General features: G+C 41.1%; 52 protein-coding genes, 2 tRNA genes and 4 pseudogenes (1 of these 58 cut by a window edge). 35 read left to right on the forward strand and 23 right to left on the reverse strand.

The window, feature by feature from the left end; translation table 11 throughout:
• On the reverse strand, positions 1 to 1,723 hold the beginning of the coding sequence (locus V7K31_RS12720; RefSeq protein WP_442941270.1) for a PAS domain S-box protein. Its footprint begins 1,931 nt before the window's first position; only the first 1,723 of its 3,654 coding nucleotides appear in the window; its start codon is at positions 1,721 to 1,723; the stop codon falls past the left edge of the window.
• Between the two features lie 27 nt (positions 1,724 to 1,750).
• Positions 1,751 to 2,005 carry a helix-turn-helix domain-containing protein gene (locus V7K31_RS12725; protein WP_335094698.1) on the reverse strand — a complete coding sequence of 85 codons (255 nt, stop codon included), beginning with the start codon at positions 2,003 to 2,005 and terminating at the stop codon, positions 1,751 to 1,753.
• A gap of 848 nt (positions 2,006 to 2,853) precedes the next feature.
• Here V7K31_RS12725 and V7K31_RS12730 point away from each other — a divergent pair.
• Positions 2,854 to 3,906, forward strand: a complete 1,053-nt coding sequence (locus V7K31_RS12730) for a 1-acyl-sn-glycerol-3-phosphate acyltransferase (protein WP_335094699.1) — start codon at positions 2,854 to 2,856, stop codon at positions 3,904 to 3,906.
• Positions 3,907 to 4,780: 874 nt separating this feature from the next.
• Here V7K31_RS12730 and V7K31_RS12735 read toward each other — a convergent pair.
• Both V7K31_RS12735 and V7K31_RS12740 read right to left on the reverse strand, forming a co-directional pair.
• A complete protein-coding gene (locus V7K31_RS12735) occupies positions 4,781 to 5,740 on the reverse strand; it encodes a DUF6999 family protein (RefSeq protein WP_335094700.1) in 960 nt (319 codons plus the stop codon).
• Positions 5,740 to 7,701, reverse strand: coding sequence for a beta-ketoacyl-ACP synthase III (locus V7K31_RS12740; RefSeq protein ID WP_335094701.1), 1,962 nt, complete (start codon positions 7,699 to 7,701; stop codon positions 5,740 to 5,742). The genes V7K31_RS12735 and V7K31_RS12740 overlap by 1 nt, the downstream gene beginning before the upstream one ends.
• Before the next feature lie 511 nt (positions 7,702 to 8,212).
• Here V7K31_RS12740 and V7K31_RS12745 point away from each other — a divergent pair.
• The 7 genes from V7K31_RS12745 to V7K31_RS12775 all read left to right on the forward strand — a co-directional run bounded on the left by V7K31_RS12745 (position 8,213) and on the right by V7K31_RS12775 (position 14,131).
• On the forward strand, positions 8,213 to 8,698 hold the full coding sequence (locus V7K31_RS12745; protein ID WP_335094702.1) for a hypothetical protein: 486 nt from the start codon (positions 8,213 to 8,215) through the stop codon (positions 8,696 to 8,698).
• A 229-nt stretch (positions 8,699 to 8,927) separates the two neighbouring features.
• A complete protein-coding gene (locus V7K31_RS12750; RefSeq protein ID WP_335094703.1) occupies positions 8,928 to 9,254 on the forward strand; it encodes a DUF6464 family protein in 327 nt (108 codons plus the stop codon).
• A 248-nt stretch (positions 9,255 to 9,502) separates the two neighbouring features.
• Complete coding sequence (locus V7K31_RS12755) at positions 9,503 to 10,762, forward strand: ABC transporter substrate-binding protein (protein WP_335094704.1); 1,260 nt, start codon at positions 9,503 to 9,505, stop codon at positions 10,760 to 10,762.
• A 7-nt stretch (positions 10,763 to 10,769) separates the two neighbouring features.
• Complete coding sequence (locus V7K31_RS12760; protein ID WP_335094705.1) at positions 10,770 to 11,720, forward strand: branched-chain amino acid ABC transporter permease; 951 nt, start codon at positions 10,770 to 10,772, stop codon at positions 11,718 to 11,720.
• A gap of 20 nt (positions 11,721 to 11,740) precedes the next feature.
• Positions 11,741 to 12,343, forward strand: a complete 603-nt coding sequence (locus tag V7K31_RS12765) for a Uma2 family endonuclease (RefSeq protein ID WP_335094706.1) — start codon at positions 11,741 to 11,743, stop codon at positions 12,341 to 12,343.
• A gap of 49 nt (positions 12,344 to 12,392) precedes the next feature.
• A complete protein-coding gene (locus V7K31_RS12770; protein ID WP_335094707.1) occupies positions 12,393 to 13,316 on the forward strand; it encodes a branched-chain amino acid ABC transporter permease in 924 nt (307 codons plus the stop codon).
• A 23-nt stretch (positions 13,317 to 13,339) separates the two neighbouring features.
• Complete coding sequence (locus V7K31_RS12775) at positions 13,340 to 14,131, forward strand: ABC transporter ATP-binding protein (RefSeq protein ID WP_335094708.1); 792 nt, start codon at positions 13,340 to 13,342, stop codon at positions 14,129 to 14,131.
• A gap of 20 nt (positions 14,132 to 14,151) precedes the next feature.
• Here the strand turns inward: V7K31_RS12775 and V7K31_RS12780 are convergent, their stop codons facing one another.
• Together V7K31_RS12780 and V7K31_RS12785 are read right to left on the reverse strand one after the other, a co-directional pair.
• Positions 14,152 to 14,274 carry a hypothetical protein gene (locus V7K31_RS12780; RefSeq protein WP_335094709.1) on the reverse strand — a complete coding sequence of 41 codons (123 nt, stop codon included), beginning with the start codon at positions 14,272 to 14,274 and terminating at the stop codon, positions 14,152 to 14,154.
• A 28-nt stretch (positions 14,275 to 14,302) separates the two neighbouring features.
• Positions 14,303 to 15,154, reverse strand: coding sequence for an Rpn family recombination-promoting nuclease/putative transposase (locus V7K31_RS12785; RefSeq protein WP_335094751.1), 852 nt, complete (start codon positions 15,152 to 15,154; stop codon positions 14,303 to 14,305).
• Between the two features lie 187 nt (positions 15,155 to 15,341).
• Between V7K31_RS12785 and V7K31_RS12790 the strand changes: the two genes are divergently transcribed.
• The 13 genes from V7K31_RS12790 (at position 15,342) to V7K31_RS12850 (ending at position 28,759) form a co-directional block, all read left to right on the forward strand.
• Complete coding sequence (locus tag V7K31_RS12790; protein WP_335094710.1) at positions 15,342 to 16,073, forward strand: ABC transporter ATP-binding protein; 732 nt, start codon at positions 15,342 to 15,344, stop codon at positions 16,071 to 16,073.
• Between the two features lie 34 nt (positions 16,074 to 16,107).
• Positions 16,108 to 16,671, forward strand: coding sequence for a Uma2 family endonuclease (locus V7K31_RS12795; RefSeq protein ID WP_335094711.1), 564 nt, complete (start codon positions 16,108 to 16,110; stop codon positions 16,669 to 16,671).
• Positions 16,672 to 16,742: 71 nt separating this feature from the next.
• Positions 16,743 to 17,792, forward strand: coding sequence for an endonuclease NucS domain-containing protein (locus V7K31_RS12800; protein ID WP_335094712.1), 1,050 nt, complete (start codon positions 16,743 to 16,745; stop codon positions 17,790 to 17,792).
• A gap of 161 nt (positions 17,793 to 17,953) precedes the next feature.
• Positions 17,954 to 18,601, forward strand: a complete 648-nt coding sequence (locus V7K31_RS12805) for a histidine phosphatase family protein (RefSeq protein ID WP_335094713.1) — start codon at positions 17,954 to 17,956, stop codon at positions 18,599 to 18,601.
• Between the two features lie 84 nt (positions 18,602 to 18,685).
• Positions 18,686 to 19,711 carry a glucokinase gene (locus tag V7K31_RS12810; RefSeq protein WP_335094714.1) on the forward strand — a complete coding sequence of 342 codons (1,026 nt, stop codon included), beginning with the start codon at positions 18,686 to 18,688 and terminating at the stop codon, positions 19,709 to 19,711.
• A gap of 45 nt (positions 19,712 to 19,756) precedes the next feature.
• A complete protein-coding gene (locus V7K31_RS12815) occupies positions 19,757 to 20,359 on the forward strand; it encodes a hypothetical protein (protein ID WP_335094715.1) in 603 nt (200 codons plus the stop codon).
• A 959-nt stretch (positions 20,360 to 21,318) separates the two neighbouring features.
• The gene (locus V7K31_RS12820; RefSeq protein ID WP_335094716.1) at positions 21,319 to 21,609 is read left to right on the forward strand and encodes a DUF1816 domain-containing protein; all 291 of its coding nucleotides are present in this window, start codon (positions 21,319 to 21,321) and stop codon (positions 21,607 to 21,609) included.
• A gap of 159 nt (positions 21,610 to 21,768) precedes the next feature.
• Entirely contained in the window at positions 21,769 to 24,081 is a 2,313-nt protein-coding gene (locus V7K31_RS12825) for an NACHT domain-containing protein (RefSeq protein WP_335094717.1), read from the forward strand.
• Between the two features lie 264 nt (positions 24,082 to 24,345).
• Positions 24,346 to 24,600 carry a DUF7219 family protein gene (locus V7K31_RS12830; RefSeq protein WP_335094718.1) on the forward strand — a complete coding sequence of 85 codons (255 nt, stop codon included), beginning with the start codon at positions 24,346 to 24,348 and terminating at the stop codon, positions 24,598 to 24,600.
• Positions 24,601 to 24,774: 174 nt separating this feature from the next.
• Positions 24,775 to 25,230 carry a response regulator gene (locus V7K31_RS12835; RefSeq protein ID WP_335094719.1) on the forward strand — a complete coding sequence of 152 codons (456 nt, stop codon included), beginning with the start codon at positions 24,775 to 24,777 and terminating at the stop codon, positions 25,228 to 25,230.
• A 616-nt stretch (positions 25,231 to 25,846) separates the two neighbouring features.
• Entirely contained in the window at positions 25,847 to 26,011 is a 165-nt protein-coding gene (locus V7K31_RS12840; RefSeq protein WP_335094720.1) for a hypothetical protein, read from the forward strand.
• A gap of 43 nt (positions 26,012 to 26,054) precedes the next feature.
• On the forward strand, positions 26,055 to 27,524 hold the full coding sequence (locus tag V7K31_RS12845; RefSeq protein ID WP_335094721.1) for an efflux RND transporter periplasmic adaptor subunit: 1,470 nt from the start codon (positions 26,055 to 26,057) through the stop codon (positions 27,522 to 27,524).
• 17 nt (positions 27,525 to 27,541) lie between these two features.
• Positions 27,542 to 28,759 carry an ABC transporter permease gene (locus V7K31_RS12850; protein WP_335094722.1) on the forward strand — a complete coding sequence of 406 codons (1,218 nt, stop codon included), beginning with the start codon at positions 27,542 to 27,544 and terminating at the stop codon, positions 28,757 to 28,759.
• 123 nt (positions 28,760 to 28,882) lie between these two features.
• Here V7K31_RS12850 and V7K31_RS12855 read toward each other — a convergent pair whose 3' ends face one another.
• From V7K31_RS12855 to V7K31_RS31870, 14 genes and pseudogenes are all read right to left on the reverse strand, one after another.
• A complete protein-coding gene (locus tag V7K31_RS12855; RefSeq protein WP_335094723.1) occupies positions 28,883 to 29,146 on the reverse strand; it encodes a FeoA family protein in 264 nt (87 codons plus the stop codon).
• A 104-nt stretch (positions 29,147 to 29,250) separates the two neighbouring features.
• The gene (locus V7K31_RS12860) at positions 29,251 to 29,550 is read right to left on the reverse strand and encodes a 2Fe-2S iron-sulfur cluster-binding protein (protein WP_335094724.1); all 300 of its coding nucleotides are present in this window, start codon (positions 29,548 to 29,550) and stop codon (positions 29,251 to 29,253) included.
• Between the two features lie 239 nt (positions 29,551 to 29,789).
• The gene (locus tag V7K31_RS12865; protein WP_335094752.1) at positions 29,790 to 30,164 is read right to left on the reverse strand and encodes an iron-sulfur cluster assembly accessory protein; all 375 of its coding nucleotides are present in this window, start codon (positions 30,162 to 30,164) and stop codon (positions 29,790 to 29,792) included.
• A 91-nt stretch (positions 30,165 to 30,255) separates the two neighbouring features.
• Positions 30,256 to 31,059, reverse strand: a complete 804-nt coding sequence (locus V7K31_RS12870) for a HesA/MoeB/ThiF family protein (RefSeq protein ID WP_334827837.1) — start codon at positions 31,057 to 31,059, stop codon at positions 30,256 to 30,258.
• A 10-nt stretch (positions 31,060 to 31,069) separates the two neighbouring features.
• Positions 31,070 to 31,387, reverse strand: a complete 318-nt coding sequence (gene nifW, locus V7K31_RS12875) for a nitrogenase-stabilizing/protective protein NifW (protein WP_335094725.1) — start codon at positions 31,385 to 31,387, stop codon at positions 31,070 to 31,072.
• Positions 31,384 to 31,599 (reverse strand): CCE_0567 family metalloprotein, encoded by a 216-nt coding sequence (locus tag V7K31_RS12880; protein ID WP_335094726.1) that lies wholly within the window; start codon positions 31,597 to 31,599, stop codon positions 31,384 to 31,386. Before V7K31_RS12880 ends, nifW begins: the two co-directional genes overlap by 4 nt.
• A 128-nt stretch (positions 31,600 to 31,727) precedes the next feature.
• A complete protein-coding gene (locus tag V7K31_RS12885; RefSeq protein WP_335094727.1) occupies positions 31,728 to 32,204 on the reverse strand; it encodes a NifX-associated nitrogen fixation protein in 477 nt (158 codons plus the stop codon).
• Positions 32,201 to 32,614, reverse strand: a complete 414-nt coding sequence (gene nifX / locus V7K31_RS12890) for a nitrogen fixation protein NifX (protein ID WP_335094728.1) — start codon at positions 32,612 to 32,614, stop codon at positions 32,201 to 32,203. The genes V7K31_RS12885 and nifX overlap by 4 nt, the downstream gene beginning before the upstream one ends.
• A gap of 217 nt (positions 32,615 to 32,831) precedes the next feature.
• Positions 32,832 to 34,169, reverse strand: a complete 1,338-nt coding sequence (gene nifN / locus V7K31_RS12895) for a nitrogenase iron-molybdenum cofactor biosynthesis protein NifN (RefSeq protein WP_335094729.1) — start codon at positions 34,167 to 34,169, stop codon at positions 32,832 to 32,834.
• Between the two features lie 164 nt (positions 34,170 to 34,333).
• Positions 34,334 to 35,713 (reverse strand): nitrogenase iron-molybdenum cofactor biosynthesis protein NifE, encoded by a 1,380-nt coding sequence (gene nifE, locus V7K31_RS12900; protein WP_335094730.1) that lies wholly within the window; start codon positions 35,711 to 35,713, stop codon positions 34,334 to 34,336.
• Between the two features lie 112 nt (positions 35,714 to 35,825).
• Complete coding sequence (locus tag V7K31_RS12905) at positions 35,826 to 36,167, reverse strand: Mo-dependent nitrogenase C-terminal domain-containing protein (protein WP_335094731.1); 342 nt, start codon at positions 36,165 to 36,167, stop codon at positions 35,826 to 35,828.
• A gap of 12 nt (positions 36,168 to 36,179) precedes the next feature.
• Complete coding sequence (locus V7K31_RS12910; protein ID WP_335094732.1) at positions 36,180 to 36,347, reverse strand: hypothetical protein; 168 nt, start codon at positions 36,345 to 36,347, stop codon at positions 36,180 to 36,182.
• 54 nt (positions 36,348 to 36,401) lie between these two features.
• Positions 36,402 to 37,937 (reverse strand): nitrogenase molybdenum-iron protein subunit beta, encoded by a 1,536-nt coding sequence (gene nifK / locus V7K31_RS12915; protein WP_335094733.1) that lies wholly within the window; start codon positions 37,935 to 37,937, stop codon positions 36,402 to 36,404.
• A 250-nt stretch (positions 37,938 to 38,187) separates the two neighbouring features.
• Positions 38,188 to 38,358 (reverse strand): annotated as a pseudogene (locus tag V7K31_RS31870) (nitrogenase molybdenum-iron protein alpha chain); the annotation flags it as partial.
• 317 nt (positions 38,359 to 38,675) lie between these two features.
• Here V7K31_RS31870 and V7K31_RS12925 point away from each other — a divergent pair.
• The 4 genes and pseudogenes from V7K31_RS12925 to V7K31_RS12940 form a co-directional block, all read left to right on the forward strand.
• Positions 38,676 to 40,019: pseudogene (locus V7K31_RS12925) on the forward strand (site-specific integrase); the annotation flags it as partial.
• An 85-nt stretch (positions 40,020 to 40,104) separates the two neighbouring features.
• Entirely contained in the window at positions 40,105 to 40,212 is a 108-nt protein-coding gene (locus tag V7K31_RS12930; protein WP_335094735.1) for a DUF433 domain-containing protein, read from the forward strand.
• Positions 40,213 to 40,251: 39 nt separating this feature from the next.
• Positions 40,252 to 40,389, forward strand: coding sequence for a hypothetical protein (locus tag V7K31_RS12935; protein ID WP_335094736.1), 138 nt, complete (start codon positions 40,252 to 40,254; stop codon positions 40,387 to 40,389).
• Positions 40,386 to 40,631 (forward strand): DUF5615 family PIN-like protein, encoded by a 246-nt coding sequence (locus V7K31_RS12940; RefSeq protein ID WP_335094737.1) that lies wholly within the window; start codon positions 40,386 to 40,388, stop codon positions 40,629 to 40,631. Before V7K31_RS12935 ends, V7K31_RS12940 begins: the two co-directional genes overlap by 4 nt.
• On the opposite strand, the gene V7K31_RS12945 is transcribed toward V7K31_RS12940, so the two are convergent.
• Entirely contained in the window at positions 40,632 to 41,432 is an 801-nt protein-coding gene (locus V7K31_RS12945) for a tellurite resistance TerB family protein (protein WP_335094738.1), read from the reverse strand.
• Positions 41,433 to 41,569: 137 nt separating this feature from the next.
• Between V7K31_RS12945 and V7K31_RS12950 the strand changes: the two are divergent.
• Positions 41,570 to 41,875: pseudogene (locus V7K31_RS12950) on the forward strand (XisI protein).
• A gap of 488 nt (positions 41,876 to 42,363) precedes the next feature.
• The gene (locus V7K31_RS12955; RefSeq protein WP_335094739.1) at positions 42,364 to 42,735 is read left to right on the forward strand and encodes a hypothetical protein; all 372 of its coding nucleotides are present in this window, start codon (positions 42,364 to 42,366) and stop codon (positions 42,733 to 42,735) included.
• 45 nt (positions 42,736 to 42,780) lie between these two features.
• Here V7K31_RS12955 and V7K31_RS12960 read toward each other — a convergent pair.
• Both V7K31_RS12960 and V7K31_RS12965 read right to left on the reverse strand, forming a co-directional pair.
• A pseudogene (locus V7K31_RS12960) lies at positions 42,781 to 42,935 on the reverse strand (Uma2 family endonuclease); the annotation flags it as partial.
• A gap of 21 nt (positions 42,936 to 42,956) precedes the next feature.
• The gene (locus V7K31_RS12965; RefSeq protein WP_335094740.1) at positions 42,957 to 43,559 is read right to left on the reverse strand and encodes a hypothetical protein; all 603 of its coding nucleotides are present in this window, start codon (positions 43,557 to 43,559) and stop codon (positions 42,957 to 42,959) included.
• 248 nt (positions 43,560 to 43,807) lie between these two features.
• Between V7K31_RS12965 and V7K31_RS12970 the strand changes: the two genes are divergently transcribed.
• The 8 genes from V7K31_RS12970 to V7K31_RS13005 all read left to right on the forward strand — a co-directional run bounded on the left by V7K31_RS12970 (position 43,808) and on the right by V7K31_RS13005 (position 48,506).
• Positions 43,808 to 44,224 carry a XisH family protein gene (locus V7K31_RS12970; protein WP_335094741.1) on the forward strand — a complete coding sequence of 139 codons (417 nt, stop codon included), beginning with the start codon at positions 43,808 to 43,810 and terminating at the stop codon, positions 44,222 to 44,224.
• Complete coding sequence (locus tag V7K31_RS12975; RefSeq protein ID WP_335094742.1) at positions 44,212 to 44,547, forward strand: XisI protein; 336 nt, start codon at positions 44,212 to 44,214, stop codon at positions 44,545 to 44,547. Before V7K31_RS12970 ends, V7K31_RS12975 begins: the two co-directional genes overlap by 13 nt.
• A 115-nt stretch (positions 44,548 to 44,662) precedes the next feature.
• The gene (locus V7K31_RS12980; protein WP_335094743.1) at positions 44,663 to 45,460 is read left to right on the forward strand and encodes a dienelactone hydrolase family protein; all 798 of its coding nucleotides are present in this window, start codon (positions 44,663 to 44,665) and stop codon (positions 45,458 to 45,460) included.
• Positions 45,461 to 45,760: 300 nt separating this feature from the next.
• A complete protein-coding gene (locus V7K31_RS12985) occupies positions 45,761 to 46,339 on the forward strand; it encodes a hypothetical protein (protein ID WP_335094744.1) in 579 nt (192 codons plus the stop codon).
• Between the two features lie 677 nt (positions 46,340 to 47,016).
• Entirely contained in the window at positions 47,017 to 47,274 is a 258-nt protein-coding gene (locus V7K31_RS12990) for a hypothetical protein (protein WP_335094745.1), read from the forward strand.
• A 129-nt stretch (positions 47,275 to 47,403) separates the two neighbouring features.
• Positions 47,404 to 47,910, forward strand: coding sequence for a COP23 domain-containing protein (locus V7K31_RS12995; protein WP_335094746.1), 507 nt, complete (start codon positions 47,404 to 47,406; stop codon positions 47,908 to 47,910).
• Between the two features lie 445 nt (positions 47,911 to 48,355).
• Positions 48,356 to 48,431, forward strand: a tRNA-Met gene (locus V7K31_RS13000).
• Positions 48,431 to 48,506 (forward strand) — tRNA-Ile (locus V7K31_RS13005). The genes V7K31_RS13000 and V7K31_RS13005 overlap by 1 nt, the downstream gene beginning before the upstream one ends.
• Positions 48,507 to 48,681 lie beyond the last annotated feature (175 nt).

Below are 48,681 nucleotides of genomic sequence, written 5' to 3' on the forward strand. Positions count from 1 at the left end.
CTGTACGTGGGGCAGATTCGATGGTTTCAAGAACCTGATTCGTCTGTGCAACCATTCTAATGTTATCCAGCAAAGGTTGAGCGATTTCGGCTGGGTATAGGTCAAAAATGTTTTTATTAATCGCTTTATTTGTTGCGACGTCGAATGTGCTTAGATAAGTTGGACTGAGGTAAAGTACACGTCCGTCGGCATTCGTAATCCAGGCTGCGGCTGGAATATTGTCCATAAAAGCTTGAAATTGCTCTTGACTCTGACTCAGCGCTTTTTTCGCTTGTTTGAGATCACTAATATCGAAAATGAGTGCGACTGATTTCTGCCGAGATTCTCCTAACAGGGAGTAGCCAACTACAACCGGGACAATGGAACCATCCTGGCGAATACATTCCTTTTCATAGGGAGTACAGCTTCCCTTTGCTGTTGCCTCGGAAATAGCCAGTTCATCTAAATATTGATACTCAGGAGGCGTGATATCAGCCCAGCTTAATCTACCTGCTTGGATATCTTCCTGGGTATAGCCGACAATTCGCAAGAACTCGTCATTGGCTTCAGTGATCGCACCATTTACATCACCAAAGAGAATGCCAACTACATTTGCTTTCACAAAACTTCTGAGGCGTTCTTCGCTTGCTTGGACTGCCTTCTCTGCTTGCTTGCGTTTGCTGATGTCACGGAAGAAAATGTCAAGACCATCTTCACAAGGGTAAGCGTGAATCTCCAGCCACAGGTCATACTTATGCGGAAAGTAGTAGTGATGCTCGAAGTGGACGGGAATTTGTTCGGCGATCGCCCGACGGTACTGGCGCTCTAGATTCGTATCTAGTGATATAGACCACTCATCCCAGTGCGATTTACCTATGACCTCTGTCCGGGGTTTGCCGTTAATTCTCTCTGCTTCAGCATTTTGGTAAATGATTCGCCAGTCTTGGTCTAGAGTAATAAATGCATCACTCATATTTTCCAGAGTGCGTGTATTCCGCTCATTGGCTTGCTGTAATGCCGCTTCTGCTTGTTTGCGTTCGCTCAAATCAACAACGAAGCCAATCACTGTTTCTTGAGTATCTCCCACAAGGACAGAACCGAGCAAAACGGGAATGCGATCGCCATCTTTCCGAATGTATTCTTTCTCAAAGGGCTTACATACTCCGATAGTTTTCAATTCTTCCACTGAACGCTCACTCAAAATAAGATGCTCAGGTGGGGTAATCTCGCGCCAGTTCATTTGGTTAGCGGACAAATTTTCTCGCGTATAGCCGACCATCTTTAGAAAAGCATCATTGGCTTCCATGATCGAGCCATTCTTCATATCAGTTACAATCACCCCAATGATGTTGGATTCTGCCAGTCGGCTAAACCGCATTTCGCTATTTTGCAACAACTTCAGGCTTGTCTCTGCCTTGCGTCTAGCTGTTCGCAACTCTGAAGAGAGGGCAGTAATTAAAAAGGATACTAGTGAGAATGTGGTTAATCGTACCAAGACGCTCAGGTTAAGAATATTGAACGAGTAGACTGGCTCAATCAAAAAGTAAAAGGCAGTTGTCACAGATAAGGCGATCGCTAGTACTCCAAGTCTCATGCCGCCATACCAGGCGCTGACTGCCACGGCAGCATAAAATAATGGAAATACGCTCGGATCGAAGACTGGCAACAACAGTCGCGTCAGCAGCAGCGCCGCTATGACTGCCAGAATCATCACACCATAGCTTACTAACCGAGAACGCATCATCTTTTTTTGGTTACTTTCACCTTCATCTTAAGAGTCCTCCCGTTGCTCCGCTTTTGGAAGATACTCGTTCAGTAGTCTTTTGCCTGGTTGGCCCAGATTGTGTAACATTTTTTCAATTAGCTTTAGTGCCATCTGTGAAGGCACTGTAGATCCATTCTCCCAGCGATTGACTGTTCGCAGGGAAACTCCCAACTTGGCTGCAAACTTTTCCTGAGAGATATCGAGTTGCTGCCGAAGTTCACGGATTAAATCTGAAATTTTTAGTGGCTTTCCTAGTTCCATAATAAGAAGATTAGGACAGATGTCGCGCCATTTGGCTCCAGCTTCAGGAAGAATTTAAACAATCATCAGTTATTATCAATTTCATCTTTTGGCAGAATACCGATACGGAGCATCTCAATGAGTGTAAAAAGCTTTGTAAAACCTCACCCCAACCCTCTCCTTGGAGCAAGAATCTTGTTTCTCTTATGGTATATTTGCAAAACTGAAATGCTCCCATACCGATATCAGTTATAGGAATCGCGGCAGAGCCGCAATTGAGCAGCATTTCCAGCCAGAGCCTGGAAACAAAATTTGAAAAGACTTTTAGCTTAAGTTGACACCAACGTGCTTTATCTCCCCTCTCCTTAATAAGGAGAGGGGCTGGGGGTGAGGTTTTAATATTTACTTAATGCACTTGGGAACCGTTATATAGGAATCCGGTTTGATTTATGAAAAGATATGTAGGGGAGCCAGTGCGTTGCGGTGAGGGGGTCGCAGTCTTGGCGCTTGGCGTCGATTGCGAACCCCCGAACCCGAAGGGAGGTTCCATCCGTTGTAGCAACTGGCGTTGTGTTAGCAAGGAGAGTACGGCACCAAACCCTTGATAATGGTGCGTTACGAACTTCGTTCTAACACACCCTACAATACCTAATTTTGTTCAAAAATCAAGTAGGAGTCCTATATAAGTTTTATCTAATACTTTGCATTTATAAGTGGTTCCAAATTATTGCTAATTCTGACAAGACTATTTGAAATGTTTATTAAAGTAATATGTAACTAATTTTACTTCTCAGGTAAGATGCCAATGGTAAAGCTGTAAAGCTACAATCAGATTTAAATAAAATTTTTGCCTAATTTATATCACTATTTTGATTAATCAACACTCCGAAAACCTCTTAAACACTCAACTGGAAAATGCACCAAGCAAAGGCTATACATTTAGCTGGTTTGATTGGTTTTGTCTTTGGTATCCTCCAGGCTGGCTAATTTTATTTAACCGCCATTGGCAGCACTATCAAACCGATCCAGATGGTTGGAATTGGCCAGAATATGGATTATTTTTAATTCCAGGCGGATTTTATCTGGCGCTGCTGAGTCGCTGGTTGCGTCTTGGTTTTCGTTTACCCCGAAAAGAAGTTGGTGAATTTGATCCCAAATATCAACAAGCTTTTAGGGAAGAAGTTCTCGGCCCCATCGTTAAATACTATTTTCGGGGAGAATTGCAACAAGTCGAAAACTTGCCGCCAACAGGATCATTGATTGTGGCAATGAATCACGCCGGGATGTGTTTTCCTTGGGATTTTTTGACCTTGGGTTATTTATTAAGTAAAGCTAGAGAATGGAAAGTCCAACCCGTGGCAAGTCCAATATTATTTGAGCATCCTTGGGTGATTTGGTGGCTACCACCTAAATGGTCGCAGGTTTTAGGTGGTGTGCGTGCCGAATTAGATGATTTTGAGACAGCGATCGCAGCGCCAACGCCTACGGCAAACGCTCAAGGTAAAATTCTCTTATATGCACCCGAAGGTATCCGCGGCCCTCTGAAAGGTTGGAAAAAACGCTATCAACTAGAAAAGTTTGATGTAAGTTTTATTAAGTTGAGCGATCGCTATCAAACTCCCATTCTCCCAGTAGTTTGCATCGGTAGTGAATCTTTACATCCTTGGACTGTTAATTTCCCCAAATTGCAACGACTAGTCAAATTACCATTCTTGCCTTTCTCACCTTTAATGCTTGTCTTAATTCTGTTTCCCTCAATGGGAATTTGGGCAATGAGAACTCGTCTGCGGTACTTTATTCAGCCTTTGGAACAAGTAGAGTTTAAAACTCACTCCGGTAAAGGGCGTGTAGCAATCTATCAACAGGCGCAAAAATTACGAGAAAAACTGCAAACTAAAATTACTTTGATGGTAAATAAGTAAATTGGCGTGAATATAGCGGTTCTCGACAAGCGTAAAGTACAATTTTGACCTCTCTCCTAAAAGGAGAGAGGCTTTGAATTTTTCCCCTTCCCGAAGCAGGAAGGGGGTTAGGTCTGTTCCGGTTTTTTGCATCACTCATATTTGGTATTCTCTCTCAATGCATAAGTTCTATTTAAGAAAAAAATCATGATTTTAAGAAAAAAATCGTGACTTTAAGAAAAAAGTCGTGATTTTAAGAAAAAAGTCGTGATTTTAAGGAAAAAATCGTGGCTTTAATGCAGAAATTTGGATTTTAAGGGGAAAATTTGGATTTTAAGAACGAAACCGTCATTTTCCTAACGATGGCTTCTCCATCCGTAGTGATGGTTGCTGAAATTGTGACAACTTGCCTAGCAGCCAAGCACACCCTTGTCTTTGGTTGTTTCGGCAAGAATTTAGATCACCTTTGTTTTTAGATAGGACTTACACAAAAGTACACGCTCTAGGGATAATTCATGAATTGCCCCTACCTAAAAATCTTTCTTTTCAGCTATTGTTTGCGTAAGTTTTGTTAGAAACTGTAACGCAATATGCAATTTATTCTTAGAACCCCCTTCCAAACCTCTACCCCACAGGGAGCTACTGTGTAAACAGAAGTCTCTCTTAACACAATTTACAATTTATCGAATAGCCCAAAGAAACCTCACCCTGGTTCTGCTACGCAAAACCTGTCCCTCTCCTTATTAAGGAGAGGGATGTCTATTAGGACAGGGTGAGGTTTTTGTTTTGGGTAATTCGATGACTTGTGTCTACACCTTAAGGGACTTGCAGAAATTAAAATATCCACCAAGAAAGAATAATAATCATTAAGATAGGAAGGGGGATAGATGCCTTACTAACTCTTGCTTTTTTCCAAGGTTTCTACAGAATGAAGAATTTCAAGATAGCGATGAAGATATTCAGTAATAATCCCATGCATGAATAAATCACGGGCAGCTTTAAAAGGACTGTTTGGTGCTAAAGGATGGCGATTTGTAACTAGATGATTCCAGTTATAATCATCAATAATTGTACTAATGTAGACGGCAAAATTTTCATCAAACTGTAGTGATAGTACTGCTCGTGTAAATTCATCACTAGTTAAACACAGGGAGTAAAATATTTTAAAAAGTTCAATTGTTGATTCCAAGTCAAGAATCTTCCAAGGAGAACGGGTGTCAAAATCTATATCTATTTTTACAGGCGTAATGCTATCGTAATTTAGTTCTCGTTGTTTGAGTTCTTCCAACCATTGGGGATTTGCTAATTGCGCCTGGTGATAGTCAAGGATAAAGTTATAAAGAATCAGGTCATGCTCTAAAAAGGCATTTTTTTTAGCTAAGTCATCAACTGTACGTGGGTAAAGTTGAGATTTTTCTATCATTGGATCAGGTCCGTTATCAATCAGGAAATTGATAATGCTAGACCCAAGACAGATGTGACGTACAATCAAATAACAAGCTTCTGGTGAGACAAAATGCTTGAGGAAAAATGCAGCAGATTTGTGCATCAAACCATGTGCATTAAACTGAAATGGCAGCAAGCGCTTGACAGTGATAATCAGTGCCAACAGCACATTTGCTAGCAGCTTAATAGGAATTAACAGATAGCGGCGAGTCCAAACTTGTAAGTCCCGAATCATGCAAGCTTTTGCAAGTGGGTCAACAGGAATCGCTGCATCCAAGTAAAGAGCATCCCAAACGTTGGGATCACGTCGATTATGTAGTTGTGATGTCCAAGTTTTAGGGTTTTGGGATTCCTGGACTTCTGGTAGTTGCTTTGACTGGAGAATTTGTGAGGATAATATTTCTTTCATTACTTAATTTCCTCAAGTTGTAATTGATATAAACGAGCAGTGACTTTACTTGTTTTAACAATTCTAGAGCAGATTTCAGCAGTCATCCAGTCAGCATTAATAATTGACTGTAGTTTGTTAATATGGGATTGATCGTTAGCACCGTGATAAGCTAAAAAAGAAACTTGGTCATCTCGCAAACCCAAAGTTTTCTGAATTAGGGAAGCCCACTGTGCAGCTAACTGATTTCCTAAACCTTCAATAATGAACATACTGCCAATCAGGTCAACTGGGTTTTCCCGTGATGCCTGATGGAAAATAAACGCTGATAGCGCTTCCGAGCCAATATTTTTTTGAGCCTCAACAATTTCTTCTAACGCACCCCCAACTGACACATAGTTGCGTTCTAACATCTGATAGTCACGATGCTCATCTTGTGCATGACCAATAAAGGTAGAACGCAATTTAAAATCTGTCATATTCGATGCAGCACGAGCTATCCAACGCGCTCCCTCTACAACTTGAGGACGCAGATTACGTAACAAAGCTTTGTAGTCTTGCAGAGTAAATGCACCCCGATGCAATTTGCGAACAATCGGCACAGAACGCAACTGGTGTTCAAACTCTAACCAGACTTGTGCTAATTGACGCAGTAAATCAGATGCAACCGAGTTTGGTTGTTCTGCTTGAATGCTACCCTGTGAAAAATTAACAGATGCAAATTGAATATTTTCTTCCCTTTGTTGCTTTAGGGAGAGTGAGTTAGGGTGCAAGAAGTTAATTTCCTCCGTTGAATTACTTTCCTGCAAAGAGTCATATTGTTCTGTTAAACTGCTGAAGGCAACTGTTGATGCTTTTACTACACTCAGCATCATGTAAGCCGTTGTGTAGCGTCCGCTCTCTGGTACAAAGCAGAAGATTTTTTGACCTGAGCGCAACTTACCCGAATAAAATAACTCTTCTAACATCAGGTAAATTGAGGCACAGCCAGTATTACCCCGTGTATAGAGATTGGTAAACCATTTCTCTTGCGGAATCATACAATCAGCTTTTTCTAAAAGCTCAACTATTTTTCCTCGAAAGAAGTGAGAGGAGTAGTGGCACAAAAGCCAATCAATTTCCTTTGGTTCAACTCTTCGGGACTCAATCAACTTCAACCAACCTTCAACTCCCAATTTGATCACATCATCTATTCCGCGGATATTTTGCCGCAAATTAATAGATCCAGTAGCAGCAGCATCAGCATAGGATGGATAATCCATCCAACTTTTTTGACCAGTTTCATCTTCTGTACCAGCATACATGCATAAAGGATAAGCATTAGCATGAGAAACTAGTTCAATCCACTCAATTTTTAAACTAATATTATCAGTTCTCGGCTGATTTTGAATTAAGAACGAACCAGCACCATCTGAGAGCATCCAGCGAAGAAATTCAGTATCAAAAGGTAATTTTTCTCCTCCATCTTTAAATCGAGATTGGGCTTCAAAGTGAGTGTGTTTAAATAAACGAGACGCTAGTTCGGATGCTACGGCAACAGCAACCTGCTTTTTTCCCAATTCGACTTGAGATGCTGCATACTTCAATGCAGCGATACCAGCACAACAAACGCCTTGATTTGAAGTAATTTCTAAAGAAGAAAACTCTGGTAATTCGCCATGTACCATACTGCCAAATCCGGGTACCAATAAATCAGACCAGCTAGTAGCACAAGCTAACAAATCAACCGCAGTCGGTTCTAAATTCATCTTCAAGAGTGCATCACGCACAGCATTAGCAGCCATCTGGCTATTAAGATAGGTAGTGTTCTGCTGTCGGTCAAGGGCATAGTAACGTTGTTGAATACCATTACTTTTGAGGATGCGATGTCTAGCTTTAGAAGCCTGTCCGCCTATTTTACCCAGATAGTCTTCTATCTGATCGTTGCTAATCGGTTTACCAGGTAAAAATTTACCGATACTGTTGATATAAGCGCTGTTCATAGTAAAAGATATTTGTAAATTAGTAGAGGAAAAAGAAAGCTTGAAACGACGAGGTTTTATCTAGTTAAAGTATGGAATTATACTCAAAATATTTGACCAAGATTGTGACAGTTTGATGAACGCACGTTTCCAGCCAATCAAATTCATCAATGCGATTGAATAAAATACAAATTATATTCTCTAAATATTGTGACAGTCAGTAGATCGAAAACTTTTCCAGAAGCCTTACCAACCTTTGATTTTAGCGAGTGTACACCATTCGCTGGAATCCCATTAGAATGGGCTTTTCGAGTCACTCTCTTGTAAATGGACTCTCTTGCGATCGCAAACGAACGCTTTTGTCAGCCCAAAAGCATCGCCTGAAACCCTTATTAATTCGTGAAATTCCAAAAGTTTTCGATCTACTGAAGTATTGATTCTGAATTCTTGTTTAATATATTTTTATTTAGTACAAATATACTATTTTGCTGCTAAAATGCCTTACAAGTCAGCTAGCCTTGCTTGAGGTGGTATGAAAAAAATTCCAGACACGGACAAAAAGCCTATTTTGCTGTTGCAGCCAACATCTGTAACTACTGCGATAGTGCCACTGCAACCCCAAGAGAAAAAAATTATTAGTGAGCCGGAGCGTTTGATAGCGCAAGTCAAACGTATCAATCAGATGGCGGGTGAGTTAGAAGCAGCAATATTAGAGTTAAAAGCGATCGCTAACACACTTAATACTCAAAAACGTTACCCACTTCTAAAATGCAAACATATTTGTCAGTATTTTGCAGTTAGCGTCCCTTGGGTGAAACGAAAGCCAGACGAATCATTTATTTTAACGACGCGAAAAGTTGATTTATTCCGAGCCGAAAGGGAAGCCGCACTGCTAGCAGAGCAACTTCGTCAGCAAACCAAAAAAAGATTAGCATTGCAGCGACACAAAAAAAACAAGAGTGGAGCCAAGGCTGACACCAAATGCTTGTTCAAAAAGGTATTAGTCAATAAATCTTAAAATTATCAACATTCAACGGCAGATCACCCTTGAGGTTGTAACAGTTATGCTGATTGAAGTGGCAGAAGGAAATTCTTCCTCAAAATTGCTATAGATACCACACTGCCATTGCTAATTGCAGCCACAATTGGTGGCAAATAGGCAAAGCTGCCCTAAGATTTGCACTCCGGTAAAACCAGAGTGCAACATCAGGGACAATCAATCAGCGCACAGAAGAGGTAAAAAGAAGGTGTTAAAGACACTTTTAGTGATTGCCGTTGGTTTTTTACCGTCCCTGATTTCCCTCTGGGTAATCCACAAAACCTATTTGCGATCGCGCTTACGGCTCAGACAAGCAGCCATGAATTTTTCATCGGTGCAGGGAGGGCAAAACGTCAGATCGGTTGAAGGCGATCGCTATTATTTAGAAGGGGTGGGTTATCTAATTGGCGATATCAGCTGCAAATTTAATGCCCGATCTGGTTACATTCGCTGTGCTGTCAATCCCGATGGTCCATGTAACGGTTGCCGTCATTATGAACCGAAGAAATTAGCTGATAGTAAAGAAAAGGCTTAAAAGTGCTTACTTAGTACTCAACTGAACTGACAAAGCGATTCCCAAATATAAGCGGGGAATGATAAAATCATTACTAATTATAATAATTTGTATTTCTAAACACTTTGAATATTTGTCTTTGCATGGTGCAATAAGAATGATTTAATAGAATTCGTGCAAGAGTGTAAATCTGCGTTATTTGGTTTGCAGATTATGAACTTTACTACTAGCTTTTGCTGAATATCTAATAACTACATGATTATTTAACGATGAACAACGCGATCGCTCGGACAACAGCATTATTATCAACTTGCGCTTTGCTACTAACAGGCTGTGGTGGTGGCACTAAGACTGTGACTTCTACAAATAATAGTCCAAATAGTACCACAAATAACACTGCAACTGATACTCCAGCGACAACGGGTACATCGTCGGTTGCTATTCCCATCGGTATTGCCGTTGCTCAAACTAGCAACGTGGCATTACTAGGTCAAGAACAAGTTGCTGGAGTCAAACTCGCCGAGAAATATTTCAATAGTAAAGGTGGTGTCAACGGGACTCCAATTAAATTGGTGTTTCAAGATACTAGCGGAGATGAAGCCGGGACAATTAACGCTTTTCAAACTTTAATTAACAAAGATAAAGTTGTTGGGATAGTGGGGCCAACTTTATCACAGCAAGCTTTTAGTGCTGACCCCATTGCCGATCGTGCAAAAGTACCAATTATTGGGCCATCGAATACTGCTAAAAACATTCCCGAAATTGGTGATTATGTTGCTCGTGTTTCTGCACCAGTTTCCATCGTTGCGCCTAATTCGGTGAAAGCTGCACTTAAGCTGAACCCCCAACTTAAAAAAGTCGCAGTTTTTTATGCTCAAAATGATTCATATAGCAAATCAGAAACGGAAATTTTTCAGCAAACAGTTAAGGATCAAGGGCTGGAATTGGTAACACTACAAAAATTCCAAACCAGTGATACAGATTTTCAAAGCCAAGCTACCAATGCGATTAATCTCAAACCAGATTTGGTGATTATTTCTGGTTTGGCTGCTGATGGTGGTAATTTAATCCGACAATTGCGAGAACTAGGTTATAAAGGCTTAATTGTCGGTGGAAATGGTCTAAATACATCGAATATATTGCCAGTTTGTAAAGCACTTTGCGATGGCGTGTTGATTGCTCAAGCCTACAGTCCAGAACATCCAGGTGAAATTAACGCGGCATTTCGTAAAGTCTATAATGACGAATACAAGAAAGAGCCACCTCAATTTAGCGCCCAAGCTTTTGCAGCAGTGCAGGTTTATGTCGAAGCACTCCAAGCTTTAGATAAAAAGAACAAAGTCAACAAATTACAGCTAGCAGAATTGCGGACAGAATTAAACAAACAAATACTTGCCGGAACATACAATACACCATTGGGCGAAATTAGTTTTACTCCTATAGGTGAAGTTGTGCAAAAAGATTTTTATGTAGCCCAAATCAAGATGGCAAAAGATGGAAGTCAAGGTAAATTCACATTTATAAAATAGTTGCTAGATGAATATCAATCAGTTTTTGCAGCAATTATTAAATGGGTTATCCATCGGCAGCGTCTATGCAATTTTTGCCTTAGGATATACCTTGGTTTATTCTATTTTGGGCATCATTAATTTAGCTCATGGCGCGATTTTTACCTTGGGTGCATATTTCACTTATGCACTTATGGGTGGTAACTTTGGATTTAACGGCTTGTTGGCTAATGCAGCCTTGCCGATAAAATTACCTTTTGCTATAGCCTTAATTTTAGGAAGTACCTTAGCGGGATTAGTAGGGGTAGTAATGGAACGCATTGCTTTTCAACCTTTGCGGCGTCAAGGATCTGACCCTTTACTAACTGTTGTTTCTAGCTTAGGGGTAGCAGTGGTAATTGTGAATTTAATTCAGTATTTAGTAGGCGCAGAAAGTTACACATATCCCGCAAATACTTACGGTAATTTGCCACCTGCGATTAACTTTGGTAGTCTAGAAAACCCAATTCCAATTCGTAGCGTTCAGGTGGTAATTTTTACTGTATCTGTTGTGATTGTGTCAATTCTTACCTATTTTATCAATCGAACTAAATATGGTAAGGCAATGCAGGCGATCGCAGAAGATCCAACCACAGCGAGTTTGTTAGGAATTAATAGCGATCGCTTTATCATTTTAACATTCTTCATCAGCAGTTTTCTAGCAGGATTAGCAGGAACTTTAGTCGCATCTAGTGTTAGTATTGCAGGACCATATTTCGGTATTGCTTTTGGATTGCGAGGTTTAGCGGTAATTGTCTTAGGTGGTTTAGGTAGTATTCCCGGTGCAGTGCTGGGAGGCTTAGTAATTGGATTAGTAGAGGCATTTGTACCCGCCGAATACTCTGGATATAAAGACGCAGTAGCTTTTGGAATTTTGTTTATCATGCTATTAGTTAGACCCCAAGGTTTGCTAGGGCGGCGGTTTATTCAGAAAGTTTAAGGATAAGGAGACGTAGCGCCATGAAAACATACACCAAACCAAAATTAACTTTTGATCAATTTTTGGAACAGTGCCCAGAGGAAGGTTTATATGAACTTGTGGAAGGAGAAATTGTAGAAGTGCGTGCAACCAGAAATCATGATGATGTCGCTGACTTTACGGCTGACTCTTTCAAAGATGAAATTAAACGTTTAAATCTAAATTATGTAGTAAAAAACACAGCAGTCTTTAAAACTATAACTGCCAATGGCATAGAGCAAGGGCGCAAGCCTGATGTAAGTGTCATAGATAAAGATACATGGCGCTCAAATCGCTCTACTTATTCTGCACTTGAAGAACCCATCCAATTAGCTATAGAGGTGACATCAACTAATTGGGAAGATGACTACATCGATAAATTAGATGAATATCAACGCTTAGGTATTACAGAATATTGGATTGTCGATTATTTAGCAATCGGGCTAAGAGAGTATTTAGGAAATCCAAAAGTTCCAACTGTATTTGTTTTTTTATTAGATGCTGAGGTAAAATATCAACGCACACAGTTTAGAGGTTCAGAACGGATTGTGTCACGAACTTTTCCTGAACTGGCGCTGACAGCAGAGCAAATATTAACAGCTTAATAGTCAAGAAAAGCGATAGTCTGATTAAGCTTAATCAAAATGTTTTAAAATGGCTGATTTTTTTGCTACTTACGGTTCTCTAATTGTCTCTATGGTATTAGGAGCGCTACTAGGGTTATCCCTTTACTTACCGCTAATGACAGGACAATTATCTTTAGCTAGTCCAGGATTTTATGCTTTAGGTGGGTATATTGCAGCAATTTTATCCACAAAAGTTTTAACATCTAGTAGTAGTTTATATCCCCTGCCATTGTTGTTCTTGGAGATGTTAATTGCAGGTATAATTTCTGGTTTGCTGGGTATAATAGTGGGAATTCCAGCGTTACGATTACGAGGAATTTATTTAGCGATCGCTACTATCGCTTTTGTGGAAGTTCTGCGCGTCATCTCCCTCAATCTAGATATTACAGGCGGTGCTGTCGGGATTTTTGGCATTCCTCAACCTTTCCAAACACAAATTGAATATTTATGGATTGCTTTACCTTTACTATTAATTAGTATGGTGCTGCTTTATCGTTTAGAACGCATCCGCGTAGGAAGGGCTTTTATCGCTATCCGTGAAGATGAATTAGCTGCGGGTGCAATGGGAATTGATCCCACTTATTACAAAGTTTTGGCGTTTACACTAGGGGCTATACTTGCAGGGGTTGTAGGTGCAATTAGCGCCCACTTCCTTAATACCTGGAATGCTCGTCAAGGTACTTTTGATGCCAGTATTATATATTTAACTTTTGTTTTGATTGGTGGTTCGAGAACGTTTTTAGGGCCGGTAGTGGGAGGTATGGTATTTACAGCCTTACCAGAAATTCTGCGAAGTCTTGCTGATACTGGTGGTTTACCTAATTGGTTAGCGCAATTTTTGCGCGATGGTAGATTAATTATTTTTGGCTTACTAATAGTAATAGGTACAATCTTTTTCCCTCAAGGGCTAATTACTCCAGAGATTTTCCCAAGACGCAAAACTCCAAAGTGAACTATTCATAATAATATGCAAAAATGTCATACAATATTCCAGCAACCAATAGCAGTATTGTTTTAGAAGCAAGAGCATTAACTCGCCGCTTTGGTGGTCTAGTGGCGGTAAATAATGTATCTTTTAGTGTAAATAAACATGAGATTTTTGGACTGATTGGCCCTAATGGTGCTGGCAAAACAACACTGTTTAATTTGATTACTGCTTTCATTCCACCTTCTAGCGGTCAATTAATTTATCAAGGTGCAGAAATTTTCCAGCTGCGTCCTCATCAAATTGCTGCTTTAGGTATCGCCCGTACCTTCCAAAATATCCGCTTGTTTGGGGAATTATCGGCGTTAGAAAATGTGATAATTGCCCGACATTTACATACTAAAAGTAATATGATTACAGGAGTTTTAGGATTACCACCAGCGCCTAGTGAAGAATTGAAAACTAAGCAAAAAGCTTTAGATTTATTAGATTTGGTGGGATTGAGCGATCGCGCTGACGAAAAAGCCAAAAACTTTGCTTACGGCGATCAGCGTCGGTTAGAAATTGCCCGCGCTTTAGCATTAAAACCGCAAATCTTACTTCTCGACGAACCGGCGGCGGGGATGAACCCCAACGAAAAGCAGCAATTGAGTGCATTTATTCGCAGCCTGCGCGATCGCTTCAATTTGACGATCATCCTCATTGAACACCATGTACCCTTAGTTATGGGTTTGTGCGATCGCATTGCCGTTTTAGATTTTGGTCAATTAATCGCATTGGGTGAACCAGCAGTTGTCAGAAATGACCCGGCTGTAATTGAAGCATATTTGGGAAATGAATGATATCTAACTATCTGCTTAAATTACAAAACCTGTTGTAGTTCCTCAATACTATTTACTGTTACAAGGTTCCGTAAAATTATCTTCAAACGCTCTATATCATTAATTTCCGTGATTTGTGGCATTAACTGTTGGAGGTATCCCATATCCAATTACCTGGAAAATTTGAATAATTTAGGCAGATATAATTGTGATAAATTCTTCTAAAGAACTCACAGCCATCGCGCTATCCATTAAATTTTCTAATTTTTCCACACTCTCGCCCTCAAGTCTTGCTTCCACTTCATGGGGAATTTCGCCAAAGCGTCGTCGCAATACTCGGATTAACTGCTGTCGCGTACCCAACTGAAGACCTAGCTGAATACCTCTTTGCTCAATTTCTTGATACCAAGGCGATTCTCGCAATACTGCCATATCCCACCTCATGATTTGTTGCACTAAAGGCGTGTCTAACACAAAGCTAGCAAAAAATGCCAGCAACGATTCTAGCTGGTTCAACTCTACATCTGCTCGTAGCGCCTGTAATGCGCGTTGCACAACTGATACCTCTCCCCCTCCTCGCAGGATTGGCACAAAGGGTAACAATGATGGGAGTGGTTGCTGAAACACTATTTCCGCATCGATTTCCCACAAATTAATCACGCGATAATCTTGGATGGCACGTAATCCTAAAAATTCCTGCTCGTAACTACTGACAATAGTTACGGTGGATGGGGGCGGTAAGATGTTAACGAGTACTGGGTAGGTTGGCAGTCCGTAGCGCTCTTGTGCTAGGGCTGCATAAGCTCTTATGCGTAGAGGTATATGGGCTGTGTAACGCAACTGTAACTCGTTAAGTACCAGAAAATCCCCGTGAGTAGTGCTGTATGCCTTCACCAAAACATCTGTTTCGCGGCTAATCCAGTGAAATTCAGAGCCAATAATTTCTTTCGCTACGACTTCAGGACGCTGTGTCACCCATTGTACCCATGCATCGGGAGCTAAATTAATTAGTCGTTTGCTACCAATATCTGCTGCTTTTGCCACAGGATGCTTGATATCCTTATCAGTAATTAATGGTCTACCACAAAAGATTACAGTATTCTGGCGTTGGTTTTTAAGTTGAAGCAATATCTACAACGGGCTATCCGGCATCGCACTGTTTTAGGAAACGAATGATTGATGTATGTTAGGTTTTGAATCAACATTCAAGATTTATGGATGTAAACCGCCAATGAACGCCGATAGTAAACCAAATTATACAATTCTAGAACTTCAGGGACTTGATGTTAATTATGGCGGTATCCAAGCTCTGAAAAAGATTAATTTAATTATTCAAAAAGGTGAGGTAGTTACTCTAATTGGTGCCAATGGTGCTGGAAAAACTACTACACTCCGCGCCATATCTAAAGTAGTTAATCCTAAGAGTGGCGTAATTATCTATAATGGACATAATATTACCCGCCGCCAAACTCACGAGGTTGTAAAACTTGGTATTGCCCATTGTCCTGAAGGACGCAGAGTATTAGCGCGGCAAACAGTGTTTGATAACTTACTTTTGGGTGCTTATATTCGCTCCAATCAAGCAGAGATAAAAGCAGATATTCAGCGCCAATTTGAGCTATTTCCACGCTTGTCACAAAGACGCAATCAACTAGCAGGAACCCTCAGTGGTGGTGAACAACAAATGTTAGCGATCGCGCGGGCTGTAATGAGTAAACCACAACTGTTACTTTTAGATGAGCCTAGCTTAGGTTTAGCACCTGCGATCGTTCGGGAAATCTTCTCAATTATTGAAAATCTCCGGGCTACAGGGGTGACTATTCTGTTAGTTGAACAAAACGCTAATCTGGCGCTACAAATTGCCGATCGCGGTTATGTTTTAGAAGCTGGTTCTATAACTTTAACAGGTGCAGCATCAGAATTAATTAGTGATGAGCGAGTTAAAAAGGCTTATTTAGGGTAATTAATTAAATTAAAATTTTGCGAGGTACAAACACATGGTAAAATCATCAACTAAACCCCTAATTTTAGAAGAGTTTTTGAAGATACCAGAAACAAAGCCTAGCTCAGAATACATCAATGGTCAAATTATTCAAAAGCCAATGCCTCAAGGAAAGCATAGCATATTACGAGGTGAGCTACTTAGTGCTATCAATGAAGTCGTTGAAAGTCGAAAAATTGCCCTTGCATTTCCAGAACTACGCTGTACATTTGGCGGACGATCAATTGTCCCTGATGTAGCTGTGTTTGCTTGGGAACGGATTCCCATAGATGAACGTGGGGATGTGGCAAATGTTTTTAAGACACATCCAGACTGGACAATTGAGATTCTTTCGCCAGATCAAAGCCAGACTAAAGTAACCGGAAATATTCTACATTGTCTAAAACATGGTAGTCGTTTAGGTTGGCTGATTGATCCAGGCGATCGTTCTGTTTTAGTCTATCCACCAAAGCAGCAACCAGAACTTTTACAAGAAGAACAAGAAATATTACCAGTTCCCGATTTAGTTAGCGGCTTTCAGTTAACTGTAGGGCAACTATTTGGATGGTTGAAGTTGTAAATATATATAAAGATTTATATCTAGCTTTGGGAATACTAAAGGTAGTAATTTACTGAAGTTAGAGTGAGATAATGGATTTCGTGAATTTAATAAAAACGGGTAATAGTTGGAAATTTGCGACTGAAGCTGATTTAGAAGATTTTGTCTGGGTGAATTTAAAGGAACTTTTCGGATTAATTCCTCTAAAGCGACAATATTATGTTAAAGGTCAGATTTGCGATATTTTAGCATTGAATGAGAAGAAACAGTTAGTAGTGCTGGAATTGAAAAATGGTGAAGACAGATATATTATTCAGCAACTAACTCGATATTATGAAGCTTTACTTGAAAATAAGCCCTTCCAAGAAGAGGTAGATTATGGACAAGATATTAGCTTGATAGCAATTAAACCTAATTTTCATCGAGATAATTTTACAGATAGAAAGTACAACCATCTGTCAATTAAATTTATCAGGTTTGAAATTTTGACATATGATGAAAGATTTTATCTACATTTAAGAGATATCGATAATCAAAAAGTTTCAGAGTTAGAAATTCATTACCAAGAAAACAACATTTCTATTGAGGATCTTCCTGAGCAACCAAAAGCACTTCATAAAATTTTTAGTTTTTGTAATCATCAGCAACAAGAACAGTTAATAAATATCCGGCATAAAATTCTTATATTTGATAGACGTATGCAAGAAATTTCTGTCCCTGGAAGTATTAAATATGGAAAATCAACAAGTTTTTTTTGTGCTGAAATTTGTTCCGATAGCAAGGGACAACCAGTGATATTTCTATGGTTGCCTTTATCTTCTGATAGTAAAAGAATTGGGAGAATGAAAATTTGGACAGATTGGGAAAATTATACCTTAATTCAAGGCCATATACCAAAAGGAATTCGTACAAAAGCAATTACCAAAACTGAAAAACAGCGTCAAAGGGGAGTTGAAATGAAAATATTATGGAGTCATTCAGAAGGTATAAGCTACAAAATAGGTAGTAAGCAAGTGAGTGAAACGGAATACATCAACGAGGACAAAAAACGACATCAAGAGTATCAAAATGCTATTAAATCTCGAAAAACTTTGAATGAACTAGTCGATATTGCTTTAGAGATTTGGCTAAAAAGACTTTAAGTAAAACTACACTGATGCCATCGATAACTTTTCCTAATCATTTATATTATTAAATATTATTACGATTTTTGTCATAATATATTAATATTTGTAGCCCTCCTTGCAGATGTCTGTATTTGTTTACCGGCAAATTAATTCTATGCACTGGAATAATTAAACCCATGAGTCAAATAGTCTGGATAGCAAGACACGCTAACCGCATCGACTTCGTAAACCCTGATTGGTTTCTCACCGCCGAACGACGCTACGATCCACACTTGTCTGAGGATGGTATGGTGCAGGCACAACAGTTAGCTAAACGATTGAAAAGAGAAAATATTGGCCATATTTTCGCTTCTCCCTTCCTGCGAACCGTACAAACGGCAAACGCAATTGCAGAACTTCTGAATTTACCGATTAAATTGGAAACAGGTTTGAGTGAATGGCTAAATCCAGTTTGGATGACAGAAGAACCCGAAAGACTCTCAACTCCAGCATTAGCGCAGCTATTCCCCAGAATTGACACCAGCTATACTTCGCGCATCGCCGCTAAATTTCCTGAAACTCACGAAAAAGTGCGAGAACGTTCTGGGCAAACTGCCAGATGTTTAGCTACTGAGTTCTTCCCAGAGGATATCCTGCTAGTAGCACATGGCGCATCTGTGTTGGGGGCAGCAATGGGGCTAGTGGGGGAAATTGCCAAAACAGAAGTTAAAGCTTCTTTATGTTCCCTTGTAAAAGTGGTACGCCAGGAACCAAAATGGTTATTAGAATTAACGGGAGATACTTCCCATTTAACCCACATAGAAGAAGTTATTCGATTTGCTTAAATCCCTAATAGGGATTTTCAATCATAGATTTCCCTATTTTGGGTATATCCTACAAAAAAAGTAATTAATTCACCAATAAGTTCTATGACTTTATTACTAGCAGGGGACATCGGCGGTACGAAAACTATTCTGCAATTGGTTGAAACATCAGACTCAACAAGTTTACATACTATTTATCAGGAAAGTTTCCACAGTGGCGATTTTCCCGATTTAGTACCAATTGTGCAGGAGTTTTTGGTTAAAGCTAATACACCAATACCACATAAGGCTTGTTTTGCGATCGCAGGTCCGGTTGTCGAAAATACAGCCAAGCTAACCAATTTGGCTTGGTTCTTGGATACCGAACGTCTAGAACAAGAATTGGGTATCCCGCACGTTTCTTTGATTAACGACTTCGCCGCCGTTGGCTATGGCATTTCAGGTTTAGAAAAAGACGACTTGCTGACGTTGCAAGTTGGCAAATCCGCAGACGATGCCCCCGTTGCCATTATTGGTGCTGGTACTGGCTTAGGACAAGGATTTTTAATTAAACAGGGAAACTACTATCAAGTCTTTCCCTCAGAAGGTGGACACACTGACTTTGCTCCCCGAACCGAGTTAGAGTTTCAATTGTTGAAATACCTGCTGGATAAACATGATATCCAGCGCGTTTCTGTAGAACGAGTGGTTTCTGGAATGGGAATTGTAGCAATTTACCAATTTTTGCGCGATCGCAAATTTGCCACTGAATCACCAGATATTGCCAAAATCGTCAGAACTTGGGAACAAGAAGCGGGACAGGAAGAGAAAAGCGTTGATCCCGGTGCTGTCATTGGTACCGCTGCACTCCAAAAACGCGATCGCCTCTGTGAACAAACTTTGCAATTATTTATAGAGGCTTATGGTGCAGAAGCCGGGAATCTGGCCCTGAAACTCCTACCTTACGGTGGCTTATACATCGCTGGTGGAATTGCACCCAAAATCCTGCCGTTAATCCAAAACAGTGGTTTCTTATTAAATTTCACCCAAAAAGGTAGGATGCGCCCCCTGCTCGAAGATATACCCGTGTATATTATCCTCAACTCCCAAGTGGGGCTAATTGGTGCTGCTTTATGTGCTGTTAGGTTATAACAGCTAGCATCATCAGTGAGATCAGCATCTCGAAAAGTCAAAAATATGACAATTAAAACTCTGCTGCCATTAATCGCCGCTACTTTTGTCTGTGGTGGGAGTTTTGTGGTGGAAGCGCGTCAATCCAAACCTCCAAAGGCTGTTGTCAAACCAACCGTTTCTCAACCCGCACAGCCAAAATGGAAATTATTCACCGCTCCAGATGGGCGCTTTACTGTTTTGATGCCGGGAAGCCCCAACAGAAATACCCAATCCCAAAAAACTTACATGGGGAAAATTAACTTAGAAATATTTGTTGCTCAACCACCAAAACAGCAAGTAGCATATCTAGTTACTTACAATGATTTTCCTTATAGTTACGGTCAAATGGCTGACCCCCAAGCTGTACTTAATAATGCGCGGGATATGGCTTTAAAGACTACGAAAAGTCATTTAATTAGTCAACGAAATATTCGTAGTTCCAATAATCATCCTGGCAAAGAAATTGAGTACATCAATTCTGGAGGTAAAATCACTAAAAGTAGAATGTATGTTGCTGAAGGACGATTGTATCAAGTAATGGCAATAACTACAAAAAAACAGCAGAAAACATTAGCTAGAACTATTACGGGGTATTTAAATTCCTTCCATGTAGTTTTGAAAAAGTGAAATAATTAAAACCTTTACTATATTAGCCTTGCAATCAATTGCAGGGCTAATACAGCGTTTTTCAGGTAAATGAGGTACACAGGTAGGGGCACAACAATGTTGTGCCCTGACAATAGACTTCTTGCATAAATCAAAAATTAAGAACCCCACCCCTTAATCCCCTCCCCGCTCTTCGGGAGGGGAGACGAAGCATAGCTTTGGCTCTTTGGGGTTCTTCGGGTTTAATAAGTAAGCGGACATGATATCAAAGTCTCTCGACCCTTGCCTAACGGCAGGCTGACGCCAACGGGGAGAGGAATGGAAGCGGGGTAAAAAGCCATGTCACAAAACGAGAATCAAGACTTATATATTTTTTTTTCTTCGTATGAAAAGACCCTGCCATTTCCAACTGCTAAATTCTGCTGTATTCTAAATTATTTAATTTTTCTAGCTCAGATTATACAACTTATACGCTACTCAAACGCTTGCTCAAACATGATTTCTAACACTAGCATGTCATACTAAAAATAATTCCCAAATTACACACAACCAAGTGAAATAAATGGCTGATATTACTAGATACTGCCGTTAACGCTGGATCTGTTGACACCTTAGAGGATGCAATTAAGGCTGCCAATCTGATAGTGGGCAATTAGGTCTGTTTTAACAATTTAGGCTTTGAAAATGAAACATTCATTAACGAGTCAAGAAAATTTGATTATTGGTTGCAGCTAAGATCATATATCTACAGAAATCAGTTAATCTATGAAGGGAAAATATACTTGTCTTTGCTGTTCAAATTCTTTACTCCGTCACGTCCGTTCGGGAGCAGTTTACTGGCGCTGTAGTTACTGCTATCAGGAAATGCCAGTTCAGGAAATGACACCCGCAAAAATAAAGAATGTCTTGATATCGGACTGTACTTTAATCTGTGAGCAAAAATTTATTTAATCAAGTTTAATTAATTATTGGTAGGTTTCATGAATTTATTTCAATCTAATCAGCCAGAGTTTGCCTGGTGGGTAGAAATTAACACTACTGTTCCGCGTTGTACTTATTACTTTGGCCCTTTTGATAGTGAAAAAGAGGCACAACTTTCTAGAAGTGGCTACGTCGAAGACTTATATCAGGAAGAAGCCAGAGACATCATTGCATTAGTGAAGCAATGTCAGCCTGAGATCCTAACGATTTTTCAGGATGAAGCAAAACCTATATTACCAAAACTTTTTGAAGTCTTGCCAAAGCTTGATATGTATAATATAGGGGTATAAAGTTTGATTTAGTTACAAAAGTTGAAAAAATTGAGAGTATAGTCTGCCAACTTGTATAATTTTAAATGTGTAAAATGGTGCGATCGCAAAAAAAGCAATAAAATTACAGAGATTAATGAAAGTCTAAGTTCATGATTTGAGGAGCAGGGTTTTTGTCCTATGGTCAAGCGATCGCTCCAGATATCACTCACTGGCATTCAAGAGGCTAAAAGAGCATTTGCTCGCAAAGGCTGGACACAAGATAATCTAGCTCTTGAAGTTAACCTCAAGACTAGACAACCAATTTGGCGGTTTTTCAGTGGTCGTCCGGTTGAGCGTCATACTTTTATTGAAATTTGTTCGGTGTTGTCACTGAATTGGCGCGAGATTGCTACCAATCCGCCGGCAGAATTCGCTGAACGAGGAGAATACACCCAGCCCTCTGTCCTGGATATTGATACATTAGTGCAAAAAGTGCGATCGCAACGCTTCGACAAAATTCAAGATCAGTGTGGTATTTTACAATTATTGGATATCAACCGTCCGGTTGCGATCGATAATATATATATAGATGTGAATATTTTGGAGGAGATTGCAAGTCTTCAGTACTTAGAAATCACGAAACTGCAAAAAATTGATCCCAAAGAATTTGACCGTTTTGGCTTAGGTGAGGCTCACCAGAACCAGATACCTGGTACACAGGCAGTTGAAACATACTCCAAGCTCAGGGTGCTAGGCAAACCAGGGATAGGTAAAACCACCTTTTTGCAACATCTCGCCATTCAGTGTAACCAAGGCGCATTTGCGGCGAATCAAGTTCCTATCTTCATCACACTAAGAAACTTTGCCCAAGAGTCTAAAGTCACCAACGAGTTCAGCCTATTAAAGTACATCCGCCAGGAGTTTCACACATCTAAAATTTCCGAGCCATCAGTCATCGAAACCTTGCTTAGTGCAGGCAGAGTGTTACTGTTGCTTGATGGCATGGATGAAGTTCTTAACCAACAAAGCAATGCTGTCTTAAGCGAAATTCGGAGATTTTCAGAGAAGTATCACAAAAATCAGTTGGTGGCCACCTGTCGAACAGCAGTTCAAAAGTTCAGACTCCGAGGCTTTACCGATGTTGAGATTGCCCCATTTACCTTAGAACAAATCCGAGCCTTCGCTCAAAAATGGTTTGTGGCCTTTACCAAAACCAACACTCAAGATGGTCTGGCGCAGTCCGTTCAGTTTATTCAGAAATTGGAGTTAGATGAAAACTGGGAATTTCGCCAACTCGTCGTCACACCCCTATTTCTGCATCTTGCCTGCTGGGTGTTTCACGGTCAAGAAAAATTTCCGACTAAGCGGACTGACTTTTATAAACAAGGTCTAGACCTTGTGTTAGGCAAATGGGATGAAGCCAGAGGCATTGAACGAGATGAAGTTTACCGAGGCTTTTTATTACCACAAAAGCTCAAGTTATTGAGTCAGATTGCAGCAGCGACATTTGAGCAAGGTCAGTACTTTTTTGAGCAGCGCATCGTTGAGCAATACATTGGTGACTATATTCAGAACCTGACCGACGTACCAATGGATGTAGAGGAATTGCAAATAGAAAGCGAAGCGGCGCTGAAGGCAATCGAGGCTCAACATGGGCTACTGGCAGAACGGGCGCGGGGAATTTTCTCCTTCTCCTATCTGGCGTTTCAAGAATATTTAACTGCGAGAAAAATCGTTGCCAGCCATAACCTACAGGCATTTGAGCAAGCTCTGAGAGGGCTGGTCAGTCATATCACTGACCCGCACTGGCGCGAAATCTTCTTGTTAACGGCTACCATGCTTCGGAGTGCAGACGAGCTGGTACTGTTGATGAAGCAACAGATTGATACACTGGTTGCTCAAGACCCTTATTTACAAGAATTTTTGACGTGGGCTAGCCAAAAATCTCGCACTATTACCACCCAAACAAAAGATGCGACAGTTCGAGCATTTTACCTTGCCTTGAGTCGGACTCCTCACATAGCTTCTCACTTTGCCCTAGCCAGCAGCCTTGACCAAGGGATGTTTCTGGATGTAGCATTAGATAACCTGATACTAGAGTGTGCAATTGATGGGAACCAGGACTTTGCCCACATCCACGCCTGTGGAGAAGCTATGAGCAACATTCTGGGCATTGTTCTGGATGTTGGACTCTATAAATCCTTGCAACAACTCTCTGACCAATTGCCAAATTCTCGTCAAAGTGAAGAACGGTTTGGGCGATGGGGGCAGACGAACTATTCAGCTTGGGCTGAACAATTAAAGATAACGGTGAATAATTATCGCAATATTAACCATGAGTGGCAGTTTAGCCCTGAACAACAGCAAGTACTGCAACGCTACTACGATGCCAATCAGCTACTACTCGATTGCCTACATAGCAATTCGGAAGTGACGGCTGCTATCAGACATGAAATTGAAGCCACCTTATTGTTGCCGATAAAGGAACTTGAGGATAGGGAATGGCAATAATTATTTTAGTTAATTTATCAAAGAGGTTTGGATTGCAAAAATGATTTTGACTAAATTTTGTGTCGTAGTTAATCAACTCACTCACCAAATCAAACAACACCAAGTTTATAGTAGAAAAATAGAACTATTCAAGTGATTCTCTCCGACTTTTGATTCTACAACTTGGTTATTTAGCGCCTTTGAAATCAACTTGGGTTACTATATCTAAGGGGAATCCGCCAACCTACTGTCAAAAATCTGGATTTTCGTTACCAGGGTTTTTATATGGATGACTACAATCAGGTTGATAAAAATAATTTCCTCTATCAGCGCTATCAATACCTGGGTGAATTCACACCCCAGAATCTTGTATTTAATGCTAATCTTCAGGAATTTTCTCAAAGGGTCTGTTACATCTGCAATCTACAGAGTAGAGGAAAACTTTCTCCCCAAGAGTCCTACGAGGAGATTGAGGGACTCTGGCAGGAGTTAACACAGAGCTTTAAGGCACTAGGAATTGAGAAAAATCCAACTAGGTGATTTCTTCTGAGAACTCAAACAACACCCACTCATAGTACAGCAACAGAACCGAGTAATTGTAGCCATCTAGTGGTTCTCTGCACTTTTTATTTGACCTATCTGGTTGTCTCGTCCCCTTAAACTACGGATTTTTTAGCCCACTTTGCACTTAAAGCCCTAATCGCAGGTCTTATTATGAATTTAATCAATGACTTTTGCTTGAGAGTTGGGATACTCAAAGGTGTACAAGTACTCGTTGTAGATAACGATCGCGATAGTAGAGATTTGTACGCGTTATTACTCAAAGACCTAAGTGCAGATGTGATCACTACTGGTTCTATAAAAGAAGCTTTAGAAATCCTGAGTTCTTTCACGCCCAACATCCTCGTCTGTGAAATTAGGTTCTTAGGTGAAAGTATTTATACATTGCTAAATACATTGAGTGCCATGGAAGCAGACAATGGCAAGCATATTCCAATCATTGTGACTTCAACATCTACCAAAGGTACTCATGACCAAATTCCAGAGGTAGAGTTTGAAGAATATCTACTTAAACCATTCGACCTTGACAAATTTGTTTCCCTGATTACGAATCAAGTACAGTCAGGTGTGCTGGAAAGTTTTCGCCGGGATCAACTAGTTTTACACTAGTACAGCACGGCGTAAATAAGCAGACCATTAAAAGCTATGAAAATTTGGCTGCTGGGAAGACTTAAAAATGGTATGTGTATTTACGCCACACGGTAAGTAGGTAGGCGTAATTAAATATTTATATCAAACCTCACCCTCAATCCCTCTCCAAAGTATCCCAGAGGGAAGCCGGAGGCAGGGTGAGGTTTTATATTTAATTTGACCCACTTACTTACTATAGGAATCCGGTTTGATTTCTGAAAATATGCGTAGAATGTGTTAGCAAGGAGAGTACGGCATCAAACCCGTGATAATAGTGCGTTACGAACTCCGTTCTAACACACTCTACAATACCTAATTTCGTTCAAAAATCAAATAGTAATCCTATAGTTGATAGCGAAATATTTATTCTTGAAAAACAACTCGCAGCTTACAAACAACAAAAACGCGACTTAATGCAACAGCTATTAACATACAGCAGATTGCAACAAGCGCCTCTGTACAGATTGTTGTGCCCCTACCTGTATACCTCATTTACCTGAAAAACGCTCTAAATAGCCAGCCTTACTTTAAATTCATCATTCAGCAGAATTCTCAACTTCTCCCAAGGTAGGCAAACTCCCGGTACAGTACAGCAGTGGCTAAAGTCACCCATTTAGGTGAAGACATACAGATATTTAATGCTTATTATGAAGGAAGATTAAGCAACTATGAAGCTAATTATGCGTGTAGTTGTGAGTTTACTAATAAAAATTTAATCCAAAAGTTTGAAAAAAACCTTATTCCTGCACTTGCCCTCTAGCTGAGGACTACTCGCATAAAACAATATTCATAGGCTTATAGATATGGCTACGCACATAGAAATTCCTGTTATAGGCAAAATTAAGTATCCATTACGCTGGCTGATGGGGCTGATAGCAGGGGGTGCCTTGGTTGTTGGTACAGTCACAGCCTACACCCTGGTAAATCAAGGGAGAAAAGAAGACATTGCTCAATTAACTGTGCCAGTGGCAGCGCAAAACGTGACTTTGCGGATTACAGCTAGTGGCAAAGTCGTGCCAGTTCAGAGTGTAAATATTAGTCCGAAGAACCCCGGAGTGCTGTCGCAATTATATGTGGAACAAGGCGATCGCATTCAACGAGGGCAAATTCTCGCCCGCATGGATAGTGCCGGCATTGAAGCCCAAAGGAGCCAGTACCGTGCTAACTTAGCCCAAAGTCAAGCACAACTAGCCGAAGCCGTTGCTGGTAGTCGTCCTCAAGAAATTGCTCAAGCTAGGGCGCGATTAGCACAATCTCAAGCCCAGTTAGCCGCAGCCCGTGCTGGTAATCGTCCCCAAGAGGTTGCTCAATCTCAATCCCAAGTGGATGCGGCTCAAGCAAAGGTGAATTACGCAAGTCAACAGGTAAAGCGTTATCAATACCTATATAAAGAGGGAGCAGAGACAAAACAATTACTCGATCAAGCTATCAGCGACGACAAAAGTGCTAGAGCCAATTTAGAAGAAGCTAAAAAACGCTTTTCGTTAGTCCAAAGTGGCACTCGGACTGAGGAAATCGATCAACGCCAAGCAGCTGTGAATGAAGCACGGGCAGCATTGGTACTCTTGGAAGATGGCACCCGTTCTGAGGAAATTGTCCAGCGTCAAGCAGCTGTTGCCTCTGCTGAGGCTCAATTGAAGGGTGTGCAAGTGCAGTTGGAAGATACAATTATTCGCGCTCCTCTTTCGGGAATTGTGACGCAAAAGTATGCCGAACCAGGTGCGTTTGTCACACCCACAACTTCTGCTTCTACTAGTGCCTCAGCAACCTCCAGTTCAATTGTCGCTGTAGCACGCGGTTTAGAAATATTAGCTCAAGTTCCGGAAGCGGATCTTAGCAGAATTAAACCGGGACAGCAGGTGGAAATTGTCGCCGATGCCTATCCCGATCAAGTTTTTAAAAGTCATGTGCGCCTGATTGCTCCAGAAGCAGTGTTGGAACAAGGTGTGACATCCTTCCAGGTGCGGGTTGCTCTCGATACTGGCATAGATAAACTGCGTTCTGGCTTAAATGTGGATCTGACTTTTTTGGGCGATCGCGTCAATAATGCCTTAGTATTACCAACAGTGTCAATCGTCACCGAAAAGGGTAAAACTGGCGTACTTGTACCAGATGCAAAGAATAAACCCCAATTCCGCGAAGTTACAATTGGGGCGCAAATTCAAGAGCAAACTCAGATTTTAGAGGGAGTTAAAGAAGGCGATCGCATTTTTGTGAATCCACCCAAAGACTACAAAATCGAAAAGGCAAAACAACAAAAGAATAATTCCTAATTCGTAATTATTAAGACATGAATTTTTTAGAAAGTGTCCAAATGGCGGGTAAAACCCTGCTATCAAATAAGCTGCGTAGTGCCCTCACCATGCTGGGTATAGTTATTGGTAACGCCTCAGTAATTGGCATGATTGGTATTGGCGAAAGTGGACAAAAGTACGTGAATAAACAGCTGGAGTCATTAGGGCCAAATGTGCTGTTTGTGATTCCAGGTAATCAAGAAACTCAGCGTATCAAGCTTGAAGTGCCAAAAACTCTGGTATTGCAAGATGCCGATGCGATCGCCTCTCAGGTACCAACAGTAGTAGGAGTTGCGCCAGAATTAAATGGAAGACAGGTAGTTACATACCGCAACAAAAACACCAATATCAACATAATTGGCACAACTCCCAGTTTCCTGTCGGTGCGGGATTTTGAAACTGCTAGAGGCAGGTTTTTCTCTGAGATAGACATCAAGCGAAGTAACCAAGTTGTTGTGCTAGGTGCAGACTTGGCAGAAAAACTATTCGGTAATAGTAACGCTGTCGGTCAGCAATTGCGACTTGGAAATACCAGCTTTCAAGTGATTGGGACATTAACAGCCAAAGGTTCCAGCGTGGGAGCAGATTATGATAATGCTGCTTTAATACCGATTACGACTTCCGCAAACCGACTTGTGGGAAAGAATTCTCCCTATGGTATCGCCTTAGATTATCTCGTCGCTGCCGCTCGTGATTCCGAGAGTGTGGATGCAGCAGAATTTCAAATTACTAATTTGTTGCGTCTACGGCACAAAATTAATGGTGAAGATGACTTTACTCTTCGCTCTCAAAAGGATGCTTTGCAAACTGTCGGTCAAATTACAGGCGCATTGACAATTATGTTAGCAGCGATCGCCGGAATATCGCTGTTTGTCGGCGGCATTGGCATTATGAATATTATGCTTGTCTCCGTCACCGAACGCACTCAAGAAATCGGATTGAGAAAAGCGATCGGGGCAACTGAGCAAGATATTTTGCTACAGTTCATCATTGAAGCAGTGATTGTTTCCGCAGCTGGCGGTTTAGTTGGGACTGCGGTTGGTGTTAGTGGCATCCTATTAGTGGGAGCCTTGACTCCTTTAGAAGCAAGTCTTTCTCCTGTAGCGATTAGTATGGCAGTTAGTGTCTCTGCTGGTATTGGTTTATTCTTTGGCGTCGTTCCCGCACGTCGCGCTGCTAAACTCGACCCGATTGTAGCTTTGAGAAGTGCTTAGTGATAAGAATTAAATAACATACAATTTATTTTTGAATTGTTAAGTCCCTGGCTTACCTCACCCTCAATACCTCTCCTTATAAAGGAGAGGTATCGTGAGACTGGATGAGGTTTTGCATTTTATTTAATCCACGTTCCTTAGAACAATAATGCGGACATAAATAGCACGAATACTTTCTATATCTAGTGCTAAAGATGTATTTTCTAATTTAATAATTAATGAGGGAAAGTGTTGTTCTAAAGTGATACTAATTCCTGGTGTTACGCCCATTAATCTCAGTTTTCTCAAGATTGTTTCATCCTGATTTTTGCCGAAAGTGACGATTCCTCGTTCTCCCGTTTTCAATAATTGTAATGAACAGGCAGTCACACTAAAGCGGGTAAACATTGAGGTGATAAATTAGGAATTCTGAAGGGAAGAATGAGGTATATTTTCATTCTTCATCCTTCATCTTTTATTTGGTCGCCAAAAGCAGCTACCAAAGTAATACTTTAGACGAGATACGCTTCTTGATGTGTCTTAATTGTGCAATTAGAACGAGGATAAGTGACACAAAGTAGAGCGAATCCTTTAGAAATCTGTTCGTCATCTAGGAAGTTTTGATCTTCTTGATTAATTTCACCTTCAACAACCTTGCCAACACAGCTAGAGCAAGAACCTGCTTGACAAGAGGCTGGCAACTCAATACCATTTTCTTCTGCTGCATCTAAAATGGTAGTCTCTTCATCAACTTCAATTGTGGTGTCGATGTCTTCTTTTTTGTTGATTAATCTAACTTGATAGGAAGCCATTTTCTGATTCTCCTCAAACGTTATACAGTTGGTCTAATTTCCGAACTTTTTGAGCAACCTATCCTATTCTTTGCTTCCCTTCTAGTTAGGGAGAAACTAGCTAAAGCGTAGTTTCTCATAGGCTTAAGGGATGCAACGCCAACAAGAAGCGACCTCAAGGCAGGGCGATAAGCGCTTCGCTTACCGCGTCTATGGGAAGTGTCTACAATCAGACTAGACTTAGAGCTAACATCATTCCGTTAGCTGCAAGGTACACCAGTAGGCTTACTGTCGCCTGCTTTGAGGGACTTTCCACAACCACCGCATTTATCAGTTGCATTGGGGTTGGTGAACTTAAAACCGCTTTCCACCACTCCCTCAACGAAGTCAACCACAATTTCTTCTAATAACGGCGCACTTTTGGCATCAACGTAAACCAGCACTTTGCCTTGCTGGGTTACCAAATCATCTGGTTGGGGCTTGCTGGTGATATCCATTGCATATTCATGGCCACTGCAACCACCATCTTTTACAGAGATGCGGATACCTTTAGTTGCGCCATTAGCGTCGGGTGCGGAACCTCCGAGCAATGTCCGCAGATGAAATTCTGCTTTTTCTGATAAAGTAACGGTCATCAGGTCTCCTGATTTGTCGCGATTAGTTGTTCTGATTTCAGGTGGGGTTGTCAGTTGTCCTTGGTTATTCACTAATGACTCCTGACGAAAATCAACTATTTTGTGCAATACCCGTGGGTTCCATCGAATTGGATTGCGCGTGTCTCCAAGGCGCATTATTACCGCATACTGGACAAGAGCGATCGCGGTGAGAACGGCGTTTTGCAAATTCCATCCGATTCAGGTCAATTGTCAGCAATTGCGATAATAAAGGCTGACTAAACCCGGTAATTAGCTTGATCGCTTCCAAAGCCGTTAGACAAGCTAGTGTCCCAGAGACAGCGCCTAGAACTGAAAAAGCGCGCCGATCCCAATCAGGCTTTTCGGGAAACAGACAAGACAAACAAGGAGTCACACCAGGAATAATCGTCGTCAGGTAAGCCTCCATCCCGTCCATTGCGGCTTCCACCATTGGCTTACGCCAGCGCACACAGGCTTCATTTAACAAATTGCGCTCTGTAAAGTTGTGGGCACAATCAAGAGCCATATCAGCAGACTGCACTAACGAATCTACATTTTCCGGGGTGATGTAATCATGAACAGTTTCCACTTGGACGTCAGGATTAATCGCGTCCAGAGTTTCTTTAGCTTTGAATACCCTTGGCTTACCTACCCAATCATCAGTCATGAGAACCTGACGATTCATATCATCTAGCCGCAAGTCACCACCCCGGACTAAGATTAGCCGCCCAACGCCTGCTACTGCTAGGTAAAGCGCCGCCGTACCGCCTAATCCCCCCACACCTGTAACCAGAACTGTCGCTGACTTCAGGCGCTTCTGTGCTGTTTCGCCAAAATTCGGAAGCATCATTTGGCGACGATAGCGTTCTAATTCGGTAGGCATCAGGTTAACCAATTTATACCTCCTAATCAGAAGTGATTTCTGTCAGTGTGACTACATTTTTCGGCTTATCGTTAAACACTTTGAACAGCTTTTGTTCGTGGGGTGTTGATTCGATGAATACCTGATAGGCTTTTTGCAAAGCCAAAGAATATTGATTTAATTTCTCTTCTTGACTCAAGTCAGGAGAATTATCATCAATTTCTTTCAGGTATTGAGAAAACTTTTTGAGAATATGTAGACGATTTACATTTACAACTTCTAAATCGTAGGACATATTAAAGAATTGAAAAAATTCTTCGGCATCTACTAGCTGCTTGAATTGATCAATAGTTCCAGTCATTTAGCATTCTCCAATTTTTTCAGATGTTGCTTAAGTTCATCTAACTGGTGATAAATTTCATAAGTTGCGGCTGCAACATCCATTAGTTGTTTGTAATCTGTTGGCAGACCTTCAGCTAAATCATGCAGATCCATTTTCATTTGACCCGCTTTGCTGTTCAGGCGTCTGATTTGTCCTTGTAGTTCCTCAATACTTATTTCTTCTGCTTGCACAATCAGCCACTCCTTATTTTTAAGTTAGGAGTCAGAAGTTATGAGTTATGAGTTATAAATTAGGAGATTTGAATCATGAATGATCAGTTAAAAGCTAACTTAACTCCTCACTCCTAACTCCTAACTTGTTAAATATTGCCAACTTCAGGAAAGCGCTTCGCCAAATCAATGCCTTTTTTGACGTGGTTTTCTCCTTCTTCTGCTAATTTATCCAGCGAGTCAAAGCCAAAGCGATGAGCATCTCGTAAGGTTTTCACAGCTAGCAAAAGACGGCCAGAAAAAACTAGCGCCCAGCCAAATCCTTCATGGCTTAAATCAACCACAACCTGGGATATCAAACCTGTTTCCTGTTCAATCCCAGCAGCTACAGCTCGAAAAAATGCCATAATTCGAGCTTGAGTTACCGGATCAACTTCGGCCTCAACGGAGATTTCCCGCTTCTTTTGTTTAGTGACAATAAAGGGTTTTAGAATCAACTCATCAGACCAATTACGATAAAATCCATAACTGTCTTGACCACGGATTTGTTTAATTAATACCTTAAGAAAAGGTGAGTTCAAGACTTCAGTTGTAGCCGTTCCGTTAACACTATTATTTGTGGTCATACCGTTGCTTCATTTTCAACTTCATCTGCAAAGTTTGTGGGCTTTTGCTGTAAAGCTTTACGCAACCAAGGTGGAGGATTACCTTTGAGGGTTTTTACTAGCTTGGCTAGCATTCCACTAATTTCTTCTTCTTGCGATCGCGCCTTCACTGGAGTGACACCTTTCTTGATTAAACGAGCCGCAGCACTTCCACCAATTGCCACAACATAAATAATTGTGCAGTCAGTTAATGCTTCAATTTTTGGTGCCAGTTTACTCTCATTATTCTCTTCTTGGATTTCATAATTAAATTTGATACTTTCTACAAATTGATATCCTTCATCTGAAATTTCATAAACATCGATTCGCTCTGACCCTCCAAAGTGAGTATTAATATGAACTCCGTCACTTGTCGTAAAGGCAATCTTCATCGTAATTCTCCTCTCTAAAGTTTTGAATTTTGAAGCAGTACGGTTCAGTTGGTGATATTTAGCCTCAGAAGATCCCCCCAACCCCCCTTTTTAAGGGGGGCTAAATTCTTTCTTTTTTAAAGAGGGCTTAATTCTCTCTTTTTAATTCCCTCCTTTTTAAGGAGGGTTAGGGAGGATCGACTTTTAACTGAACTGTTTTAAATTTTCAAGTGTTAATTCAAAACCCTGCGCTCACAATACCTAACTCTTGGAACTGCTTAACTCTCGCTTCTTCTTGCTCTAAAAACAGGTTGCCGATGTCATACACAAGTTCCATCGTGCCTCGATAGCCAACTTTGGTAAATTGACCATTACCTAAGCGGTCATAAATGGGCAGTCCTAGACGATAAAGAGGAATTGAGAGCCGTTTTGCGATCGCACTAACATTGGAGTTACCAATCAGCAAATCAGAACCATCTACTAGGCTCTCAAAGTCTTCCAAATCGCCGATTGTGACGTTTTTAACCGGGAGCTTTTCTAAGAGGTGCGATCGCGTGGTTGTCACCGCCCCATGAATTTGCGCTCCCATCGATTGCAAAAAATGCACTATTGACCACAGCAAATCTGGTTCTAGCGCTAGGGAAACTCGTTTTGCACCGAAGTAAAAGTGAGTGTCCAACATCGCATCTTGCAACTGACGGCGTTGGCGGCGATATTTTTCGGGTACGCTGTTACTGCTCAGAATTGCCAATGCTTGGATAAATTCATCTACTGGTTCTAATCCAGTCAGTTCGCCAAACACCTCATAAGGTGTGCCAAAGCGTTCTTCCAGAATCTTTGCAGCACCGCGCATACTTTCACCCAATGCCAAGGTAAAAGCAGAACTACCTACTTCTCGTAGCTGTTTTAAGGTAGTCCCACTAACTGTAACCGCACTATAATTATCCTCTAAATGTCCATCTAGAGAAGCGCCAAGGTCAGGTACAAAAATAGGCACCAGTCCGAAGGAGGTGACTATCTCTTTGATTTCTTGTACATCCCCTGGTGTGAAGGCAGAACCAGCCAAAACCGTCACTTGTTCAGATATGATTCCCCCTGGTTGAGGAATTTCCTTAACTATGCTTTCCACAGCAACAGCAAAGCCATCTTCCAACGCACCTTTAAAATCTGGGGTAGGTGCAAAAACGATCGCTAAATCATTCAATTCAGGATGGCGATCGCGGATTGCCTTAAGAAAACCCTCAATGTCATCTCCTCTAGTTTCCGTCAACCCAGTGCTACATAAACCAATAATTTCCGGGTTAGCCTTTTCTACCAAGGTGAGAATTGCTTGCTCCACATTCTCTTCACCACCCAAAATGGTAGTGACTTCCGTCATTGCTGTGGTAGCCAGGGGAATCGCTTCCCGGAAATGCCGCACTAGGACAACTTTAGCGAAAGCAGTACAACCTTGAGAACCGTGGAATAAGGGCATCGTCCCTTTCAATCCCAAAAATGCTAAGGTTGCACCCAAAGCTTGACTTTGTTTGAGAGGATTAACTGTCAGTGCTTTATTAGAAATGGTGACGATCGCCATTAAACTATCTCCTCATTCCACAGGGCACACTTTCTCGTTTCTCGTTCCCTGGCAAAGCCAGGGAATGCTGACAGTGAGGCTTTGCCTCATCTGCTTTAAAAAGAAGGCAGAGCCTTCAGGAATGCGTTCCCAGACTCAGGCTGGGAACGAGAGTACAGCCACCATTAAACTACCTCCTCGTCCCAAGGAGCGGGTTTGCGTATTTGTTCCCAAATCGGGCTATACAGAGCTTCGTACAATTCCCGCGCCATCTCAACCATTCCCACATAACCTGCATAGGGATGGTGGCGTTCTTGGTTGATATCAAGGAAAGGAATTCTAGCTTTCAAAGCGGTGTATTGGTTACGTCCACCAGCAATCAGCATATCTGCGCCAGTGTCTTTAACCACTTGTAGCAATTCCTTAGCGTTGCCCTTCTCCAACATAATGCCATCGTTGCCGAGCAACTTCTTGATTTTGGCTTTATCTTCCTCAGTACTTTTCCGAGTACTGGTAGCAACAACTTCAATGCCCAAGTCTCTAGCAGCCGAGATAATTGACCAACTCTTGACACCACCAGTATACAAAACAACTCGCTTACCTTTGAGTCGAGCGCGATAAGGAGCTAGTGCCAAATCTAAAGCAGCCGTTTCTTCTGCAATTAGCTTTTCTGTGCGCTCCTGTAAATCAGGATCACCTAATTTAGCAGCGATATTTCGTAGACAACGATTCATATCATCGATGCCGTAGAAAGACTCTTCAATGTAGGGGATATTGTAACGCTCCTCCATCTTTCTCGCCATATTGACCAGCGCTCGTGAGCAGATCATCACGTTGAGCTTGGCACGGTGGGCGTAGCGAATTTCATTGTAGCGAGCATCGCCCGTAATTTTGGATAAAATACGGATGCCTAACTTTTCTAACAGTGGTGTTACTCCCCACATTTCACCGGCGATATTGTATTCACCGATTAAGTTAATATCATAGGGCGTTGTATGTTCCGGTTCTGCTGTGCCGACAACATATTCCAATAAAGCTTCACCGCCAAAACGGTTGCCCAGATTTTTACTGCCAATGAATCCTGGGGCAATAACGGGAATAACAGGAGTACCAATTTTCTCAGATGCCGCTTTGCAGACAGCATCGATATCATCGCCAATTAAGGCTGTAACACAAGTGGCGTAGACGAATACTGCTGAGGGTTGGTAGCGCTCTTTGAGTTCCAGAATCGCTTTGTAAAGCTTCTTTTCGCCACCGAAGATGACATCATTTTCACCCAAGTCAGTCGTAAAGCCCATTTTGTAGAGTTGAGGGCCAGAGGAAAGACTACCACGACTGCCCCAGGAATTACCAGCACAGGCGATCGGGCCGTGGACTAGATGCGCTGCATCTGCGATCGGCACTAAGGCAATCATTGCACCATCAAAGGCACAGCCCCCTTGAGCCGCGCCAGGTTGTGCCTGTTGAGCGCATGACTTGTTTTTCTTTTCCGTTTGTTTGTGCTGATTATGCTCGCATCCTGTCTCAGTCAGCAGCTCGTTGATTTTGCCTTGGGTGATTTTCATCTCTCTTATCGTACTGAATTGTTAATTAGTCCTTTGTCATTTGAATAACTAATGACCATTGTACAGACGCGATTAATCGCGTCTCTAATGACTAATGACCAATGACTAATGACTAACAAATGTATTTTGTGACATCCTCTCCACAGACATCAGCGAGGTAAGATAAAGCCCGAAAACGCAATCCTACAAATTCGTCATATAAAGGATTGAGTTTACACAATGCTGGGATATCAATAGACCGCCCAAATAATTTAATTTGTTGCTCAAAGGGACAACAACAAGGAATTGTTTGGCAAATTAAATGAGCGATGCGATTATTTTTAACCTGAATTCCATCCACTACACGGCGCAACGGATTAAGAAGATTGTTGAACCACCCTGGTTTTTTCTGGTTAGGTGGATGGTAATTAGGGTGAGCGTGAGTGTGTTCGTGAGTATGATTGATGGTTTCCATCTATTTAATACCTCAGGTAAATGCTAGAAAGAAAAAGGGAAGTTGGGGAGCCAGTCGCGTGCGGGGGTTCCCCCCGTTGAGCGAACTGGCGTGATTGGGCATTCGGGATTGGGCATTGGGCATTGGGTTTGGATATTTCCCTATTCCCGTACAGACGCGATTAATCGCGTCTGTACCCACTCCCTACTCCCCTTCTTTACCCTTTAATTAACACGTTGTGTTTCTACGCAATTTCTAACGAATCAAGTCGTAAGAAATATCTGTCTTAGAAGGAATGTTGGTGTTGCGATCGATTTCTTCAAACAGGGTATTTACAACCCAGTTGAGCAAGTTGATCACACCTTGATAACCAATAGTGGTGTAGCGGTGTAAGTGGTGACGATCCATGATGGGATAGCCAATTCTCACTAAGGGAGTCTTAGTGTCGCGCCACAGGTATTTACCGTAGGTGTTACCAACAAGGAAATCTACGGGTTCGGTGAACATCAAAGAACGCATATGCCACAGGTCTTTACCAGGCCAAAGAGTTGCATTCTTACCGAATGGGCTAGAAGCAAGCAGTTCTTTCATTTCTGCTTCAAATACTTCGTTGCTGTTATGAACCAAGATATGCACAGGTTCAGCACCCATTTCTAGCATAAAGCCAACTACGCTGTATACTAAATCTGGTTCGCCGTAGATAGCGAAGCGCTTGCCGTGAATCCATGAGTGGGAGTCAGTCATGGCATCAACTGCCCGGCCGCGTTCAATTTCCAATTCTTCGGGAATAGGTATACCACTCAGTTCGCTGAGTTTCATCAATAACTCATCAGTACCCTTAATACCCCAAGGACGGCAAACTGAGGTTGGTTGCTTCCACTCTTTTTCAATGTACTCGCGGGTTTTGAGGGTTGAGTGTGCTTGCAGAGCGATCGTTGCTTTAGCATTAATTGAATCTGCTGCATCTTCTAGCTTTGTACCACCTGGATACATATCGAACTCACCTGTGTTTGGTGAATCCAGGTAGTCGCTGTTGTCGGCTAGAATGGTGTAGTCAAAGCCAAACAAGGAAGCGATCCGCTTGATTTCGCGGTTGTTGCCTACGTAGGTGTCAAAACCTGGGATGAAGTTGATCTTACCATTGCTGGTTTCTTTCTTATGTCCTGCTGTCAGGTTAGAAAGAATTCCCTTCATCATGTTGTCGTAACCAGTGATGTGGGAGCCGACAAAGCTAGGGGTGTGAGCGTAGGGTACTGGGAAATCTTGAGGAACTGAACCAGCTTCTTTGGCGTTGTTGATGTAAGACTGCAAGTCATCACCAATTACTTCTGCCATACAGGTGGTGCAGACAGCGATCATCTTGGGCTTGTAGAGTTGGTAGGAGTTCGCCAAGCCGTCAATCATGTTTTGCAGACCACCAAACACGGCTGCATCTTCAGTCATTGAAGAAGATACACCAGAGAATGGTTCTTTGTAGTGACGGGTTAAGTGGCTGCGGAAGTAAGAAACGCAACCTTGAGAACCTTGAACAAAAGGTAGAGTACCTTCAAAACCAACAGCAGCAAAGATTGCTCCTAATGGTTGGCAGCCTTTAGCAGGGTTAACGGTTAAAGCTTCACGAGCGAAGTTCTTTTCACGATAATCCCAACCCTTTGTCCACTCTGCAACCCGTTGTACTTCTTCGGCTTCGTGACCGTTTTCAAACTGCTTTTTGTTTTGAAATAGCTGTTGGTACTCAGGTTGGTGGAATAACTCTACGTGGTCTTGAATTTTTTCGGGATTCTGAGGCATTTTTGGATCTCCAAGCTTACTGAATTCTTTACTAATCGAGGAATGAGGATTTGAGGCGGGAGAGAGGCGATTAATCCGGTAGAGAGGCGATTAATCGCGTCTGTACAAGGGAATTGGGAATATGATTCAAAATTCAAAATGCAAAAATCAAAAGAAATTTTTAATTTTTCAGTTTTGAATTTTGGATTCCCAACTCCCCCCTGAGGTTTTTGCCCCAGGTTATCCTTACTTATCTCTCTCTCCCATTTCCCTAAACCGCAGCCTTCTTAGCCTTAGCTTCAGCCTTCTTAGCCTGAGCTTTTTCATTCCAAGGAGCGCCAATTAATGACCAGGTTGGGCTGTTGAGTGCCAAGTCCATATCTCGTGCGAAGATGGCGAAGCCGTCATAACCGTGATAAGGGCCGGAGTAATCCTTTTTGTGGTTAAATTATTTTGAACAGTCTAATGTTTGCAGTAAGCAATGTGAGCGATAAACATTGTTCGCTGATAGCACATTTATTTTTAGACTAAATATAGGCTAAAAACACAGCATAATTAGGTTCAGGACTCATATCATGTCCGCCAGATTACCCATAATAAAAGAACCCCACCCCCAACCCCTCCCCGCTTACGGGGAGGGGAGACAAGGGGAGACAAAGCATAACTTTGGTTCTTCGGGTTTAATAAGCAATCAAGCGGACATCATATCACGCATCATCTAAATGTTGTCCTGAGCCAAGGCGATTAAAAAATCGCCCGTTTTTTTGCTCATCTCTGCAAGCACAGCAGCAAAAAGAACACATGAGAACGAAAGTACTACTAGAATTAGAGAAAATTAATCTGCGTTTAAAGTCTGCAAAGGCAAAGGTGACAATTAGAGAATCAAATGGAAGTCTGCAATTACGGGCGACGTTACCAATTAAACCGGGAGACAAAGATAGTAATGGTACTGGGAGAAAGCAATACAATCTCAGTTTGAATATTCCCGCTAACTTGGATGGACTCAAGACGGCTGAAGAAGAAGCCTATGAATTGGGGAAGTTAATCGCTCGTAAAACTTTTGAATGGAATGATAAATATTTAGGTAATGAGGCAATTAAAAAAGATGTTCAAACCATAGGAGAATTACTCGAACAATTTGAAGAAGAGTATTTTAAAACCCACAAACGAACTACTAAAAGCGAACATACTTTTTTTTATTATTTCTCCAGAACCAAGCGATTCACTAATGCAAAAGATTTAGCGATCGCTGAAAATTTGCTTAGTTCAATTGAACAAATCGATAAAGAATGGGCTAAGTATAATGCAGCTAGAGCAATAGCTGCATTTTGCCTGACATTCAACATCGAAATTGATTTATCTAAATATTCCAAAATGCCTGAGAATAATTCCCGAAATATACCGAATGATGCGGAAATATATGAGGGTTTTATTAAGTTTGAAGCTTACCTTAATAAAAGAGGTAATCAAGTTAATCAAAATGTTCAAGATAGTTGGCAACTTTGGCGATGGACGTATGGAATGTTAGCAGTTTTTGGTTTACGTCCACGGGAACTTTTTATTAATCCTGATATAGCTTGGTGGTTGAGTAAAGAAAATTTAGATTTGACATGGAAAGTCCATAAGGATTGTAAGACTGGGGAAAGACAAGCATTACCATTATATAGACAATGGATTGATGATTTTGATTTGAAAAACCCTAAATATTTAGAGATGTTGGGGAGTGCGATCGCTAAAAAAGATAACACTAATCATGCTGAGATAACAGCGTTAACACAGCGGGTTAGTTGGTGGTTTCGTAAGATAGGATTGGATTTTAAACCCTATGATTTACGTCACGCTTGGGCAATTCGGGCGCATATTTTGCGAATCCCAATTAAAGCGGCGGCGGATAATTTGGGGCATAGTGTGCAAGTTCATACCCAAACTTATCAGCGTTGGTTTTCGCTGGATATGCGGAAGTTGGCAATTAATCAAGCTTTGAGTAAGAGGAATGAAGTTGAGTTGATTAGGGAAGAGAATGCTAAGTTGAAGATGGAGAATGAACAGTTGAAGCTTGAAATTGATAAGTTAAAGATGGAGTTACTTTATAAACTCAGTTGAATTTGCTAATAAATAGTACCGATTTTATATAATTTGCTATGATTTATGGGTGATAAATTCTCAAAAGAAACCCATTAAGATATTTATGTCGGCTACTGACATTGGAACACTGATTGTTAAGTCACCTGAAACTCTAGGGGGTCGTCCCCGTATTGCTGGTACTAGAGTTTCTGTTCAACGCATCACAGCTTAGTACAAACTTGGGCTGAATGCAGAAGAAATTGCTGAACCTATGGGAAATCTAAATCTTGTACAGGTTTATGCTGCTTTAACTTATTATCACGCTAATCGAGAAGAAATTGAGGCGTATATTTATGTTGAAAAAGCAGATTACCAGCGATTAGCGATAGAAATGGGGCAAGCAAGATGAGTCAAATTCGATTATTTATTGATGAAGACTCAATGGATCAGCGATTTATCAAAGCATTGAGAGCAAGAGGAGTAGATGTTACAAGTGTTGGTGAGGTTGAAACACTCAGTTATAGCGATAAGGAACAACTGACTTTAGCAACTGAACTGCAAAGAGTTTTATACACATTCAATGTTGGTGACTTTTGCCAGTTACACAGCATCCATATACAAGAGAAACGAAGTCATGCAGGGATTATATGACTAAAGATTATCTACAGATGGTCGCAGGCGATATTGTTCACGAACACTTCTTAATAACTTGGTCTTTGAACCATTTGCTTCTAATACTTCTGCCACTTCTAAAAGTTCCCGCTCGTGTTTAAGGTTGAGGACTCGACGAATTTCCTTTACCTCGTCACGAGAAATAGCTAGCTTATCTGCCATACGGTTATGAAGTTGCAATTCTGACCCCTGAATTTTTCCATCAGCAATGGCAATTTCCCAAGCTGTACACAATATTAGACGATGCTTGAGCCGCTCGTTATTGCTTTGGGTACAAGTTTTTTCTCGATGTTCATTATCGAAAAGAATACTTGTTTGTATAATTTGGTCAAAAGTTTTGCGTTCTTCTATAGCTTTCCAAATCAGAGATTGCTCTTTCTCTCTGATACCGGAGGTAGTTATCAACCTATCTACCGTATCTTTCTCTTGTTCAGCTAATTCACCATCTATCCAAGCCATCGGTAACGCAGCAATAATAATCTCTGATAAAAACTTACTTGTCTTAGCAGCTTCTTCTTTATTGCTCCAGTTCATCAAACCGCCGTAAATTCCGATAGTTGCCAGTACTCCCAGTCTAACAGGAGCAGCAAGCGTTAGTAATGAGTATGTTGATGCACCGACAACTATACCCGTTGATATTCCAAAAAAACCTTGGACAGTTGTCCAAATACTTGCTGGCACAAATAGTGATGAGGCAACGGCTGAAGTTCCAACACCAGCCAATGTCCCCAAAGATGCACCTGTGCTAAAAGAGAGTGTATCTTTTAACCAGTATTTCAAACACCTCAAATATCAGACGCAATTAGTCGGCACTTTGCCCAAACTTCAGTACAAGAGTATCAAGTTAAGTTAATAGTTTACTATCCAAAGGTTGAGGTGATTGTGCAATGGCAAAGCTAGACTAATATCGTGAATATATTCAGAAGTTACTAACGAAGTATGGCAGTTAGAAACTTTCAGAGGAAGATGTTGAAATCCAACTGATATTCGATACTACACGAGATCATTATCAGATTTTAGAGATTGGTTGGGATGGATATGACCGAGTTTATAATTGTGTGATACATCTTGATATCAAAGATGAAAAGATATGGATTCAACGTAATATGACGGATATCCAAATTGCGGAAGAGTTGACTGAGATGGGAGTACCTAAAGAGGATATAGTTTTGGGACTACAGCCATTTTACCAGCGTCAATATACGAAATATGGCGTAGCGTGAATTTGTATAACAGATTATGATAGCGGAACCTTTGTTTAGTATCATCCCTCCCAAAGCATACATCGTCACAAAGCTGATTTACTCAAAAACAACACCGCGATAAATTTCTGCCATCGATAATGCGATCGCAACTGAATCTAAATCAAGTTTTGAACTTCTAAATTAAGTTTTGAACTTCTAAATTAAGTTTTGAACTTCTAAATTAAGTTTTGAACTTCTAAATTAAGTTTTGAACTTCTAAATCAAGTTTTGAACTTCTAAATCAAGTTTTGAACTTCTAAATCAAGTTTTGAACTTCTAAACCTGTTAATCTCAAAAAAATTCAGTAAATATACTCATATTTATCTTGGTACCAATACTCTAAAAGTTATGTAGCTTCACTCAGGCTGGTGCATCAGATCAATACGTATTATTATGTTAGATAAAGAACTCCGTGTCAAACATTATCGGAGTTCTCTATATTAAATTAATCCAAAAAGGAAAATTTTATGGCGCAACGGAGACGAAACTCGATCGCACTGACCAAAGCTGAACGACGCATTGAAGGATTGCAGACAATTAACCCTGATTTAGATTTTGGTAATGGGGTGTCAATCACTACTTACAACACTATGATTCATGAGTTACGAGAGAAGTTAGCTGCTCATAATCAAGCACGAACAATGGTGGATAAGACGCAGAATACATTAGAAGATACAGAACGTGCGTTGAATATTTATTCTGAGCATATGCTGCTGAGTGTTGCATCCCGGTATGGCAAAAATAGTGATGAGTACGGGATGGCTGGTGGAACACGCAAGTCAGATTATCGACGGAAAGCACGCTTGGTAGTAAACCAAATGGTGAAGCTTGCGGAGTGATTGTTTGAATTGGTTCAACCAAGTAGCTTATTCTTCTTCGGTAAAATAGGTCAAAATGTTCCCACTGATGCGGCTGTGTTTAAACTTCCTCCAGCTATGGGTACAATTTCTCCATTTCGATATTCGCTGCGTCCTTCCGCTTTTTCTGCGATCGCGCGATATTCATCCAAACTATAGCGGCGCTTGATGGTAGAAATCATAGGTTGTAGGCGACGCATCTATCAACTGTTTTGAACCATCCAAACTAAAAATCCGAGAATTTGTTCTACGGGTGGGAGAGGATAATCCATCAAGTCGATGGTGACTATATTATCCTCCAGCTTCAGGAATCGCCATTGTGTACCACTGCTAATAGAACCATATATTACGGCAACTGGACGATTTTTGGCGGCGTTGAATCTTTGGGCGGCAACCATTTCTGCAATACATTGTCCAAACCCTGTTCTTAAATCAGCTTTTTTTGCTTCCAAAATTATAATTGCAGGTGCTTCAATTTCTAGCACTTCCGGCGAACGACTCAAAAGGAAATCACACATTCCATTAAGTCCAACTGCCTCATCAACTGTAAAATCTTCCCCAGAAAATAAGCTAATTTGGCGATTTAATATTCGTCTAACTTCCAATAATACTGGGTAAATAATTCCTTCGGAACGCGCTTTTTCACTTGCTGAAGAAGCAAGCGGCAGACTTTCTTCAAGATATGCCGTCAGTGTAGCAGATGCTTCAATTGGTTCAGTGGCAGGAATAAATCGCCCACCTTCCTGTGTTTTTAACCCGAAAGCTTCTTTAACTTTACTGATAGTTGTAAACTGACTATAAGGCATAATTGTTATAAATCATAGATTGTAGCCGACGCCGAACAGCCCGCCGGAGGCATCGCATTAGTTGTAGGGCAACAAAACTATTTTGTCACAGATTTGGGTGTGAGGTGATATCTTTTCTTTTATACGAGATGCTGCGCGATACCTTTTGAGTTCTGCAAAGCCGAATATGTCTAACGCTTGGTGCTGCTTGAGTGGGATACACGATAGAATTTAGGCAAAGACTTTATCTTTCTGGTTAGCTGTCTACGATGTCTGCAAGAGATAGGTTTCATGAACTGGTCAAGACTGATCAAGAGATAGAAGGGTGGCTAATTACTCATGATCCATACCACATTGATTTGGGGTTTGTTGATTTTTATATTGACTTAGGTGCAGAACTGTTGCTAGCAGCGACAAAGGATGATAAAAAGATTGCTATTGAAATCAAAACATTTTTAGCAGCCTCAACGATTTCTGAATTTCATACTGCAATTGGACAATTTATTAACTACCGCATTGCGTTGGAAGATGATGATCCAGAGCGGCGGTTGTATTTGGCAGTTCCGCTCGATGTTTATAGGCGATTTTTCAGATATCCATTTATTCAAACGGTCATTGTTCGTAACCAAATTCCCCTTTTGGTATACAACACAGAAAAACAGGAGATTGCAGAATGGATAAGCTAATTTTGTATCGTGAACTAGTTCAGAGATTATTGATGGCGCGGGCAAAGTTGCGTTATGGAAGCGATCCAATAGAAAGTCAAACAATTTTTGATAGTACAAAAGACCACTATCAGCTTGTGCATGTGGGATGGAAGGATAGTAGTACCCGGATTTACGGCTGTGTGCTGCATGTAGATATCAAGGATGGGAAAATTTGGGTGCAGCATGACGGAACGGAGGATGCGATCGCAGATCAACTTGTGAGAGAGGGAGTGCCTAAGCAAGATATTGTCATAGCATATCATGCACCTCAACGGCAGTATACAGAATTTGCTGTCGGGTAACTTTAGATGTTTATTGAGTAGAGCAATACTCCTGGTATTTTTGCCCGTCGTAGGCATCGCCATGTCAAAAAACAGTCAGAATAGATGAGTTGGTATAAAAGCAGCCGAAACAAAGATGGTAGAAACAACAAACATCGAAATTAACACTTCCTATGTCAAAGTTCCTAACAATGGCTTAGAAATCGATGCTTACTTAGCTCAACCAGCACAAAAGGGAACCTTTGGGGCGATCATAGTTTTTCCAGAAATTTTTGGAATCAATAGTAATATTCGAGATATCACTGAACTAATAGCTAAACAAGGTTATGTAGCAATAGCCCCGGCAATGTATCAACGTATTGCTCCCGGTTTTGAGGCTGACTTTAGCCCAGAAGATGCTGGGTATAGCCCAGAAAGCTATCGGCTTGGGTTGCAATACTATCAACAAGTAAAGTATCAAGAGATATTCAGCGATATTCAAGCTGCCATTACCTACCTCAAAACTTTACCCAATGTCAAAGATGATGCGATCGGCGCTATTGGTTTCTGTTTCGGCGGTCATGTTGCTTATATGGCTGCAACCTTACCTGATATCAAAGCAACAGCTTCATTTTACGGTGGTGGGATTACCACTTCTAGTTATGGTGAAGATACTCCAACCATTAATCGCACCTCTGAAATTAAAGGTACTATCTATGCGTTTTTTGGTACAAGAGATTTATTAGTTTCCGAGGAAGAAAACGAACAAATTGAGGCAGAATTAAAGAAACATAACATCAATCATTGTGTATTCCGATACGATGCAGGACATGGATTCTTTGCCGGATTTTTCAAAGACCAGTACCCATTCATAACTCAGAACCCAAGTTACAATCCCGAAGCTGCTCCTGATGCTTGGAAACATGTTCTAAAACTGTTTCAAAATAACTTGTGAAATGATTCCACGCTAATCAAACTGAATAAAAAATGTTCGGGTTTTGTCTATGTAACTGCATTTCTGATTAAGCAAACTGCATCACGACGGTAGCAGCATAACTATCCCAATACACCCGACCACAAGGTTAGAGGTTAGGGTCGAGAGGTTATCTACGCCTTTTTTAGCAGATATATGTGCAGTCCGAGATATGATCTATTGCGATCGCGACAACTAAATACTAGCAATTTGATAACATTAACAAAGTGGGTGATGTCTACGACGGCGTACACCCTCTTCAGCAGAGAGAACAAAAACACTATGGCAAAGCGTAAAAAAAGCAATCTCCAGTGGATTAAGGAAACCCTTGATCTCAAACCTGATCATCGCTGGGAATCTCCATCAGGCTACAAGATTTTTGTAGCAGATAGAGGCGCTGTTCGCTTCAATGTTCCCCAGAATTGGGTTTTTGAACCACAAGAAAAATCCTTCAAGTTCCTCGATAGAAAACCGCCCAACGATGATTGCTGTCTAGAAGTATCTTTCAATCGCTTGCCACCGAACGACTGGAGCCAGTTTCCGCTAAAATCCACCTTGAAGAAAGTCATGGAAGACGACAGTCGTAACATCATTGCTAAAGGAGAAATTTTTACCGTCAAGCGCCAAACCGCTAGGATTGTCTGGACAGAAATGAAGTTCATTGACACTCAGGAAGAACCACGGGAAGCTTTTTCGCGGACTTGCATTGGTTTGGGTTCAAATGTTCAGTGCTTGATTACATTCGATTATTGGGCAGATCAAGCAGAGCCATTAATACCCATTTGGGATGAAGTGATGCGTAGTCTCACATTAGGATTATATATCCGTGACCCAATGACTGGTCTAGCTTTTCCAGACTGAACCACAAGAATGAATCGTGAGCATAAGTCAAATTGAGACATCACCGAACAGCCCGTTGTAGACATTGCATTTGAGGTAATTGTTTTGCCGAGTTGAGGCGAATTAATAATACTCCTGCTTTCAAATAAGGAATGAGTATAAATCCACTAACACAGCTAATTTCAGAACGAGATTTTGACCGATTTCAATCAGGATTAAGCATTTTTACTTCTCTTAGTGCCATTCAGCTATGAGGCTTATTTGCTCGCCATCATAGCCATTTTTATTTGTTGGGTAACACGAATGTTCAACCCAACCTACAATTATCCTTAACCCAAGCGTATTGCAATATATGACATTGACACGATAAGGTTCATTCGTAATTCAAACCTGAGAACCCTGACTTTATAGATCAATACGCTTGGGTTAGCGCCAAAAGCCTTAATCTGCGTAGGTTGGGTTGAGGAACGAAACCCAACATTTTCTACACTTTGTTGGGTAACACGAATGTTCAACCCAACCTACAATTACCCTTACCCAAGCGTATTGCTTTATAGATTACTTAAGTCATGATTAAACTAGTTACTTTTATCACTAGTGTATAGCCTTTTTAACTCCTAAGCTTATAAACATGAGACATCAAACAGATTAAAGCTTACTGAACTTTAATCATCCAGTTTACCAAAGGAGATTTAGTGATGAACATCAAACAAATTCTTGCTGGTGGAGCGCTTCTTTTACCATTTGCTGTTACTTCTATTCCTTCACAAGCATCAGCATTACAGGTTATTGTTAATTCCCACGGTCTTAATAGACCTGCTCAAATAATAGCAGAAAAACCACGACAAGTTAGGCGTTATACACCACCAGCGAAAAAGAAAGTGTTGGTTTCTGCACATTGGGAAAAAACAAATCATGGTCGTAAGTGGGTTGCGGCTCATTATGTATACAGGTAAAAATGCCTAAAACCCCAAGCAATTGGGATATCAGAAGCGAAATCTTCTTATCATCTCCCTACTTCTAGTAGGGAGAGTGTCAAATAGGAAGCAAATAAAAACTTTTTACTCAAGATTTGAGAGTTGCTGATGAAATTACCATCATTGAAAAATGTTTTGGTTGCAGGTGCGATCGCCCTCGGCGCGACTGCAACTATCAATCAGCCAAGTCAAGCCGAAAGTAGGCAAGGATTTTATTGTGACACATCAGGAAACAAACCCGTGACGGTGTACACAAATTTTAAAGGTGTTAGTGAGCCTTGGATTCGCTGGACTTCCAATTACTTCAGAGACGCTGGCTACAATAAACTAACGCGCTGTCAAGACGTGAGCCACCGCTTAGAAACTTACCGCCACAACAGAGAACTGAAGTTTATTACTGTCGGTAAAATGAACGGACAAAATGTGATTTGCACCGCTAATCAAGTCAATGGGCGCTGTGAAAACTTGATATTGACCCTCAAACCCAGTGAAGATGGCGTGCAGGCGCTAAATAATATCTTGGCTTGGCGGCAGGCAGGTGCGCCCCCCTTAAGTAAAAGTAATAGAATGCCTTACGTTGATTTGAGGGCACATCTAGGGATTCCCAAAGAATAAATTAACTAGGTAAACATCATTACCTAGTACCCAATCTGGCCGCGACCTGTTATATCATGTGCGGTAAATACTTGTGATTCCTGCGTGACATCTCTCTCAGCCCCTCCCTTATTAGGGCTACGGTGTACATACAAGTCTTTCTCAATGCAATTTACAGTTAAGTCTCATAACCTCACCCAGGTTTTGCGTAGCAAAACCTGTCCCTCTCCTTACTAAGGAGAGGGATGTCCTTTCTTGACAGGGTGAGGTTCTTTTATTATGGGCAATTCAGGGAACATAATATTAGCACCAAAACCCAATCTTAAGGCTGCTCAAAGTTTTTCCTGTGCTAGATTTGAACTGGGATAGTAACAAAGTTACAAAGCTATAGTTTAGGTTCCATAAGCCAAACTGGTGCGTCATCCTCTGGTATGAACGTATACCGCCGAGTACTTTAAACTATATCGTTTGATTAGCTCAATTGGAAGAGCAATCGACTCATAATCGATGCGTTACAGGTTCAAATCCTGTATCAAACCCCAGAAAGTTAGCTCAATTGGCAGAGCAATCGACTCATAATCGATGTGTTGTAGGTTCAATTCCTATACTTTCCACCAACCCTGTCCGGGTCAAAAGACACTACCCCGTCACGGTAGCCAATATGGTACGGGAGAAATCCCAAAACGGTTCGAGTCCGTTAAGCTGTTGTGCCTTTAATTTGCACAAATAGCGTTACCCTTATTTTTTATCCTTCTTCCCCATTTAATAATAAGCTCTCCATCATTTAAGAGT

Origin of the sequence: Nostoc sp., assembly GCF_036917675.1 — a bacterium.
Lineage (GTDB): Bacteria > Cyanobacteriota > Cyanobacteriia > Cyanobacteriales > Nostocaceae > Nostoc.

What these genes read in the sequence shown, in the direction of transcription:
- V7K31_RS12725 (WP_335094698.1), bottom strand. Translation starts at nt 2,005, where the DNA reads ATGGAACTAGGAAAGCCACTAAAAATTTCAGATTTAATCCGTGAACTT.
- V7K31_RS12735 (WP_335094700.1), bottom strand. Translation starts at nt 5,740, where the DNA reads ATGAAAGAAATATTATCCTCACAAATTCTCCAGTCAAAGCAACTACCA.
- V7K31_RS12740 (WP_335094701.1), bottom strand. Translation starts at nt 7,701, where the DNA reads ATGAACAGCGCTTATATCAACAGTATCGGTAAATTTTTACCTGGTAAA.
- V7K31_RS12745 (WP_335094702.1), top strand. Translation starts at nt 8,213, where the DNA reads ATGAAAAAAATTCCAGACACGGACAAAAAGCCTATTTTGCTGTTGCAG.
- V7K31_RS12755 (WP_335094704.1), top strand. Translation starts at nt 9,503, where the DNA reads ATGAACAACGCGATCGCTCGGACAACAGCATTATTATCAACTTGCGCT.
- V7K31_RS12760 (WP_335094705.1), top strand. Translation starts at nt 10,770, where the DNA reads ATGAATATCAATCAGTTTTTGCAGCAATTATTAAATGGGTTATCCATC.
- V7K31_RS12765 (WP_335094706.1), top strand. Translation starts at nt 11,741, where the DNA reads ATGAAAACATACACCAAACCAAAATTAACTTTTGATCAATTTTTGGAA.
- V7K31_RS12770 (WP_335094707.1), top strand. Translation starts at nt 12,393, where the DNA reads ATGGCTGATTTTTTTGCTACTTACGGTTCTCTAATTGTCTCTATGGTA.
- V7K31_RS12775 (WP_335094708.1), top strand. Translation starts at nt 13,340, where the DNA reads ATGTCATACAATATTCCAGCAACCAATAGCAGTATTGTTTTAGAAGCA.
- V7K31_RS12780 (WP_335094709.1), bottom strand. Translation starts at nt 14,274, where the DNA reads ATGGGATACCTCCAACAGTTAATGCCACAAATCACGGAAATTAATGAT.
- V7K31_RS12790 (WP_335094710.1), top strand. Translation starts at nt 15,342, where the DNA reads ATGAACGCCGATAGTAAACCAAATTATACAATTCTAGAACTTCAGGGA.
- V7K31_RS12795 (WP_335094711.1), top strand. Translation starts at nt 16,108, where the DNA reads ATGGTAAAATCATCAACTAAACCCCTAATTTTAGAAGAGTTTTTGAAG.
- V7K31_RS12800 (WP_335094712.1), top strand. Translation starts at nt 16,743, where the DNA reads ATGGATTTCGTGAATTTAATAAAAACGGGTAATAGTTGGAAATTTGCG.
- V7K31_RS12805 (WP_335094713.1), top strand. Translation starts at nt 17,954, where the DNA reads ATGAGTCAAATAGTCTGGATAGCAAGACACGCTAACCGCATCGACTTC.
- V7K31_RS12810 (WP_335094714.1), top strand. Translation starts at nt 18,686, where the DNA reads ATGACTTTATTACTAGCAGGGGACATCGGCGGTACGAAAACTATTCTG.
- V7K31_RS12815 (WP_335094715.1), top strand. Translation starts at nt 19,757, where the DNA reads ATGACAATTAAAACTCTGCTGCCATTAATCGCCGCTACTTTTGTCTGT.
- V7K31_RS12820 (WP_335094716.1), top strand. Translation starts at nt 21,319, where the DNA reads ATGAATTTATTTCAATCTAATCAGCCAGAGTTTGCCTGGTGGGTAGAA.
- V7K31_RS12825 (WP_335094717.1), top strand. Translation starts at nt 21,769, where the DNA reads ATGGTCAAGCGATCGCTCCAGATATCACTCACTGGCATTCAAGAGGCT.
- V7K31_RS12830 (WP_335094718.1), top strand. Translation starts at nt 24,346, where the DNA reads ATGGATGACTACAATCAGGTTGATAAAAATAATTTCCTCTATCAGCGC.
- V7K31_RS12835 (WP_335094719.1), top strand. Translation starts at nt 24,775, where the DNA reads ATGAATTTAATCAATGACTTTTGCTTGAGAGTTGGGATACTCAAAGGT.
- V7K31_RS12845 (WP_335094721.1), top strand. Translation starts at nt 26,055, where the DNA reads ATGGCTACGCACATAGAAATTCCTGTTATAGGCAAAATTAAGTATCCA.
- V7K31_RS12850 (WP_335094722.1), top strand. Translation starts at nt 27,542, where the DNA reads ATGAATTTTTTAGAAAGTGTCCAAATGGCGGGTAAAACCCTGCTATCA.
- V7K31_RS12855 (WP_335094723.1), bottom strand. Translation starts at nt 29,146, where the DNA reads ATGTTTACCCGCTTTAGTGTGACTGCCTGTTCATTACAATTATTGAAA.
- V7K31_RS12860 (WP_335094724.1), bottom strand. Translation starts at nt 29,550, where the DNA reads ATGGCTTCCTATCAAGTTAGATTAATCAACAAAAAAGAAGACATCGAC.
- V7K31_RS12865 (WP_335094752.1), bottom strand. Translation starts at nt 30,164, where the DNA reads ATGACCGTTACTTTATCAGAAAAAGCAGAATTTCATCTGCGGACATTG.
- nifW (WP_335094725.1), bottom strand. Translation starts at nt 31,387, where the DNA reads ATGACTGGAACTATTGATCAATTCAAGCAGCTAGTAGATGCCGAAGAA.
- V7K31_RS12885 (WP_335094727.1), bottom strand. Translation starts at nt 32,204, where the DNA reads ATGACCACAAATAATAGTGTTAACGGAACGGCTACAACTGAAGTCTTG.
- nifX (WP_335094728.1), bottom strand. Translation starts at nt 32,614, where the DNA reads ATGAAGATTGCCTTTACGACAAGTGACGGAGTTCATATTAATACTCAC.
- nifN (WP_335094729.1), bottom strand. Translation starts at nt 34,169, where the DNA reads ATGGCGATCGTCACCATTTCTAATAAAGCACTGACAGTTAATCCTCTC.
- nifE (WP_335094730.1), bottom strand. Translation starts at nt 35,713, where the DNA reads ATGAAAATCACCCAAGGCAAAATCAACGAGCTGCTGACTGAGACAGGA.
- V7K31_RS12905 (WP_335094731.1), bottom strand. Translation starts at nt 36,167, where the DNA reads ATGGAAACCATCAATCATACTCACGAACACACTCACGCTCACCCTAAT.
- nifK (WP_335094733.1), bottom strand. Translation starts at nt 37,937, where the DNA reads ATGCCTCAGAATCCCGAAAAAATTCAAGACCACGTAGAGTTATTCCAC.
- V7K31_RS12930 (WP_335094735.1), top strand. Translation starts at nt 40,105, where the DNA reads ATGTCGGCTACTGACATTGGAACACTGATTGTTAAGTCACCTGAAACT.
- V7K31_RS12935 (WP_335094736.1), top strand. Translation starts at nt 40,252, where the DNA reads ATGGGAAATCTAAATCTTGTACAGGTTTATGCTGCTTTAACTTATTAT.
- V7K31_RS12940 (WP_335094737.1), top strand. Translation starts at nt 40,386, where the DNA reads ATGAGTCAAATTCGATTATTTATTGATGAAGACTCAATGGATCAGCGA.
- V7K31_RS12955 (WP_335094739.1), top strand. Translation starts at nt 42,364, where the DNA reads ATGGCGCAACGGAGACGAAACTCGATCGCACTGACCAAAGCTGAACGA.
- V7K31_RS12965 (WP_335094740.1), bottom strand. Translation starts at nt 43,559, where the DNA reads ATGCCTTATAGTCAGTTTACAACTATCAGTAAAGTTAAAGAAGCTTTC.
- V7K31_RS12970 (WP_335094741.1), top strand. Translation starts at nt 43,808, where the DNA reads ATGTCTGCAAGAGATAGGTTTCATGAACTGGTCAAGACTGATCAAGAG.
- V7K31_RS12975 (WP_335094742.1), top strand. Translation starts at nt 44,212, where the DNA reads ATGGATAAGCTAATTTTGTATCGTGAACTAGTTCAGAGATTATTGATG.
- V7K31_RS12980 (WP_335094743.1), top strand. Translation starts at nt 44,663, where the DNA reads ATGGTAGAAACAACAAACATCGAAATTAACACTTCCTATGTCAAAGTT.
- V7K31_RS12985 (WP_335094744.1), top strand. Translation starts at nt 45,761, where the DNA reads ATGGCAAAGCGTAAAAAAAGCAATCTCCAGTGGATTAAGGAAACCCTT.
- V7K31_RS12990 (WP_335094745.1), top strand. Translation starts at nt 47,017, where the DNA reads ATGAACATCAAACAAATTCTTGCTGGTGGAGCGCTTCTTTTACCATTT.
- V7K31_RS12995 (WP_335094746.1), top strand. Translation starts at nt 47,404, where the DNA reads ATGAAATTACCATCATTGAAAAATGTTTTGGTTGCAGGTGCGATCGCC.